Genomic DNA, 57,671 nt, shown 5'->3' with positions numbered 1-57,671 from the left:
GCACATCGGGCTTCGAGGTGCGCGGCCATGCACTTGCACTCGCATCGGAACGCCTGGCCAACCAAGGCCGCGGCCTGGTGCGGGCGCGGTTGGCAGAGCTTGCGTCCAGCGCGGCTTCGCTCGAGGCGCTTTCACCCCTCAAGGTCCTTGCGCGCGGGTACGCCATCGCCTACGGGGAATCTGGTGTAGCCACCCGCGCCGCCTCGTTTGCTCCGGGTGCGCCCGTTCGCGTGCGCATGGCAGACGGCGACGTGTACGGATCGGTAACAAAGGTGGAGATGCTCGATGCGCGGGCATCCCGGCATGAATAGAAAGGTACGGCTATGGCAGAGCAGAAAAAGGTCGAGGAGCTGACCTACAAAGAGGCTTCGCAGGAGCTTGAGCGAATCATTCGCTCCCTTGAGTCCGGCGATATGGAGCTCGAGGAGTCGCTTGAGAGCTATACGCGCGGCGTCGAGTTGCTGAAGAGCCTTCGCGGCCGCTTGAGCGAGGCCGAGCAGAAGGTCTCCATCCTTCTTCAGGACGTTGATGGCACGGATACCCTCGTGCCCGCCGACGCAGCTTCTACCGACGACAAGCTGAGCTTCTAGCTTGCCCTGCGAGGCAGGCGCGGCGCGCTACAATGGGAGCAACGGGGCCGCACTGGGACCCACTTCGAAAGGAGCTCGCTTTGACCGACACCGACTGCATCTTCTGCAAAATCGCGTCCCACGAGATTCCCTCGACCATCGTGTACGAGGACGATCTGGTCATCGCGTTCGATGACCTTTCTCCGCAGGCTCCCGTGCACACGTTGGTAATTCCCAAGGATCACTACCGGGATATCACGGACGGCGTGCCCGCGGAAACGCTCGCTGCCATGACCCATGCCATCGATGAGGTGGCGCGCGCGAAGGGGCTTACCGACGGCTTCCGTGTCATTACCAACAAGGGTGCGGATGCCGGGCAGACGGTCATGCACTTCCACATGCATGTTCTCGGCGGAAAGCCGCTTGGCGAAGGGCTTCTCTAGCCGCCGCCCCGATGGTGATTCGGGGTATGATTAATCCTATGCAGCGTCCATATGCGGTCCAACCGCCCGACTAGAGGGAGTCACATGAACGTTCTCGTTATCAACGCAGGTAGCTCATCGCTTAAATACCAGCTGCTCAACACCAAGACTCGTGAGGTGTTTGCCAAGGGCAACGCCGAGCGCATCGGAATCGATGGGTCGTTCATCGGCCATAGCGAGCATGGTGGTCCCAAGGCCAAGACCCCGGTCGAGCTGCCGGATCACCGCGCCGCTTTGCAGGAGATCTTCAAGCTGCTCAAAAGCGTTGACGTCAAGATCGAGGGCATCGGCCACCGCGTGGTTCAGGGTGGCTGGTACTTCCCCGAGTCAGCTGTCGTGACCGACGAGACGCTCGCCCAGGTTCGCGAGGTCGCGCCCCTCGCGCCGCTCCACAACTATGCGGAGGCCGACGTCATCGAGATCTGCCGCGACATGTATCCCGAGCTCGGCAACGTGATCGTGCCGGACACCGCATTCCACTACAACATGCCCGAGCACGCATGGCGCTACGCCCTCCCGCGCGATGTGGTTGAGAAGTACCACATCCGCAAGTACGGCGCGCACGGCACGAGCCATCGTTATATCTGGCGTACGGTCAACGAGTTCACGGGCGGTTCCACCCACAAGCTCGTGAGCTGCCATTTGGGATCGGGCGCGTCGCTTTGCGCCATCGAGGACGGCCGTTGCATGGACACCACCATGGGCCTCACCCCGCTCGACGGCCTCATCATGGGAACGCGTTGCGGCACCCTCGACCCTGCGACGGTCTTCTACCTTTACCGCGAGGCCGGCATGTCCATCGATGAGATCGACACCATGATGAACAAGCAGTCCGGCCTGCTCGCCGTCTCGGGCCTTTCCTCCGATTCGCGCGATATTCGCGCCGCCGAGCACGAAGGCGACGAGAAGTGCATCATGGCCATCTCCATGTACAACTATCGCTGCGCTCAGCTCATCGCCGAGATGGCCGCATCGATGCAGGGCATGGATACGATCGCCTTCACCGCGGGCACCGGCGAGGGCTCGTCTGAGATTCGCTACAAGGTCTGCGACCTGCTCGGCTGGCTGGGCGTCAAGATCGACCCCGAGCTCAACGAGATCCAGTCCGACGACGCGCGCGTTATCTCTGCACCCGACTCTGCCGTCAAGGTGCTCGTGGTGCCCACCAACGAGGAGCTTATGATCGCCCTCGACGTCGAGGCGCTGCTGGGCTAGCCGGCACATCTCACCGGGTGGTCGCGTAGGACGTCCAGCGGTTAACGTTCGGTGTGCGCGAGCTCATGGAATTGTTTGCAGGGGTCTGCTTGCGTTATGCTTGCAGACCCCTTGTCTATCATGCGGAGATGGGAGGTCAGGAATGAGAGACGCGTTTTCGACGCTTCACCCGGGCGTGCTCATGCTCTATTTTGCCGGCGTCATCGTGGCGAGCATGTTCATCATGCATCCGGTGTGCCTGGCCATCTCGCTGCTCTCTGCAACCGCATATGCGCTCTATCTTGGCCGCCGGCGTGCCCTCCGGTTCGTGCTCACGGCGGCAGTTCCCATGCTGGTGCTGTTCGCGGTGCTTAATCCCGTGGTCAACCATGCCGGGGACACCGTGCTTGCCACGGTGCTCGGCGCGCCGCTCACATTGGAGTCGATTGCCTACGGTCTCGCCGCGGGCGGTATGTTCGTCTCGGTCATCACGTGGTTCTACTGCTGCAACAGGGTAATGGCTTCCGATGCGGTGCTCTATCTCTTTGGTGGAATCGCGCCCTCGCTCGCCCTGCTCGTCACGATGGTGGTCCGGCTCGTTCCGCACCTGGGCGCCCGCGCCCATGCCATCATCCGCGCTCAGCGAGGCGTTGGCTGCGACGTGGGGGAGGGGACCGTCGTGGAGCGGGCGCGCCGCGGCCTCAAGGTCATCTCCATCTTGACGAGCTGGGCGCTGGAGAGCTCCGTCGACGCTGCCGATTCCATGCGTTCGCGCGGGTACGGTTTGCCGGGGCGTACGCGCTGCGCGGCGTACCGTTTCACCGTTCGCGACGGCGTGGTTGCCTCGATTATCGCGATTGCAGAGGCCCTCGTGCTTGCGGGGTCCCTGGCGGGAGCCACGGCCGTCTCATATCTTCCGGCGATTGCTCTTCCCGCTGCTGGCGCGCCGGAGGGTTTCGTGTACGCTGTCTGGGGCCTGCTCTGCCTGCTTCCGTTTGCTCTCGATTGTTGGGAGGGGCTCGCATGGGCGCGCTCGATGTCACGGGCCTAACGTTCACGTATCCGGGTTGCGAGGAGCCTGCACTGCTCGATGTGCGGTTCTCGGTTGCCTCGGGAGACTTCGTTGTGGTGTGCGGCCGCTCTGGGTCCGGCAAATCGACCCTGCTTCGTCATATGAAGGCCTCGCTCGCCCCTCACGGTGAGCGCGCGGGTGGCGTTGCGTTCTTCGGCACTCCCATAGAAGAGGTGGACGATCGCCGCCAGGCAGCCGAGATCGGCTTCGTGCTCCAGGACCCCGATAGCCAGTTCGTCTGCGATACCGTTGCCCATGAGCTTGCGTTCGGGCTTGAAAACCTTGGCGTTCCAGGGCCTCAGATTCGCCTGCGCGTCGCGGAGATGGCGAGTTTCTTCGGAATCCAGGACTGGTTCGATGAGGAGGCATCGAGCTTATCGGGCGGGCAGAAGCAGCTCGTGAACCTCGCCGCCGTGATGGTGCTCCAGCCTCGCCTGATCGTGCTCGACGAGCCGACCGCGCAGCTCGACCCCATGGCGGCAACTGAGTTCTTCGACACGCTTCGCCGAATCAACAGGGAACTTGGAACGACGGTCGTGCTCTCCGAGCAGCGGCTAGAGGAGGCCCTGCCATGGGCCGACCGGGTGCTTGCGCTTGAGGGCGGGCGCGTGCTCGCCTACGACGAACCGCGCGCCGTTTGCCGTGCGCTCGCCGCGGCGGGTAGCGATATGTTCCAGGCGATGCCGACTGCCGCGCGGGTGTGCGCCGCGGTGGAGGGCGCTTCCCTTCGCGCTTCCGAGCACGTGCCGCTTACCGTGCGCGACGGTCGGTCGTGGCTGGTTCAGCGTCAGCTTCATGGGATCGTCGAGGTCCCTGAAGCGCCGCGTCGTTCTTCGGAGCGCCCCATGGTCGAGCTCAGGGAGGTGTGGTTCCGGTACGAGAAGGGCAGAGACGACGTTTTGCGTGGCTGCGCGCTCGCGGTGGATCGCGGCTCCTGGCATTGCATCGTGGGGGCAAACGGCGCCGGTAAATCGACGATGCTAGGGGTCGTTGCCGGTCTCGATCGCCCGTACCGGGGGAAGGTGCTCGTGAACGGCCGCCCCGTGCACAAGATTCCTGCGCGGGAGCGCTACAAGGGGCTGCTTGGCGTGATGCCGCAGAACCCCCAAGCGCTTTTCGTTGAGCGGACCGTCGGGCTCGACGTGGGGGAGATGCTCTCGCCGGCGCTGGATACCACGGCTCATGCGGCAGAGGTACGCCGCGTATGCGAGCTCGTGGAGATTGAACACCTGCTTGACAAACACCCCTTCGATCTCTCGGGCGGGGAACAGCAGCGCGTCGCGCTCGCCAAGATCTTGCTCCAGGCCCCGCGCGTGCTCTTGCTTGACGAACCCACGAAGGGGCTTGACGCTCCGTTCAAGCGCAAGCTTGCCCAGATCATCCATCGCTTGCAAGACGATGGGGTAACCATCATCATGGTTTCCCACGATATCGAGTTCTGTGCGCGGAATGCCGATGCATGCTCGCTGATGTTCGCGGGCGAGATCGTCCATACGGCGCCGACCCGATCCTTCTTCGCGGGCAACAGCTTCTACACGACCGCGGCGAACCGCATGGCGCGCGGTATCGTGCCCGCCGCCATCATCGATGAGGATGTGATTCGAGCTTGTCAGATACGATAGGGGCACCATCGGGGCGAGAAGAGCGCAAGACGCCGCGGAACTGGCGTACCTTGGTCGCGCTCGGCGTCATCGTTGCGCTTTTTGCCTTTTTGCTGGCGAGCGGCGTTCGCCTGCAGACGGCGGGCATCTCGTTCAGCGTGGCCGGCGTCGATGTTGAATGGCGCCTCTATTACCTCGTCGCATTGCTCATCATCGTAGGTACGATGATCCCCTTCTTCGCTGTATTCGAGCGCAGGCGCTCCCAAGCGCGCGAGCTCGTGGTGCTGGCTACCCTTTCGGCGCTTGCCGTGGCGGGGCGCGTCGCATTCTTCTTCCTGCCGCAGTTCAAGCCGGTCTGCGCCATCGTGGTGATAGCCGGTGCCTGCTTTGGCGGGGAGTCAGGTTTTCTCGTGGGCGCCGTTGCCGGATTCGTGTCCAACTTCTTCTTCGGGCAGGGCCCGTATACGCCATGGCAGATGTTTTGCTTCGGCATCGTGGGCTTCGTTGCGGGCCTGCTCTTTCACAAGGGGCCCCTCAAGCCTACGCGCGGCGCGCTTTGCGTATATGGAGGCATTTCGACGCTTGTGCTGTATGGGGGCGTGATCAACCTGGGATCGCTTCTCATCATGGGCATGCCGCTCACTCCGGCGGCGATCATCGCGTGCTATGCGAGCGCATTGCCCTTCGACCTCGTCCATGCAGCAGCGAGCGTCTTCTTTCTCTTCGTGCTCGGCGCTCCCATGCAACAGAAGATCGAGCGCATCAAGACCAAATACGGCTTCAGCAATCAATAGCCCTGCTGCCACAATCTTGATCGTCACCCATGCACGATCCCGCCCTTTTCAAGGCTGCGCCTTGAAAAGCAGGGTCCCAACCCCCTCAGTCCACCATCCCCGCAGCCCCTGAGCGCTAAGCGCGCTCCCTGCCCCGTTGTCCGTGAGCGATTCCGCAGGAATTCGGCACGCCGAATTCCGAGGACCAGCGAACGGACAACGGGGCAGGGAGCAACCGGGAGCCTACGCGCTCAGCTGCGCCTGCACGCAGGTGATGGCCACCACGCCCACGATGTCGTCTGCGGAGCATCCGCGGGACAGGTCGTTGACCGGTTTGGCGATGCCCTGCAGGATGGGGCCGTAGGCCTCGGCCTGGCCGAAGCGCTGCACCAGCTTGTAGCCGATGTTGCCGGCAGCGAGGTCCGGGAACACCAGCACGTTCGCCGACCCGGCAACCGTCGAATCGGGGGCCTTGAGCTCGGCCACCTTGGGAACGATGGCGGCATCGAGCTGCAGGTCTCCGTCGATAGCGATCTCGGGTGCCTTCTCCTTGCAGAAGGCAACGGCTTCCTGCACCTTCTTGGCGGTATCGCCGCCGGCCGACCCCATCGTGGAGTAGGAGAGGAGCGCTACCTTGGGCTCGACCTCGCCCATGAAGGTCTTCCAGGAGTGGGCGGAGGCGATGGCGATCTCGGAGAGCTCATCGGAGGTGGGGGCGATGTTCAGGCCGCAGTCGGCGAAGATCACGGTGCCGTTGGCGCCGAAGTCCGGCGTCTGGGTGCACATGACCATGAAGGCGCTCACGAGCTTGGTGCCGGGGGCGGTCTTCAGGATCTGAAGGGCGGGGCGCAGTGTATCGGCGGTGGAATGGCACGCGCCCGAGACGAGGCCGTCGGCGTCGCCCATCTTCACCATCATGGTGCCGTAGTAGGTGTTATCCATGATCTGCGCGCGGGCCTGCTCGATGGTGACCCCCTTCTTCGCGCGAAGCTCGGCAAACTTCTGCGCATAGGCCTCGTGCTTGGGGGCCGTGGGGCTCTTGGGGTTGATGACCTGCGCGCCGGGCACGTCGATTTCAGCGGGGTCGCCCAAGATCACGATATTGGCCAGGCCCTCCGCAATGATCTTTTTGGCGGCCTCGATGGTGCGCGGGTCCTCGCCCTCGGGCAGCACGATGGTCTTCAGATCCTGCTTCGCCGTCTGCTTCATGCGGTCTAGGAAGTCACTCATAGTTCTCCTCGAGTTTCGGGCTCGGCACCCACGACGGGCACCGTCTCGGTCGTCGAACCGAGCGATTGCCTCCATTGCCGCGGCATGTTGAGCTTTCCTTGTGTGGCATGACCATTATAGGGCGCTGAGCGCTATAATCGCTTAGATAATTGACGGATCGGCAATCGATCGCAGTCAGAAAAACCCTGCAAGGAGCATGTATGCAGATCTCTAACGGTCTTCCGGCAACCTTCAACCCCGATGCGTACGACATGATCGTGGTGGGTGCCGGGTACGCCGGCTCGGTATGCGCGCGCCGTGTGGCGGAGGGCGCTGGATTTCGCGTCGCGGTGCTCGAGCGCCGCGAGCACATCGCGGGCAACGCCTACGACTACGTGAACGACGAGGGCATCCTCGTCCACAAGTACGGTCCGCACATCTACCACACCTACAGCGAGCGCGTGCACGAGTTCCTCTCGCGCTTTACCAAGTGGACGGATTACCAGCACAAGGTGCTTGCCAACATCCACGGCACCCTTATGCCCGTTCCCTTCAACCACACGAGCCTTAAGCTCGCGTTCGGCGAAGATCGTGGCGAAGAGCTGTATCGTAAGCTCGTTGACACCTTCGGTGAGGACAAGAAGGTCCCCATCATGGAGCTCCGCCAAAAGAACGATCCGGACCTCCAGGAGGTCGCGGACTATGTCTACGAGAACGTCTTCCTCTATTACACGATGAAGCAGTGGGGCCAAACGCCCGACCAGATCGATCCGTCGGTGACCGGCCGCGTGCCCGTGTTCATCGGCGATGACGACCGCTACTTCCCGCAGGCTCCCTATCAGGGCATGCCCGAGGATGGCTACACCGTTCTGTTCGAGCATATGCTCGACCACGACCTCATCGACGTGTTCGTTGGCGTCGACGCTCGCGATATCTTCACGCTCGATGAGAACAACGTGAGCGTTTGCGGCAAGGTCTATGGCGGCGAGATCGTCTACACCGGTCCCCTCGACGAGCTCTTCAACCTCGACCTTGGCGCGCTTCCGTACCGTACGCTCGACATGCAGTTCGAGACGCTCGAGCAGGACCAGTTCCAGCCCGTTGGCACGGTGAACTACACCACGAGCGAGGACTTCACGCGCATCACCGAGTTCAAGAACATGACCGGTCAGGTGGTTCCTGGAAAGACCACCATCATGAAGGAGTTCAGCCACGCTTACGAGCCGGGCAGCGGTCAGACACCCTACTACGCGATCATCGATCCTAAGAACCGCGCGCTGTACGAGCGCTACCTTGAGCGTGTCCAGAACCTCACGAACTTCCATCCGGTCGGTCGCCTTGCCGAGTACCGCTATTACGACATGGACGCGGTGACCGATTCTGCCCTCGAACTCTCCGACGAAATCATTTCCTGCCATGCATAAAATCATCTCTTTCGGTATTCCCTGCTACAACTCTGCCGCCGATATGGACCATTGCATCACCTCGATTCTCGAGGGGAGCAATTTTGCCGAAGACGTCGAGATCATCATCGTCGACGACGGCAGTAAGGACGAGACGCCCGCCAAGGCCGATGAATGGGCCGCGCGCTATCCGAGCATCATCAAGGTGGTTCACCAGGAAAACGGTGGTCATGGCATCGCGCTGCTCGCCGGTCTGCGCGAGGCGCAGGGCACGTACTACAAGGTCGTCGATTCCGACGACTGGCTCGACGCCGCGGCGCTTTCCACCATGCTGAGCCTCCTGCGCGGCTTCGAAGAGCGCGACATGCGCGTTGACCTCTTCATCTCGAATTACGTGTACGAGAAGGTTTACGAAGGCAAGCACGTGACCATCAGCTATCACGGTGCCCTGCCCCGTAAGAAGGTCTTCACGTGGGATAAGATCGGGTATTTCCGCCCCGACCAGAACCTGCTCATGCACAGTCTTTGCTACCGGGTCGACGTTCTGCGCGAGGCCAACCTACCGCTTCCGGCGCACACGTTCTACGTGGATAACATCTATGCCTACGTGCCGCTGCCGCACTGCAAGACCATGTACTACGCCGACATCGACCTCTATCGCTACTTCATCGGGCGCGAGGGGCAGAGCGTGAACGAGGCGACCATGATTCGCCGTCTCGACCAGCAGTTCCGCATCACGCGCATCATGATGAACGCGTATCACCTCTATACCGACGTGAAGGAACCGCGCCTTGCGTCTTATATGATGGGGTATTTCACCATGATGATGTCGGTGTGCTCCATCTTCTCCAAGCTTTCGGAGGAAGATCGCTGGAAAGAGGAGAACAAACGCCTCTGGGCCGAACTCAAGGAGTACGACGAGCGCATGTACCGCCATGCGCGCTGTGGCATCTTGGGTATCGGCACGAACCTGCCCACGAAGGCGGGGGAGAAGGCCTCGATCGGGCTCTATCGCGCAGCGAGCAAGATCTTCAAATTCAATTAATATCGCTCCCGTCGGTGCCCAGGCATATCGCCCCGTGCTCAAACATACTCGAAGGCCCGGCGCTGCCAGGCCTTCTGCGTAACTGCGCGCGGAACGATATGCCCGGGCACCTGCTCGATATGCACTTGCGCAAATTTGGGCGGTAGGATGTCCCGGATGTCGCCCGTTGCCTGACGTTTACGCTAGATCGTGATCTGGCCGGTGGCGAGGAGCGCCACGGCGATGACGGCGACCACGACGATAAAGGCAGCGAGCAGCTTCTCTCGACCGGAGATCACGGTTGCGCTTCCATAATCATGTCGGGCCTTGACGTAGAACGCGAGCCCCGGAACATAGCCGATGCAGCAGAGCATGAGCAGGTCTACGCCGGCGAGAAGGATGGCGATGACGAGGAACGCCGTTGCGAACACCGAGAGGGCGAGCGCGGAACCGGAATGCTCGACTTCACGCCGCTTCGCGAGCTTGACCATATATGCGGACGCGAGGGCCCACGAGATGACGATCGATGCGGTGCAGAGCGAATAGGCGAATTGATACGCCGCCTCGGAGAACAGCATCACGATCGAGAGTAGCTGGATCATGAACCCGGTGATGATGAGGCAGCTCGTAGGGGCGTTGTGGTCGTTGAGTTTGCTGAACGAGCGAGGTAGCAGCTCCATGCGGGCCATGCGGTTCATGGCTTCGGAGGCCAGTATGGTGTACGAGAGCCATGCGCCGAAAATCGAGATGACGAGCCCGCCCGAGATGAAGGCGCCGCCCCAGGGTCCGACGACTTCTTGGAAGATGTAGGCCATGGACGGAGACCCCATCTGCAGCAGCTCGTCGCGCGTGAGGTAGCCATAGGGGAGAACCGATGCCGCAACGTAGATGACAACGAGCGCCGTCACCCCGAGAATCGTCGCACGCGACACGTCGCTTTTGCGCTCGGCGCGGTGCCCGAGCACGCTCGCGCCCTCCATGCCGACGAACACCCACATCATGACCATGAAGCAGTTGATGATCTGGGTGCCCACGCTTCCGGGCGCATCGGGGCCGCCAAGGTTGTTGGCGACATTGCCCCAGAAATCGGCGGTGAAGACATCGAAGCTGAACATGAGCAGCATCGCGACGATGAACACGAAGATGGGGACGAGCTTGCAGATCATCACGATGGCGTTCACCACTGAGGCCTCTTCGATGCCGTGGTTCACGAGGAGCACGATAAGCCAGTTGATCACCGAGATGAATATGACGGCGCCCACGGTGAGCTCTCCCGCGAACGGTGGGAAGAAGTAGCCGATGGCGGTGGCGAGCATGACGCCGAATGCGACGTTGCCAATCCAGATGGAGAGCCAGTAGCCCCATCCCGAGACGAAGCCCACGAAGGGGCCGAAGCCCTCGCGCGCATAGGCGACGATGCCATCGAGGTTGGGGCGCTCGAGCGACAGTCTGCCGAACGTGTTCGCAAGCGCGATGAAACCGATTCCGGTGATAAGCCATGCGATGATGGCGGGACCGGGTGCTGCGGCGGCAGAGATATCCGTCGAGAGGGCGAAGACGCCCGAGCCGATCGAGGAGGAGATGACGAGCGCGATGAGGCCTATGAGCCCGATGCCCTTCTTGTGAGGCGCGGTGGTGGCAGAGGTCTCAGTCGTCTGATCCATGGCAAGCTCCCTATCCGTCCAAAAAATACAGGCAACCACTTTTAGTACTGCTGTAACGTGCTAAAAGGCTGCCTCTATATTCATTATGATACGGATTTGGCTACATCTTTATACGAAGGGGCGCCATGAATTCCGTCAGCGGTCATGCATCCGGCGCAGATGGCCTCTTCGAGCACGCGGGTGGCGGCGAGGCCCATGAGGTCGATGGGAATATCGATGCACCCAAGTTCCCCGGAGGCGAGGACGTAGATGGTGTCGCCGTCATTCGAGGTGTGCGTAGGACGGATCGTGTGCGCGTAGGCGTCGGCAGCCATCTGCGCGACTTTGGTTGCCTGGGCTTTGGTAAGCCGGGCGTTGGTGATGATGCACGAGATGGTGGTGTTGGTGCGGTCGAGCGGCATGGAGAGGCCGTCTGAGTCGGCGAGCATGGCTTCTTCCATGCTGACGATCTCGAGGCTGTCAGGTGCGCTGCGCATGCCCGCGATGAAGGAACCGGTGCGCGGATCAACGACGTTACCGCAGGGATTGACGACGGCGACGGCACCAACGCGAAGCAGGCCAAGTTCGATGGCGCGCGCGCCGAGGCCGCCCTTCATGAGCATGCTCGGCCCGCGGAGCTTGCCCACCGTGGCTCCGGTTCCGGCTCCCACCGTGCCCTCGGGGACACAGGTGCTGTCACCGTCGAGGGCTGCACGGGTCGCGCTGATGCCCTCCTGAACGCCGGGACGGACGCTCGCATCGCCGAATGCGAGGTCGAAGATGCAGCTTGAGCATACGATGGGCACGCGCGTCGGGCCAACATCGAGTCCGATACCGCGAGCCTCGAGTTCACGTGCCACGCCCGATGCAGCCTCGAGGCCGAAGGCTGAGCCGCCGGAAAGGCAGACGGCATGCACGACATCGACGGTGTTCTCGGGACGAAGTAGGTCGGTTTCGCGCGAAGCCGGTGCTCCGCCGCGCACGTCAACGCCTCCCGTGGCACCTTGCTCTGCAACGATGACGGTGCATCCCGTGGCGGCGTCCCGATTCGTAAAGTGGCCGATGCGGAACCCTTCGATGCTGCTGATGGGAATGGGTTGCCAGGTGCTCGATGCGCTCATGGCTATCCTCCTCTCTGGGACGGTGTCTAGAGCGTTCTCAGCCGACGCACGACCTCGGCGATGGGCAGCCCAACGACGTTGTAGAAATCTCCCTCGATGCCGCGGACGAGCATGCGTCCGCCCGCTCCCTGGATACCGTAGGCGCCAGCCTTGTCCATGGGCTCACCCGTCGCGATATAGGCATCGATTTCCTCATCGCTGAGCTCGTAAAACGTGACGGACGTCTTGGCGACAAACGAGATGGGCGGTTCGTCCCCTAGGCACCGCGGAGCGTCCTCGGCGCACTGCGCGATGCAGACGCCGGTCGCGACGGTGTGGGTGCGCCCGGAGAGGCGGCGGAGCATGGCGTGCGCATCCTCGGCATCCACGGGCTTGCCGAGGACGATGCCGTCGATGGTGACGATGGTGTCAGCGGCGAGAACGACCTCTGAGGGCTCGGCGTGTGCGCGCAGAGCGGTTGCGGCCTTTGTGCACGCGAGGCGGTCGACGAGCGAGAAGGGGTCTTCTCCCGGAAGCGGCGCCTCGTTCACGTCGGCGGGCAGGATGCGGACGTCGTAGCCCGCCTCGCGCATGAGCTCGATGCGGCGCGGGGATTGCGAGGCGAGTATCATAGCTGGATGCCCTCGCGCACCTTCTCTACGGCTCGCTCACCGGCGATATCGCCGAGCACGGCGAGTGCGAACGGCAGCGCCTGGCCCATGCCGGACGCGGTGATGATGTTGCCGTCTACAATGACGGTCTTTTCGCCCGCAAACGTGCCTGCTGGGAAGCTCTTATCGAAACCGGGGAAGCAGGTGGCACGGCGTCCGACCAGAAGCCCGAGCTCGCCGAGAATGGAGGGAGCGGCGCAGATTGCGGCGACATGCTTTTTCGTGGCAAACTCGCGCACGAGGTTGCACACGCGCTCGTCACGGCGCAGGTTGGTCGCGCCGGGCAGGCCGCCGGGAAGCACGATGTAGTCATAGTCGTCGAAATCGACCTCTTCGAGGGTGCAGTCGCAGGTGATTTCGATCTGCTGCGAGCTCACGGCATCGCGAGTCGACATGGTAGACACGAGGGAGACGCGCACGCCGCCTCGCCGAAGCACATCGACCATCGTGAGGCATTCGATTGTTTCAAATCCATCGGCAACGAGCACGGCGACTGCGCTCATAGGGGCTCCCTTCATACGTATGCGTCCTGCGATCTTCGCAGATTTCAGACGACTTATACCCGAACTGCACGGGCGCAAGACACGAGATGCGGCGATGAGCCATCCGTATCGACGCAGCGCTAGGCGCGCGAAAGGTGCACGACAGTCTCACAGTGATACGTTTGCGGGAAAAGGTCTACCGGCGTGATCGCCGTCGCCTTGAACGTTCCGTCTTCGCGGAAACGGGCGAGGTCGCGCGCCAGCGTTGCCGGATCGCAGGATACGTAAGCGACGTCGCGCGCGGAGGTGCCAGCGATGAGCTCGATGGCTTCGGCCGCAAGGCCGGCGCGCGGGGGGTCGACCACGAGCACGTCGGCATCGTCGCCGGGGAATTCGCGCACCGCGTCGCCTCCGATCGCGTCGACGTTGTCGAGCCCGGCGCGCTCGATGTTGCGGCGCAGGTCCCGAACGGCGGGGCCGTATGATTCAACCGCTGCGACCCAGCTGCATCGGCGTGCGAGCGGCAGCGTGAACGTTCCCGCGCCGCAATACAGATCGAGCGCAACGTCGTCGGGCCCGGGTTTGAGGGCGTCGACGACAAGCTCGATGAGAAGCTCGGCTGCTGCTGTATTGACCTGGAAAAACGAGGGCGCGGAGATGCGCATGGTTTCCTCGCCGATTCGCTCTGTCCAAGACCCCTGGCCAGCGAGAAGCTCGTTTTTCTCTACGCGCCGCGCCGCGCGGTCTCCCTTGGTGAGTACGCGGACGACGCTCGTGGGTTTGACGGCGTCATCGAGCACGCGCGCCACGTGGGCACGCGGGAACCCGCCCGTCGGGGTCCAGAGCGCAACTTCGAGCGCTTTGGTGCGCCGGCTCGCTCGAATGCCCACGCGCTCAAGGTTGAGGTCGCGCGAATTACCGAGATAGGAGAGGGCGCCCGTGACCGCCTTGATTGCCTTGGACGCAGTGCTCTCGAATAGGGGGCACCGATCAACCTTGATGATCTGGTCGGGGTCGATGCCATGCATCCCAAGTCGAAGGCGACCGTTTTCGCTGTGCACGCCGAGCTCGACCTTGTTGCGGTAGCCCCATGCATCCTTCGTGTAGCGAATCGGCTGCACGAGGTCGTTGATTTCTTCGGGGGTGAAATGGCCTATGCGCTGGAGCGCCGAGCGCAGGTTTTCTTCTTTAGCGTGCAACTGGGTCTCTCGGTCGAGCGCTCCCCAAGGGCAGCCACCGCAAACACCCACGAAGGGGCAGGGGGGCGTGACGCGCATCCCGGATGGTTCGATGATATTGGTGGCTCGGGCTCGCGAGAACGATGGACCGTCTGAAGTTAGCTCGGCATCTACCACGTCGCCGACGACGCCTCCCGCGACGAAGACCGTCTTGCCTTCGTCGGTATGCGCGATGCCATCGGCACTGTAACCCATGCGTTCAATGGTGAGCCTCATGAAACCCCTTCGGTCGTAGTGTTCGTCAAAAGTGTAGCCGAAAGCAGCGGTTAGGGTTGCCGGTGCGCGCAGCTCCTCTCGAATCGCAGCCCTGCATCCGCATGTTGTGAATGCAGGTGCAGGCGCCGGTGGTGCTGGCGCAGCGCGGTTGCCACGGAAATAGAAATTAATGCACCCACTATTGGCGCATTTTTGGCTAGAAATCGAAAAGGTGGGAGGGCATTAAATAGAAGAATCGTTTTGTGTCTCATCGGATGGCCTTGCGGTCGATCATTTGGAGCGGCGAGGGCGCCGCGTATCGCCTACAGGTATTGGGCGCCCAGCAACTGGGAAGCCCCGGCATTCATTCCAGTGCGTTCCGCCTGAGCCAATGCTTTGCTTATGCGAGCGCCCGCCGCAAACCCCGTGAAGATAAGGGGGTTTGCGGCGGGCGCTCGGGTTGGTGTATGCGGCAAACGCGTTCGTTGGCGTACGACGATCAGGCCATGTCTGGCAGCGTTTCCGATTGCGCTCAAAAGCAGCAGTATCGGTACGGCTCTGGCATGGGCGCCGGGTCGCTTCCGATAGCGTTCGGCTCTGTACGCCTACTTACCGCGCTCTTCAGGCGTGCCTACGAAAAGCGTTTTGAGGCCGATGCCGATAAGGGCGAGGCCTGCACGGAAGCGGCCGGGCTTGCGCTTGGCAAGCGTGGTGGTGGCAGCAAAACGAGCTGAGCTGGAGTCTTTTGCCTGCTCACCATGCTCGTCTTCGGGGTCTATAACCGTTGCTTTCACGCTGGTCGCTTGCGCCTCTTGGGTGGTTGCGGGCGGTGCTACAGGGACTGCCTTCGGCTCGGCGCAGGAAGATGACTCGGTTACTGCAGCGGGCGGTTCGGGCGCAACGTCCGCCGATTGCGGCGTCGCATCACGATAGGAAACTGCTTCGGCTTCCTGCGCAGCTTGCTCTGCAGCAGAGGAACGATCGGCTATGTGATCCATCGCGGGATCGATGCGCGCGCCGTCCGCCCCCGCGGTAGATGCGGGTGCCGCGGCAGGCGCCGCTGCTGCTTTAGTGCCGTCGATGCCGGCGGCTTCTGTGCCGGCGCCGTCGGACGACGCGACGCGAGCGTCGGCAGCCGCCACGGCTGCTGCCTCTCGTTTCTGCTGCGCCACCGCGCGCGCGGCCGCGGCAAGCACCGCCTTCGCTGCCTCGTAGTCTTCCTGGCTCTCGGCTACCTGAGGCTCCGCCTGCTTTTCCTTCTTGTGCTTCTGCTCTGCCGCCGCGGCTGCGCGCGCATAGGCATGCTTAAGCAGGTATTCCTGCGAGTTGAAGGGCATGGCATCATCGCTGCGCCCAATCTTCTCCCAGGTGCCCGTATTCGAGAGCTCGCGCGCCTTCACGTTGTCTTCCAGCTGCGCGTGCATATAGCTCTGTACCATCTCGCGGCAAGTGGCGTCGAGCACGGGGTAGGCAATCTCCACGCGGTGCTCGGTGTTGCGCGTCATCATATCGGCGGAAGAAAGGTACACGATATCGTTGTCAACGCCGAAGGAGTACACGCGGGCATGCTCTAGGAAGCGCCCGACGATGGAGCGGATGTGCACGTTCTCGGTCTTGCCCGCGATGCCCGGCAGCAAACACGAGATGCCACGAATGATCATCTCCACCTCGACGCCCGCTTGCGAGGCCTCGGCGATCTTGTCGATGACCTCACGGTCGGTGAGCGAGTTCATCTTGAAGAAGACGCGTGCAGGCTCGCCTGCGCGGGCGCGGTCGATTTCACGGTTCAGCCCGTTCATGATGAGCGGCTTCAGGCCTGCCGGCGCTACGCCCAGGTAGCGATAGTCGCCGGAGAGATTGCCAAGCGCCAGGTTGCGGAAGAACGCGTTCGCATCCTCGCCGATGCCGGGGTGGGCGGTCATGAGCATGAAGTCGGAGTACAACCGCGCGGTCTTCTCGTTGAAGTTGCCCGTACCCAGGAGCGTGATGCGCGTGAGCGCCATGCCCTCGCGATAGGTGATCTGGCAGATCTTGGAGTGGCACTTGAAGCCCTCGGAACCGTAGATGACGGTGCACCCGGCCTCTTCCAAGCGCTCTGCCCATTCGATGTTGTTCTGCTCGTCGAAACGGGCGCGGAGTTCCATGAGCACCGTGACCTCTTTGCCGTTCTCGGCGGCATCGATGAGCGATTCGCACAGGCGGCTCTGCTTGGCCACGCGGTAGAGGGTGATCTTGATGGAAATGCACGAGTCGTCGAAGGCGGCCTGATGCATGAGGTCGAGCAGCGGACTCATCGATTCATACGGGTAGAACAGGAGCTTGTCGCCTTCGATGACCTGCTCGCGCATGGGGCGAGACATGTCGAACATCGAGCTCGTCTGCGGCTTGAAGGGCGGGAAGAGCAGGTCCGCTCGATGGTTGGGCAGATGGTTCTCGACGCTGTAGATATAGCCGAGGTCGAGCGGCGTGGCGTAGGAGAGCACGGAGCGCGCCGGGAGCCCGAGCGATTTGCGGATGCTCTTGAGCGTGGTCGCTTCGAGCGAGCCTTGGACCTGGAGGGCAACCGGCTGGAGGCGCAGGCGCTTCTTCAGGATCTTCTTCATGTGCTGGCGATAGTCCTCGTCTTCCTCGACGCCCTCACCGTCGGGGTCGATATCGGCGTTGCGCGTCACGCGCACGACGGCACGGCCGGCCGGTGCATACGCGCCGAAGCAGCTCGGAAGGCAGGCGAGGATGACATCCTCGAGCAGGATGAAGCGGAACGTGCCCGTCTCGGAGGGCATCGCTACCACGCGGTTCATAGAGGCGGGGACCTCGATGAGGCCGATGAGGTTCTCCTCTTCCTCGCTTTCGAGGGCGCAGACGATATACAGCGCGCCGTTTCGCAGGTTGGGGAAGGGGTGCCGCGGATCGATCACGAACGGCGAGATGACCGGCGACACGTACGACTGGAAGTACCCCTCCACGAACGTGCGCTCGTCTCCGGTGAGCTCGTCAGCCCCGATGCGGTAGACGCCGTAGCTCTGCAGCTCGCTCTCGATCTTTTCGACGATGTCGTTCTGCCGTTTGATGAGCGGCGGCAAGCTCGAGAAGATGAGCTCGATTTGCTCGGAGGGGGTGAGGTTGCTCTTGTTGTCGACTGGCTGGCGCTTAAGCGTGGCGAGGTCGGAGAGGCCGCCCACGCGGATCATGAAGAACTCGTCGAGGTTCGATTGGAAGATCGCGGCGAAGTTGAGGCGCTCGAAAAGAGGAACCGTCTCGTCGTAGGCCTCCTCGAGCACGCGGTCGTCAAAGCGCAGCCAGCTGATTTCGCGGTTTTGCGTGTACGAGAAGTCATAGCGCGACGATTTGTCGATGACCTCGGCGCTCTTGTGGCGCTTCCTCGCGCCTTTATCCCTCTTGGGGTCTTTCGGCTTAGCGTCCTTGGTGGCCTTTGCGTCCTTAGAAGATGCCATGGTTGCTCCGTTATCTAGGTATGAGCGCGCCCCCGCGCGCAGTATATATGCATGCAGCTACTTTATACGTGTTAGCAGATGATTGCAGTGACGTTTCGAAAGCTTTATGAACTGCTTACGTCTTGGGGCAGCGTGCCGGGGGCAACGGTGCCCTGCCGTTCGCGGCACGCAAAAACCGGTGAACGGCACCCGTTCCGTGGGCGAGCGGTGCTAATCGGGCCGTAAACGGTCCAAAACTCGCAATATGTGAATAAAAGCAACTTACGAATGAATATGAAACGAAAGGCAAAACCCTGTTGATGCCATGGCCCGTGCGTTATAGCTGAGGTAACAATATGCAAATTAATAGCAAATTTATCCATTTGATATGTACGAAAGAAAAAAAAGCGTCAATATTTGCCCACGTAATCACTTTATTTAAGCAAAGTGAGCTACGTGGCAATTATTACGAGATATACCGTTCCCCTCTAATTTGATACCGTTGGCGGATGCTTTCGGCATACGTCGAAATATTGGATATAACTATAACTGTGTGCATACAGCACCCGGGCACCCGGGTGCTTGGCTGGCTGCGTGGGCGAATAACCCGGCAGCCGAGAAAGAAAGGTAGGAGGACATGACGAAAGGCTTGCATGTAACAAGCGAGATCGGGCAGCTGAAGAAAGTCTGCCTGCATCGCCCGGGCGACGAGCTGCTCAATCTGCCGCCCGATGAGCTCGAGCGCCTGCTCTTCGACGATGTTCCGTTCCTCGAGGTCGCGCAGCAGGAGCATGATCGCTTCGCCGAGATCCTACGCGAGCAGGGCGTCGAGGTGCTGTACCTCGAGAAGCTCGTCGCTGAGGCCTTCGACGCGGTGCCCGAGGCGCGCGCTGAGTTCCAGAAGCAGTGGCTCGATGAGGCCGGAATCAAGGGCAAGATGGCCCCGCAGGCCGTGAGCGAGCTCCTCGATTCCATCACCGACAACTTCGAGTACGTCAAGAAGACCATGGCCGGTATCACCAAGGCCGAGGTCGAGATGCCGCACACGAGCTCGGTGACCCTCGACTCCCTGGTGAACACCGAGAGCGAGTCCGACCTCATCGTCGACCCGATGCCCAACCTCTACTTCACCCGCGACCCGTTCGCCGTGGTGGGCACTGGCGTGAACCTGAACCGTATGTACTCGGTCACCCGTAACCGCGAGACCCTGTACGGCAAGTACATCTTCAAGTATCACCCCGATTACAAGGATGTCTCGCTGTACTTCCGTCGCGACGCCTCCTTCCACACCGAGGGCGGCGACGTGCTCAACATCAACGAGCACACCATCGCGGTCGGCATCTCCCAGCGCACCCAGGCTGCGGCCATCGACGTCATGGCGCAGAACATGTTCTGGAACTCCGACTCCAAGATCGACACGATCCTCGCGTTCGACATCCCCGTGTCCCGTGCCTTCATGCACCTCGACACCGTGTTCACGCAGATCGATGTCGATAAGTTCACCATCCATCCCGCCATCATGGGCACCCTCAAGGTGTACAAGCTCACCCCGGGCAAGAACCCCGGCGAGGTCGATATCACCGAGACCACCGATACGCTCGAGCACGTGCTCGCTTCGGCGCTCGGCATCGACGCCGTGAAGCTCATCCCCTGCGGTGGCGGCGACCCGATCGCGGCTGCCCGCGAGCAGTGGAACGACGGCTCCAACACCCTCGCCGTCGCCCCTGGCAAGATCTGCGTGTACCAGCGCAACAACGTCACCAACGACGTCCTCTACAAGGAGGGCATGGAGCTGCTCGTCGTGCCTTCGGCCGAGCTCTCCCGTGGCCGTGGCGGCCCGCGCTGCATGAGCATGCCGTTCTGGCGCGAGGACCTGTAACAGTTGGATATTGACGGCGCCCCGCGCCCGGGGCGCCGTCATACTTACTATCCAGGGCACGTGGTGCCCACAATGCACGGATTTCTATTCGAAAGGACTAACCATGGGTGTCAACCTCTCCGGCCGCAGCTTCCTGCGTCTGCTCGATTTCTCCACCGAGGAGATCGAGTACCTGCTCAAGCTCTCCCGCAACTTCAAGGATCTCAAGCGCACGGGCACCCCGCACCGCTATCTTGAGGGCAAGAACATCGTCCTGCTGTTCCAGAAGACCTCCACGCGCACCCGCTGCGCCTTCGAGGTCGGCGCCATGGACCTCGGCATGGGCGTGACCTACCTCGACCCGGGCAGCTCGCAGATGGGCAAGAAGGAGTCCATCGAGGACACCGCCCGCGTGCTCGGCCGCATGTATGACGGCATCGAGTTCCGTGGCTTCGCCCAGGAGGACGTCGAGGAGCTCGCCGCCAAGTCCGGCGTGCCGGTGTGGAACGGCCTCACCGACCTCTGGCATCCCACCCAGATGCTCGCCGACATCCTGACCGTTCAGGAGAACTTCAACTACGACATCAAGGGCAAGACCCTCGTCTTCATGGGCGACGCCAAGAACAACGTGGCCCGCTCCCTCATGGTCGTGTGCGCTAAGCTCGGCATGAACTTCGTGGCCTGCGGCCCGAAGGAGTGCATGCCCGCTTCCGACGTCGTCGATGCATGCGAGCCGATCGCCAAGGCCAACGGCTGCACCATCACCCTCACCGAGGATCCTAAGGCTGCCTGCACCGGTGCCCACGTCATCTACACCGACGTGTGGGTCTCCATGGGTGAGCCCGACGAGGTCTGGACCGAGCGCATCAATCAGCTCGAGGCTTATCGTGTTACCCAGGAGCTCATGGACCTCGCTGATCCTTCGGCGATCTTCCTGCACTGCCTCCCGAGCTTCCACGACACCAACACCACCATCGGCGCCGATATCGCCAAGAAGTTCGGCGTCACCGAGATGGAGGTCACCGACGAGGTCTTCGAGGGCCCGCAGTCCAAGGTCTTCGACGAGGCCGAGAACCGCATGCACACCATCAAGGCCGTGATGTACGCGACGCTCAAGTAGTCTTGGCTGTTCGGACGTCGCCCGGGCGCACCTGTGCCCCGCGCCCGGGCATGTCCTCTCCGCGTCATGACTGGATAGCACGGCACGGCAGCCATGGCGCTTTTTCGACCATCTTCTCCAAATCACAGAAAGGAGGGGAATGATTATGGCTGAAGCTACCAAGAAAAAGCGCGGTATGCTATCGTCCTTCACCATTCTTCTTCTCCTGCTCGCCATCGTGGCGGTCATCACCGTTATCGTGGCGGGATTTGCCCCCGACCAGGTAACGGCGGCCAAGCTGAGCGACTTCTTCACCGCTCCCGTCAAGGGCTTCACTGATGCTCTGCCGGTGTGCCTCTTCGTGATGATCCTGGGCGGCTTCCTCGGTATGATGACCAAGACCGGCGCCCTCGATAACGGCATCGCTGTGCTCGTTAAGAAGCTCAAGGGCAATGAGCTCGCCATCATCCCCGTTCTTATGATCATCTTCTCGCTCGGTGGTACCACCTATGGTATGTGCGAGGAGACCGTTCCGTTCTACGCGCTGCTTGCCGCCACCATGATGGCCGCCGGCTTCGATCCGCTCGTGGGTGCCGCGACGGTCCTTCTGGGCGCTGGCTGCGGCTGCCTTGGCTCCACGGTGAACCCGTTCGCCGTCGGCGCCGCGGTGGACTCCCTGCGCGGCGTGGGCATTGAGGTCAACCAGGCCATCATCATCGGGCTCGGCGCGGTCCTCTGGATCGCCACGACCGCGATTTCCATCTTCTTCGTGATGAGCTATGCCAAGAAGGTCAAGGCCGACAAGGGCTCGACCATCCTCTCCATGCAGGAGCTCCAGAACGCCGAAGAGGCGCACGGTGCTGCTGCGGCCGAGGTGAACAAGGACGTCAAGCTCACCGGTCGCCAGAAGGGCGTTCTCGTGATCTTCGCCTTCACCTTCGTCGTCATGATCTTGGGCTTCATCCCCATCGGCGACCTCAACGCCGACGTTGCCGGCTTCTTCGATGCCGGATCTGCTTATGAGACCGTCGAGACTGAGATTACGAGCGACGACCTTGCCGCTGCGTATGACGACTCGAACGGGTCTGTGACCACCATGGACGGCACCGTTGAGGGCGTCTCTGAGTCCGAGGTCCAGACTTCGCAGGGTTGGTCTGCTATCGTTACCGGCCTTCCGATCGGCCAGTGGTACTTCGATGAGGCCTCCACGTGGTTCTTCATCATGGCTATCGTCATCGGCATCGTGGGTGGCCTCTCCGAGAAAGAGATCGTGAACACCTTCATCGCCGGTGCCGCCGATATGATGAGCGTCGTGCTGATCATCGCGCTTGCGCGCGGCATCTCCGTCCTCATGGCAGCGACGGGCCTGGATACCTACGTGCTCACGCAGGCGGCAAACGCGCTCTCCGGCGTGTCCGGCATCCTCTTCGCGCCGCTCGCGTGGATCCTTTACTTCGGCCTCAGCTTCCTCATCCCCTCGACCTCCGGTATGGCGACGGTGTCCATGCCCATCATGGGCCCGCTGGCCGCTCAGCTCGGCTTCTCGCCTGAGGTCATGGTGATGATCTTCAGCTCTGCCATCGGCGTGGTGAACCTCTTCACCCCGACCTCCGGCGCCATCATGGGTGGCCTTGCGCTCGCCCGTATCGAGTGGACCACCTGGCTCAAGTTTGCGCTGAAGATCGTTGTGGTGCTCTCTGTGGTGTCCGCGGTCATCTGCACCGTTGCGATTATGGTCCTCTAGCGGCTCTACACTCCTCTCTCACCGCTAGTCGACGTGAACCCTGCGCACCGCTTGTCTCCTGTGGTTCGCAGCGGGTAAGCGTATCGTCGAGCCGGACATGCGCATGGGCGAATGCCCGGTAAGACCCTACCTTTCTGCCCCCTTCCGTACCGTGCGCGGAAGGGGGCGACTTTGTATGTTCCCGGTCCGGCGTGCTGCCAAGCCTGTGGTGCTCGCCGCTTCGCGGAATCTGTCTTCGCGTTCGCATGAGCAAAGGCATTTTCAACTTTTGGGCACTTTAAGCCCGGGCACTCAAGTACGGTCGTTTCTTACTTGCCGTCTACCTGTGGTTTTGGTGCCAGCTTGGCATTGTCTACTTGGCGCATCGCTGTTTGAGTGCCCAAAAGTTGAAAAGTCGTCTGCGATCTGTGTCCTATGTGGCGGGTTTCGCCTCTGCGCGCCCTATTGTGTGCGGGGAATGGGGTGCGGGAAGCCGGGGGTGGGCGCACAGACGGGCTCTGGTATGCTGTCGAAGTTACAAACGAGCGATGGGAGCGATGCATGCGCCAAGGATTCGATAACGAGAAGTACATTGAGTTGCAGGCAGGGCAGATCAAGAAGCGGATCGAACAATTCGGCGGCAAGCTCTACCTCGAATTCGGCGGCAAGCTCTTTGACGACTACCACGCCTCGCGCGTTCTTCCCGGCTTCGAGCCCTCGGCGAAGTTTCGCATGCTCAAGAGCATCTCGCAGGACGTTGAGGTCATCATCGCCATCAATGCGAACGATATCGAGAAGAACAAGGCTCGCGGAGACCTTGGCATCACCTACGATGAGGACGTCTTGCGCCTAGCCGACATCTTCCGCAGCAACGGTCTTCCCGTCGCAGCGGTCGTGCTCACGCAGTATGCGGCGCAGCCCGCTGCCGACGTGTTCCGCCGCCGTCTTGAGATGCTTGGCATCACCTGCAAGCTGCACTATCCCATCGAGGGATATCCCCACGACATCGACCTCATCGTTTCGGAGGAGGGGTACGGCAAGAACGAGTTCGTCGAGACCACGCGCCCGCTTGTCGTGGTGACGGCGCCGGGCCCCGGTTCGGGCAAGCTCGCAACCTGCCTTTCCCAGGTGTACCACGAGCATAGCCGTGGCGTCTCGGTGGGCTATGCGAAGTTCGAGACCTTCCCCGTGTGGAACCTGCCGCTCAACCATCCTGTGAACATTGCCTACGAGGCGGCCACCGTGGACCTCGACGATTCGAACATCATCGACTCCTTCCATTTGGACGCTTATGGCGAGACGACGGTGAACTACAACCGCGACGTCGAAGCGTTCCCGGTGGTCAAGTCGCTTATGGAGAAGATTTTGGGCGAGAGCCCCTATCAGAGCCCCACGGATATGGGCGTCAATATGGTTGGGTTCGCCATCGAGGACGATGAGGCCTGTCGCGAGGCGGCGCGCATGGAGATCGTGCGGCGCTACTTCTCGGCTGCCGTGAACGTCAAGCGCACCGGAACCGGCCAGGAGCAGGTGGATAAGCTCAAGGTCATCATGAAGAAGGCGGGGGTCACCAAGGATTACTCGCCTGCGCGATCGGCTGCGCTGCTCAAGGAGGAGACCACGGGTGCTCCGGTGGGTGCGATGGTGCTACCCGACGGGACGGTCGTGACCGGTAAGACCTCGGAGCGCCTCGGTGCTGCAAGCTCGCTCCTCATGAACGCGCTCAAGAGCGTGACCGGCGTCGACATGGAGCTCGAGGTCATCGCAGACGAGGCTATCGAGCCCATCAGCCGGCTCAAGACCGCGCAGCTCGGAAGCAGGAACCCTCGTCTGCACCCTGATGAGACGCTCATCGCGCTTTCGATCACCTCGGCAACGAGCGAGGTGGCGGCTCGTGTGCTCGCGGGCCTGCCGAAGCTCAGGGGTTGCGATGCGTTCTTCTCGGTCATCATCTCCTCGACGGATGAGGCGCTGCTCAAGAAGCTCGGCATTAATGTGTGCTGCGAGCCCAAGTACGAGCGCCACACGTTCTACCATCGATAGAGGCCTGCGATCTGCCCCCATCGTTCCCGCAGGTATCGCACTTATTTCACGAGATGCCCACAACTTTTACGTTTCCTGACATTGAGGCTTGCGCGGGCACAGGGGTTCCCGTAATATGTCTACCTGCGCGAGGGCAGCACGCCCCGCGAGCCATATGGCCCGTTCGTCTAGCGGTTTAGGACGCCGCCCTCTCAAGGCGGAGATCACCAGTTCGAATCTGGTACGGGCTACCAACGATTGCAAGGCCCCAACTTCGGTTGGGGCTTTTTGTTACTAGTGCCGCACGTTGGCGGCGGGCCGGGACCAATCGGGCACGCTTTATGCCCCATGGGCCAGGGGCTCCCGATTCTAGTGGACACAACCCAATTCGTTGCCGAGTTCGCGCGCCGTTTCGTCGCGGGGGAGCAGGCGGTTTCCCCAGAGCTGCGCAAGCATCTGGATGCCCTCGAGGTCGAAGGCGCTTGCAGGGCCGGTCTCGCGCACCACGGGTACGGTGACGCTGGCGGGTTCATCTTTGCCGATGCCCGTGCATCCGCACCCGAGCGCGACGTTCTCGCATGCGACGGCAACCATGGCATCAACGAGCGCTTCTACGGGCATGCCGTACACCTGGGCATCCCATCCCTGTTCCTCGAGATGCAGGCGCGCCACCACTGCGTCGTTCTCGTCCATGCCGGCAAACCCGTGGGGAAGATAGTCGCGCAGGTGCTCGGCTAGTTTCTGTTCAAGGCACTTATCGTAGAAGAGGGCACCCGTAAAGCTGGTGCAGGCGGCGGCGAGGCGCGGTGGCAACGAATCCATCTCGCGCAGCTCCACGAACCCTTTGAGGCGCACGTTGGGGAAGACCATTGAAAGCAGGTGCATGAGCTCTGCTGGCTCGAGCGGGCGATTCGACATGATGTCTCGCGTGTAGCAGTCGCCGGTCGAGGTGGTCACGTGTTCGGCATCGGTGAAGAGGATCGGCTTCACGCCCGAGACCCAGAGAATGTAATCTTCGAATGAAAGCCCTTCGATCGCGCCGGGCACGATGCCGCAGCGGTCCACGTCCACATGGTGCCAGATGCGTGAGCGAGCCATGCCGGGGGAGGGCTCGCCGCGGAAGATGGGAGCATTGTCGAACAGGAAAGCGAAGAGCGGCCCCAGAAGCGTCGCCATGCGATAGATGCGTGCCGCATCCCGCTCGTCCTCATAATCGAGTGAAACCTGGGTGGATGCCGTGCAGCGCATCATGTCGCGCGCGTAGCGTCCGCGGCGCGAGAGGTACGCGTCCATATCGCGGTAGCGCTCCTTGGGGATGAGCTCCAAGTCGAGCGGGCTCGAGACCACGGGGTTGTAGCCTACGGGAACGAGGGAGGCATCGAGCCCGATGGCGGCGCAGGCGCGCTCCACCTCGGCATCGAAGGCGCAGATAGCATCATAGAGGGCCTTTACCGAATGCGCGGGGCCGGCCGACACCTCGAGCTGGGCCGCGGGCTCGAGCGATACGGTCACGCCCACGGTCTCGAGCTCGCCGTGGAATGTGTAGTCGAGCCCCAGAAGGTGCCCGTCGATATAGACGAGCTCGCTTTCGCTTCGGCTACGGGCGAGCTCTGCGATGAGCGCGCCAACACCACGTTCGCCGGCAAAGGGGACCGTTCGCCCCTGATCGTCGATGAGAATGCGCTCCAGCTCGAAGCCGATGCGTTTTCCGGCGGGATCTTTGTCGCCGTGTTCGAGCACGGCGATCAGAGCCTCGAGGTTCTCGCGAAAGGACCCGGTGAAAGACGGGATATGGCTGCAGGGTTCATGGGACATGCGGTACTCCTCAGTCGCGTTGCTCGCGTGTATCGTACCCCCATTGCCTTGCGGGGAATCACCGCGTTTGCGCGCTCACTCGAAGATTGCTCCGCCAGAGGCTCCTATACGACGCGAATGCTAAAGGTCGGGTTGAGGAATGGAGTTCAGCAGAAGACGTCTAGCCCAAAGGAGGGAGGACGCCGTTGCCGTACAATAGAAGGAATAGAGAGGTGCGCCGCTTTGTGCACCGCCGACGAATGGAAGTCCGCTGCTCCGACGTAAGGAGGACCATGTCCGAGTCCCCACATACCGTCCCTAAGCCGCGCGTTGACGCTGCTTCCGCGGGCGGGGACGACCGCAAGGGCGCCCGCCGTGGTGCGATCTTCATCGGGTTCGTTCTCATTGCCTACCTCGCCTACCTCGTGGTGACGGGGCAATTCGCCGAGTTCGTCGAAGCCATGTCGACCGTCCAGGGTTCATGGATCGTGGTCGCGAGCATCTGCATGGTGTTCTACATCATCTTCGGTGTCGTTGCCTACGCGATCGCCGTGTGGCTCGATCCTGAGTCGCCGGTGGGTATTCGCGACCTTATCTCGGTCGAGGCCGCCGGCACGTTTTTCGGCAACCTGACTCCCATGATGGTTGGTGGAACCCCCGCCCAGATCTACCGCCTCACCAAGGCGGGGCAACCGGTGGGCGAGGCCGGCGCGACGCAGTTCACGCGCTACATCGTATTCCAAGTGAGTCTGGTGCTCTGGGCTGCGATTTTGCTCGCGGTGCGCTTGCCGTTCTTCACCTCGCTCTACGGCGACATGACGCTTCTGTGCCTCTTCAGCTTCGGCGGCCATGTGGTGCTGCTCGCAGGGCTCTTCGTGATCTCGCTTTGCCCGCGCTTCGTGATCCGCGTCGCGCATTGGGCCATCGGTCTTGCCGAGCGCGTGGGCGGCGCGAACGACCGCACGCGCGGTTGGCGCACCTATGTGGATACCGAGATTTACTCGTTCTCCGAGCACTTCAAACATGCCGCGGTGCATCTTTCGTCCATGGGCGTCACCCTGGTCGTCACCATGGCGCAGCTCGCTTGCCTGTACATGGTGCCGTATTTCGTGCTGCGTGCATTCGGCAACCATGATGTCGACTTCATCTCCTGCCTTGCGGCGGGAGCCTTCATCCAGCTGCTCTCCTCGGCCGTTCCGCTGCCGGGCGGTACGGGCGGTGCCGAGGGTGGCTTCGCGCTCTTCCTGGGGCACTTCTTCGGCGCTTCCGCCACGGCGGGCTATCTGGTCTGGCGTCTCGTCACGTTCTTCGGTCCTACGATCGCATGCGCGCCGCTCCTTGGCCTGCGCTCGTCTCATCACGCGAGCATTCATGCTCGCTGGGATCGCCTCGTACACGGCGGGAAGAGTTCTCACCGTGCGTCGAGGCCCGCGAGGGCTGCTGGCGCCCCTGATGCCCCGCAAGCAAGCGCTGCCGCCCCATCCGAGGCGCCGTCGCGGCAGGCCGGCCCTTCCCGTCGCCATCGCGGCCAGCGCATCCGCCAGACCTCCGGCGGCATCACGGTTTCGCCGAGCGCGCTCAAGCGCAGGAAGCCGAAGCGCTGATCGCTGCGCTGCCAAAGGTTTCCATTTGATATCCGGCTGTCCTCCGTGCAATGTTCCCTGTGGACGGGGTACCACGTAGCATGACGATTACTCATGTCATGCTCTGTAGGCACACGATTGGAAGGCGTTGGGGCATACGTGCTGATTCCGGTTTTCGGGGTGCTTGCCGCAGCTGGTTTGGGCGCTGCGGGCGTTACCGGTAGCGCCCTTTTCGATTTTGCCCTGAACCCGCGCTCCGAGCGTTCCGTGATGGCGCGGCTGCGGGCAGGGGAGGCAGAGGGCTTCGATTCCGAGGCGGCTGCGTCGGATCCGCGGCGTTTTGAGGCGCGGCGCTGGTTCGAGGAATCTAAGCAGGGTGTGCAGATTGAAGCCTCCGACGGCGGTTCCCTTCGGGGGTGGCTGCTGCCCGTCGAGGGCATCCGGGCATCGGATGATGGTCGTGCCCTTGAGTCGCTCGACGGGGCTACAGGAAAGCCCCGAGGCAGGGTGTTCGGCATCCTGTGCCATGGATACAGCGGCCGCCCATCCGACCTGTGCATCGAGGCGCAGATTGCGCACTCGTTCGGCATCACGGTGCTCGCGCCCGCCGCGCGCGGCCATGAGCGCAACGACGACCGCTACGTCACGATGGGGTGGCGCGATGCGAACGACCTGCTTGGATGGATAGACCTTATCCGGGCGTTTGATCCTGCGGCGCGCATCGCGCTCTACGGGGTCTCGATGGGCGGCGCCGAGGTGATGATGGCCTCCGGTCTTGCCTTGCCCCCTAATGTTCGCTGCATTGTCGAAGATTGCGGCTACACGAGCGTGTGGGACGAGTTTTCGGTTCAGATTGGCATGCAGCTCAAGTTGCCCGCGGTGCCCTTGCTCAACGCTGCGAGCGCCGTGTGCCGCGCGCGTGCGGGATACGGGTTCAAGGAGGCCTCGGCGGAGCGCCGCTTGCGCCGGGCTGCGGTTCCCATGCTCTTTATCCATGGGTCGGAAGATCGGTTTGTGCCATTCTGGATGCTCGACCGCGTCTATGATGCGTGCGCGAGCCCGGTGAAGGAGAAGCTGATCATCGAGGGTGCAGGGCATGGCCTTTCTTCGACCGTAGATCCTGACCGCTATTGGGGCGCCGTCGGCTCCTTTCTTCAGCGCTATCTCTTCTAAAAGGGCTGCCTGAAAGTCTTTTCGACATGCTATTGCTAGAGCGCCTCTTCCGGGGCGCCGGCGGCGGTGCGCGTGAGCCGTGCAATGTGGGCGAGAAGCGGCACATGCCGGTTGAAGAGGTTGCAGAGGCGTCCCACGGCAAGAGCGGAGATGATGGTGCCAACTCCTAAGCCGTTGAGATAGCCGAAGAATGCGAACGAGAGGGCGCACGCCGCTATGACGAGCGTGCAATCGAAGCACATCTTCACCGTTCCAAACGGCTTTTCGGTAACGGAGGCGATGGCGCGCACGATGCCCTCGCCGGGAACCACGATGACGTTCGGCGCGACCTCGACCGAGACGCCGAAGCCGAGAATGGCGCATCCGAGGGCGAGCGAGGCAAGTTGCAAGGGGAGCTCGGTGGGGTTGAGCCACCAGAGCGCGCCCATGCTCACGTCGATGAGTGCGCTGAACAAAAGGTTGACCGCTACCTGCAGGAGCTGGATGGGTTTGAAATCGCGGCGAAGAAGGCCGACCTGCGCGATAATGAACAGGAGGTTCATAGCAAAGGTCGTTTCGCCAAAACTGAGCGGGAGCTCGAGGTCGAGCACATAGGGAACGCTCGAGATGGGAGAGGTGCCGAGCGCCGCCTTGGTGATGAAGGCGACGCCAAAGCTGTTGATGCACACGCCGAGCACGAACCAGAGGTATCGCTGCACCAGGCGTTCGGAATGTAGCCGCTCTTTGAGACGCAGCTGTTGAGCGGTATCGGCTTCCGTCATGAGCGCTCCTCTCGCTCGCTTTGCTCAAGATTTGCGATGACTCGATCGAGAAGGCTGCAGAGCTGGGCTCGTTCTTGCTCGTCAAGGCCCGCCCATGCGATGGTGTCCACTTCGGTTCGGCAGTCGAGCACCTTCGACGCGGCCGATCTGCCCGCCTCGCTGAGGAAGACGGCGGCGACCCTGCGGTCTTCCGCCTTGGCGCGCCGTTCGATGAGCCCTGTTTCCTCCATGCGGCCGAGCACGCTCGTAACCGTCGATTTGTCCATGACACATGCCCGTGCGATGTCTTGCTGGGTGCAGCCTTCGTGGAATGCAAGGTGCTCGAGCACCTTGGGCTGTCCGGGCTTGAGCCCGCATGCGCGCGTGCGCATCTGCATGGCTCGGTTGGAATGTGAGAATGCCACGAGCAGCTGGTGATGGATGGGCTCTAGCTCTATGGTGTTGCGCGGATCGGTGGTGCGAAGGGGTTTGCGCTCGATGGCGTTCGAACCCTTGCTCGTGCGTCGGTCAAGCGTTGGAGAGCCGTCAGACGTCGGCTCTCCCGAGCGATGCGTGGCAGGAGTCATGGTCGTCCATTCAGTTTGAATACAAACAGTTTATATTCAAACTAATACTACTGTTCCGCGGAGTTGTCAAATCATGCTTTATGCGGGTGGTGCCCGGCTCCGGCATACTATCCGGGGCCGGGCACGTATTATCGTTGAGTGTGCGCCCGCTTCGGAGGCGATCTTGGTGCCGAGCGACTTGCCTTGCGCCCGCACGCTAGATGGCTGCTAGACGGTGTCTTCGCGCAGGGCTTCGACAACGCTTGCGGTGCGGGTGCGGCGGAGCGCATACATCACGCTCGCGACGATGACCGCAATGACCACGACAACGGCGATGCCGATCTGTACCCAGGGCAGGTGGAATTCATAGGTCGAGTACGAGAGCATCATGGATTGGTAGAGCCCCCAGGAAACAAGCAGGGCGAGGGCGGAGCCGATCAGGAAGCCACGCACCGCGTAGCTTGCGCATTCGTAGGCGATCATGCGACGGAAGGCTCGGTTGCCCATGCCAACAGATTTGAGCATCGCGAACTCGCGCTGGCGAAGGATGAGGGCGTTTGCGAGCGTATTGAAGACGTTTGCCACCGCGATGAGCCCCGTGATGACGGCGAAGCAGTAGATGAAGGTGTTGACCGTGGTAGCCATGAGGCGCGCCTGGAGCTTGCCCTGGGCGACGTTCGTATACGTGATGTCGAGCTCGGGGTAATCCTCGGCAATCGATTCGAGCGTCTCTTGGGCTTGCGTGGCGGCCGCGGCGTCTCCGCCCGTGTCGATGGACATGCTCGCTCGCAGGTATCCCGTGTTCGCGGAGAGGTCGATGGCGGAGGAGGGCAGGATGAGCTGGAGCGTACCCGATGAGTCCACACAGACGGGGCGGGTTTCCGCAAGCGCGCCAACCTCGATCTCCTGCGTGTTCGCGACCGCTTCGTCATAGGGCAGGTAGACCGGATTGCCTTCGTTGTCGTAATACAGGGCGCGCAGTCCACCTGCAGGATCGTCTTCTATGCTGGAAACGAAATGCCCGTTAAGGTCGGCAAACTCAAGGGATTCGATCGTTCCCGTGGCTTTGAACGGCTGGTAGTTGCCGTATGTCTCTCCGTTGTTGACATCGTAGGAATTCACCGCGATAGCGAGCGGGCGGGCGGGGTCGCAGAACGTGGCGCGGTCAAGTCCGAGCGAGTCTATGTAGGCTTCCCACGTTGCCCCATCGACGAAGTTTACATAGGCAGACCCATACCATGAGCCGTTCGCGAGGAGCGGTGCGCTTCCGTCGAGGCCCATGATGCCATCGTTCAGCATACCCGCAGGGATGAACGCGTCGGCGACATAGCTTGTCATGTATCCATTGGGCGTTACCCCATCAACGGACTGCACGTCCGCATAGAAGCGCGAGAGGGCGTCCTGCATGCCGGGACCATCGACCTTGCCGTCTGCAAGCGCGAGCGATTGGTCGGCGCCGGCGCCGGTCACATCTATATAGAGCAGCAGGTCTTGACCTTCCATGGTGTCGACGGTCGTACCGCTTGCATAGCTCATGACATCGGCGATGGAACCGGACGTGATGAGGAGGGCAACCGAGACGGCGAGGGCGGCTACGGTGACGCGTCCCTTCGAGGAAGCGCGGGTAAGGTTTTTATGGGCGATGAATCCCGGGATGCCGAAGATGCGGCCTGCGAGGCCGAGCGAGCGCTCGGTGGTTTCGGACGCGCTGCGCCGGGCAGCTTTTCGCTGCGCGCGCCGGGCTCGCCGAGTAAGGTGCACGTCCTGTGTTTGGCGGATGGCGTCTACAGCCGAGACGCGGCTGGCGCGGATGGCGGGGATCCATGCGCTTACCAGGAGCGTGACGAGGCCGAGCACTGCGGCTATGCCAAGTGCCACGGGGCTCACGATCACGCTCGCCTGGGTCCCACCGGAAAGCGCTGCAATGCCCTCGCCAAGAAGACCGAACACTACGAAGCATCCGGCGACGCCGAGGGCGATTCCCACCGGGATGCCAACTCCGCCGATGGCAAGCGCTTCGATGAGTACCGTGCGGCGCAGCTGCCGGCGGCTGGCGCCCAGGCTCGAAAGGAGGCCGAACTGCCGCGTGCGCTCGGCCACCGATATGGCGAAGCTGTTGTAGACGAGAGAGACGCCTGCTACCACCACGACGGCGGCCAGAATGCCGGCGATTTGGTAGAGCGTGTTCCAGATGGCCGTGTCGGGCGTCACACCCATCCAGCGGATGAGGGAGGAATGGACTGTTGACGCGCCATCGGTGGTCCGTTCGTGCACATTGACGATCTCGTCGGCGAGGGGCTCTGCGTCCGCGGGGTTCGCGGTGCGGAAGATCGCTCCCGCCCAGGTGGCGGCGGAATCGTCGGTGATGGCGCGGTCGACGGCGCTGCCATCGTCAAAGACGTAGGCGATGTTTCCTTGGAGCGAATAGAGGCTGGAGTAACCGTACGCACGGTAGAAGCCCACGACAGTCCCTTCGATGTGTCCGAGGTCCGCCTCGTATGTCTCGGTCTGAGCGGTCTCGTCGATATAATCGCCGCGTATTGCGGTCGCCGTGACGCTCGCTCCGTCTTCCCGGTTGGTGACCGTGCGCGTGCCCAAATCGAGCGTGATGCGGCTGCCGACCTCAATCGGGCCGCCATCTGCTGTGGTCAGGCCGCACGGGGCGAGCTCGGCGTTCTGAAGCGGGTGGGGGAGCAAGATCTCGCCTGGGGCCTCGGGCGCGCGGCCGGCAACGATTTCTGGCGTTGAGATGAGGGGCTCGCTCGCATCTAGGTCATGCGGAAACGTCTTTGTGTACAGGTATTTTCCGAAGATGTCCGAGTTATCCTCGCCGAGCGATATGGTGCCCATGTCGGTAATAACAGTGAGGTCGGTGACTTCCTGATCGTTCTGCAAGCGCTTAAGGTCTTCCGCTGTGATACCGGCGGCTTCCGCGTACCACCAGCCCTCATCGGAGGCGGTGCGCTCGATGAGCATGTTCGTGAGCGACACGACGCTCGTGAGTACGGCAGTGATGAGTGCGACCGAGAGCGCCACGCCGATGATCGACACGATGGTGCGCGTGCGGTTGCGCTTGAGCGAACACAGCGCGAAGCGAGAAAAGATGCTCATCTTAGCGCACCCCCGAGACACTTGTGCCAGGTACAACTGTCTCATGCGCGGCGTTGTGGGCCGCCCCGCCACGTCCCGCCTCGCTCCGCACCGAAACCGTGCGAACCTCGCGGCGGCGCTCGTCGCGCACGAGGCGTCCGTCTTCGATAGCGAGCACGCGGTCGGCCATGAGGGCGATGTCCTCGTCGTGGGTGATTACGATGAGCGTTTGCTTGAGTTGCCGGTTGGAATCGCGCAGGAGCTGCATGATCTCTGCCGAGTTCTTGGAGTCGAGGTTGCCCGTGGGCTCGTCGGCGAGCACGACGGCCGGGGCGTTCATGAGCGCGCGGCCGATTGCCACACGCTGCTGCTGGCCGCCTGAGAGCTGGTTGGGCAGATAGTGTTCTCGGCCGGTGAGGCCGAGCGAACGAAGGAGCATCTTGAGGCGCTTCTCGTTGACATCGCGTCCGTCCATGCGCACGGGCAACGTCATGTTCTCAACGACATCCAAGATGGGGATGAGATTGTAGAACTGGTAAACGAGGCCAACTTCGCGGCGGCGGAAGACGGCGAGCTCCTCGTCGCTGCGGGCGAAGATATCCTGCCCCTGCAGGCGCACGGTACCCGAAGTGGGGCGGTCCACCCCGCCCATGAGATGCAGGAGGGTCGATTTGCCCGAGCCCGAGCTGCCGATGATGGCGATGAACTCGCCTGCCTCGACGGTGAACGAGACGTCGTCGAGGGCTCGCGCGGCGGTGGCGCCGGTGCCGTAGACCTTGGTGAGGTGTTCGACAGAAAGGATGTTCATAGGTGGCCCCTTTGGGTCGAAGGGATACGTCACCTACGATACTGGACTTTGCTGCTTGCGCCTATGTGACCACCGCATGACACATCTGTCACCTTAAAGGGAGACAGTTGTGCCGGGTCAATCTGTCTCTGAGGCAGCTGGATACAGACTGAGACAGTTTAACCCGGCACAACTGTCTCATGATGCGGGTGTTTCGATCTCAAGACTAGCCGTGGCTCGACGGGGAATAACGTGCTCACAGGGAAATCATGGGGAGGGGGATAGATATGACGCGGGGACCTCGGGCTGTTGCGGCGTCGGGATACTACCATGTAGTCGTTCGGGGGAACGGCAAGCAGGTGATATTCGAGGACGATGAGGACCGATATCGGTTCCTCAATCTTATGAGGCATGCGATGCGCGCCGGCGATATCCATATCATCGCTTGGTGCTTTATGGATAATCATGTGCATCTCATCGTGCATGATGAGGCGTGTAGGCTCAGCGATGCGATGCATGCGCTGCTCTCGCCCTATGCTCGATATTTTAATAAGCGTTCGAACCACGTGGGGCACGTGTTTCAGGACCGGTTTTCGGCGGCACCCGTCGAGGACGATGCCTACCTCCTGAGGGCGGTGACATATGTTCACGCCAATCCCGCGAAAGCGGGCGCGGGACCGATGGATCAATACCGATGGAGCAGCTACAACGAATACGCTCATCCAGGGGCATCAGAGTTCGAGGTCGTAGATTCCGATCTTGTCCTGAACATGTTGGGCGGTCCTGCCGGCTTCGTGCGGTTCTCGAGGGGCCTGCAGGGGGACGGAGGGTTCTCTACCTATGAAGTGCGCGTTCCCGGACTTGCTCCCCTCGATAGGGCGAAAGAGCGCGCAAAACCCATCATGCAGACCTATCATCTCGCTTCGCTCAGGGAGGCGCCGAGCCTTGATCGAGCGAAGCGAGACGAGGTGCTGCGTGCCTTGCGGAATGCGGGCATCTCCATCAGGCAGATCGAGCAGCTGACGGGAATCGGGAGAAACACCGTCGCCCGCGTGACGGCATGAGACAGTTTGACCCGGCACAACTGTCTCATGCGGCGTGAGGCGGTTTAGCCTGAGACAGTTTAACCTGGCACAACTGTCTCAGGAGAAGGCGGCGGCGCGCTCGGCTTCGACGTCGCGGCCCAAGCGCTGGAACTTCTTGCGTTCGATATCATCCATGCCTTGGTAGGGGTCGTGGCGCTTTGCAAACATCTCATCGCCTTCGTCGCCCCACAGGCGATTGGCCACGGGCTCCCACTCGCGGGCGCGCTGCTCGGTCTTGGCGCGTAGCTCCGAGGGGCTTTCCGGTTCCACGAGGTCGGTGCCGTGGGCACCGGATTCCTGCACCATCTGGCCCAGACGCTCGGGGTTCTCGAGCATGGGGCACGGGCGCAGATGGTTCTGGTTGAAAGGCTGCCCCTCGTAGTACTTCATGAAGAGCGGACTCTTAAGCGCCTCGAGAAGGCTCACCTCGTGAATGTTTGCGTTGGCGTAGTGAATGAAGACGCACGGCTCCACGTCACCCGCTGCATTGATGTGCAGGTAGCGACGACCGCCGGCGATGCACCCGCCCACGTACTCGCCATCGTTTTGGAAGTCGAGCGTAAAGAGCGGTTTCTCGTTTCGCATCTCGCGCACAAAGCGGTACATGCGCTCGCGCTGCTCCACCGTGGGCATGAGCTCGGCGGGCGACCCCTTGCCCACGGGCATGTAGTGGAAGAACCAGCAGAAGAGCGCTCCTTGATCGATCATCCAGTCGAAATAGCGCTCGCTCGCGATGGCGTCGGCGTTGGCGCTCGTCCAGCATGCCGAGATGCCGAACGGCAGCCCGTGACCGCGCAGGAGCTCCATGGCGCGCATGATCTTGGCGTAGGTGCCCTTCCCGCGCCGTGCATCGGTGGTCGCTTCGGTGCCCTCGGCGCTGATGGCGGGTATGAAGTTCGCCACGCGGATCATGTCCTCGCAGAATTCCTCATCGATGAGCGTGGCGTTGGTAAAGCAGAGGAACGCGCAGTCCGGGTACTTCTCGCAAATGCGAATCAGGTCGCGTTTGCGCATCATCGGCTCGCCGCCGGTGTAGATGTAGATATGGGTGCCAAGCTCACGTCCCTGGTCGATGATCGAGCAGATGTCGTCATAGCTCAGGTTGAGCGCATGCCCGTACTCAGCAGCCCAACAGCCCGTGCAGTGCAGGTTGCAGGCGCTCGTAGGGTCGAGCAGGATCGCCCATGGAATGTTGCACTGCTCGCGCTCGCGCGATTTCTGCTGAACGGGCCAAGCGAGCAAGTTGGCATCGACGATAAGCGTTTTGAGAAGGCGAGAGCGCATGCTCGGATTGAGATGGAAGATGCGCATGATGAGTTCGTACCAGTTGCTGCGATCGCGAATGGCGCTCGAGATGGCCGTGCGCTGAGCGGGAAACACAGACGCGGGCACGAGCTTGTCGATGAGCTCCATTATTTGAGGTATGTGCTCCTCCGGATTCTCGTCAAGATAATCGATAAGCTTGTTGAGCGCGGCGCGCTCTGCCTTCTGGGTGAGTGCCATGGTCGTCCTTTCTGCGAGAGGCCGCGAGACGGATGCAGGTGAGGGGCTGCATGCGATGGTTGGGAGTGCGTGGGGGCGCGTGCTCGCATGCAACGGGTTCGCTCGGGGTAACGGTTCGGTAGTGGCCGGGCGCGCCCTGCCCCTCTGGCCCCAGTTATACCCAAGTATAGAAAAATCAACAACTGTAGAATTGATATGTGTCTATTCAACAAAGGCGTTGGCGGCGTGGGATAATCCACAGTAAGATCCGCGTGCAAGGATGGGGGATGAGGTTATGGGCGACGCCGTGCAGGGTGCGAAGAAGCTAGATCGAAGGGTCGTTCGAAGCCGGCGCCTCATCATCGACGCTTTCGAACGCCTTTTGCTGAAAGAATCCCTCGAAGACATTACCGTGAGCGCCATCGCGCGCGAGGCGGATATTGACCGGAAGACGTTCTACCAGCACTTCGGCTCGATTGACGGTCTTATAGACTATGTCGTCTCCGAAGAGGTCGAACGGGTGCTGGACGATGTCGAGCGTGCGCGCGACGAGCGCGGTTCGGCCGATACCGAGCAGGACCTTCATGCATTTCTTAAGAGCGTGAACGAGGTCATGTGCCGCGACATCGTGCTCAACCGGCGCTTTTTTGAGGGCATCCCCACCGACAGGCTCATCGAGCGCCTAAGGCAGCCTTTTGAGCGAGGGATCATCGAGCGCGGAATCCTATCGAAGCATCTCCCCGGACAGTACGTATCGTGGTGCGTGTCGTTTCTATTCGGCGGCATGCTCTCCGTGTACCGTTCCTGGCTGCTTTCGAGCCAGGAGGCATCGCTTGAGGAGATTACCGACGTCATCAACCAGCTCGTCATCCACGGCATCGAGAGCTTGGACATCGCTTCCTAGGGAAGGTTTGCGGCACGAGACAGTTTAACCCGGCACAACTGTCTCTCTCACACGATGAGACAGTTTGACCTGGCACAACTGTCTCTCACACGATGGCTTTGAAGAAGGCGATGTCGAAGCGTGCGCCGATGATGGCGCCCGATGCGTCGTGTGCGTTCGAGGCGGCAATGGTGCCGTCTTGGGCCGTGATGAGCCCTTGGGCGAGCGACAGCCCGATGCCGACGCCCGATGGGTTCACCTTCGAGCCCTGTGCCTCGTCTGCGCCGCGTCCTCCCCGGTAGAAGCGCTCGAACACGTGGGGAAGGTCCGCGTCGGCGATGCCTGGTCCGGTGTCCGTCACGCGGATGCGGCAGGCGAGCGCGTCCTCATGTGCCTCGACCGTCACCGTGCCCCCGGCAGGCGTGTGCTCCATGCAGTTCTTGAGTATGTTCTCGAGCGCTTCGGCCGTCCATGCGCGGTCGCCGATGAAGCTGCATCCCTCGTCAACATCGACGACGAGGGAGATGTCGGCAATATCGAAGGCGATGGCGAGGGGCTGGGCCGCATCGTGAACCATACCGGCAACGTCGACGGGGTCGTGGGCAAGGGAGAGCGCGCCGGCGTCGAGCCGGGCGAGTCGCAGGAGCGCGGAGACGAGGTTCTCCACACGTAGCTGGAGCTCCTCGATGCGGCGAAGCCTCTCCACCTCGTCGGCGCAGTTCCCGCGAGCGGCGAGGCTTTTGCGGACGAGCTCGGTGGTGATGGAAAGCGACGTCAAGGGCGTCTTGATCTGGTGGGAGATGTCGGCCAGGGCATCGGCGAGCATCTGCTTCTCGCGCGCGAGCTCCTCGGCGGTCAGGTTGAGGCGCGAGACCATCTTGCCGAGCTCGCTTTGGAGGATGGCAAGCTCACCCTCGTTCATGGAGCCGAGGTCAAGCGCGCGATCCCCATGCAGCACAGCGTCGATATTCTGGCTCAGGCGCGCGAGCGCGCGATAGCGCTGACGGGTAAGCGCAAGCCACGGCACCGTTGCGGCCGAGCCGGCGAGAAGGACCCAGGGAAGGGTCTCGGGCCCGCAGCATATGGCTGCGACGAGGGTGCAAACAGCAACAAGTGCGAGCGAAACGATGAGGGCGCGGGCAACTTCGCGGTTGCGGAGCATCGGTTCCTCCTACCCCAAGGCCTTGTAGCCGAGCCCACGCACGGTAGCGATGAGGCGAGGGTGAGCGGGGTCGTCTTCGATCTTGTCGCGCAGGCGCTTGATGTAGACCGAGAGCGTGTTCTCCTCAATGTAGGTACCCGCATCGTCCCAAAGGGCATCGCGGATCTGATCGCGCGTAATCACCGAGCCTTGGTGCGTGGCGAAAAGGAGGAGCAGGCGATATTCCAATGCAGAGAGGACCACCTCGCACCCGTTCCGTTCGACGTGCGCGCGGTCGGTGTCGATGGCGAGGGGCCCGAAGGCAATGACGCGCTTCGCGGGCTGTGAGCGGCGGATGGTCGCTGCGACGCGCGCGAGGAGCTCGCGCGGGCGGAAGGGCTTGGAGATGTAGTCGTCTGCACCCATCTGGATGCCGGCAACGGTGGTGAACTCGTCGCTCGAAGCGGTGAGAAAGATGACCGGGAGCTGCGGCAGTGCCTGCTTGAGCGCCGTGCAGACGGCGAATCCGTTGCCTTGGGCCAAGGTCACGTCGAGAAGCACGAGCGAATAGGGAGAAGCAGCCGCACCGATCGCGGCGACGGCACGGCTTGCAGGGGAGGCATGCCCCTCAGGGGGGTTCGCGCCACCCAGGGCAAGCTCGATAGCCTCGTCTTGCCGCGCGGCGTGGTCGACCGCGTACCCCTCGCCCACGAGAAGCTCGGCGAGCGCCTCGACGATGATGGGGTCGTCTTCGACCAGCAGTATGCGCGTTGCCATTCGGCTGCTCCCACCAATCGTTCCGGGTTAGTTGTGCACGATGACGCAGAGGCCGGGTGAAATCATGTCGTAGAGCGCCGCTGCCTTGTCGTACGGAAGGTTCACGCAGCCATGGCTGCCTACGCTCTTATAGGCGTTCGGGTTGCTGAACGACGAGGGCGCCTGCCAGGTGGCATCGTGGAGGCCGATGGAGTTTCCCACGAAGGCCATCCAGTAGTCGACGTCGCTTTCCCACTTGTACTCGCCCGTCTCCGGGTCCTTGGGGCCGCGGAGCGTGATGCCGCGGGCCTTGCGGTTGAGCATATAGATGCCCGTGGGGGTGTCGGTGCCCTTGTTGGGGTTGCCGGTGATCACGCCAGATTCCCACAGCAGGTTGCCGCTGGCGTCGTAGTAGCGCGCGTGCTGCTCGGAGATGTCGATATCGATGTATGCGCCCCAGTCGCGCTGGCCCTGCCCGTTGTAGACGTCGCCGGTCTGCGACGTGGGCACCTCGATCTCGGTGGACTGCTTGGCGTTCACGGCGTCGACGACCGATTGCACGAGGGTGTCGTTGTCGATCGACCAGCCATAGGTCCCGCCCGAGACGGTGATCTGCTTGCCGTCTTCCCGCGTGTAGGTGCGCTTCGTTCCCACGGTATTGAGGCCGTCGGCAAGGGAGCTTGCCCAGCTCGAGACAGCCTCCTGGTTGATGGTGGGCGTGAGGTTCTCGTCGAACATGATCCACTGCGCCACCTCGGCGGAGCAGATCGTTGCGACCTCGTTGCCGTTCATCTTGATCGAGATGTTCACTCCCAAGAGCTCGTTGGCGGCATCGCATGCAGCCTGGATGCCGCTGTCGCCCATGCCCTCCACCAAGGGGAGGAACGCATCGTCGCCGAGCTTATCGAGCGAGGCGTTCTCATCTAGGTCGGCGAGGGCGAGTTTGGCATAGGCGATGATGTTGTCGCGGTTGAGCTTCTCGTTCGATCGCGCCTTGTCGACGGTGAAAGCCCCGGCTTCGGCATCGTATGCGCTCGCAGCGTCGAAGGTGCCCGAGCGCCCCTCGTTAAAGGAATCGACGGCAGCCCCCAGGCTCTCCTCGAAGGAGGCAACGTCGAAAGAATCGGAGAAGAGCGAGAAATCGGCTTCGGCCGTGAGGTCGACCGTCTCGTTTTCCGCCTGCGCCTCGGTGGCGCCCGTCAGTGCGGCGAAGAGGTGTACAGGCCAGCGGAGGGCATCGTTTTGGTCGAGGACTTCCTGCGCGGCGGCATCGGCGTCGAAGAGCGCGTCCGCGCTTTCGGGCTCATAGGTCCAGCTGAAGCCCGAGCCCTCGACCGTGAGGGAGTAGCGGTTCATGGATGAGCGGATGCGGGTGGCAGCGCTGCCGGGGCCGATGAGCGAGACGTCGGCGCCGGCGATCGTAGTGCCGGGGTAGAAGACGTTCGAGAAGATGATGGCGCCGCCGGCATAGGTGATGACGAGCAGCGCGACGATGACTCCCAGCATGATGAGGGGAACGCGGCGCAGATTTCGCGGCGTGCGTTCGTCGCGCTTGCCCTTGCGGGAGCTGGTCTCCGGCTTCTGCGGCGCGGCAAAGTGGCTTCCCGGCTGGGTGCGCCGAACCTCCGTGCGCCCAGCCCGCGCGCCGGCGGACGGGGCAGCGGGGAGCGGGGAGATGATGGTCTTATCGCTATCCGAAGATGAGCTGAAATCAGACGGACGCATCGTGGAGCGTACCTCCAACGGATTGTGACGGTAATATTCCATAAGCGATTATACCTGCGTGTGCGGACAATGGAATATGCGTCTGGAGCTTTCGCGATGCGTTGCAGGACGCCCCGCTGGTGATGAGCGGCTAAGGGAGCGCCGCGCACCCGCCGCACGAGGCGCATACCGCGCGCGCTGAGGGAGCTTGGGCAATGCCTCCCCGCGCCGTCTCGCGCAGCGATGCAGGCAGTGCGCGCCCCACATCGCGCATGACCGTTGCCATCTCGTCGAGGGGCACAAGCGCCTCTATGCCCGAGAGCGCAAGCTGCGCCGAGGAGAACGCTGCGGCCACGCCGATAGCGTTACGGTTCTGGCAGGGCACCTCCACGAGGCCGCCCACGGGGTCGCATACGAGTCCGAGCAGGTTGCCGAGGGTGAGCGAGGCCGCATCCAGTGCTTGGCGCGGCGTGCCACCCTGCATCTGCACGAGCGCGCACGCCGCCATGGCGGCCGCGCTGCCCACCTCGGCCTGGCAGCCGCCCTCCGCGCCTGCAACGCTTGCATTCAGCGTGAGGATGAGCCCTACGGCGGCGGCTGCGTAGAGCGCGTCCTGGATCGCGTCCGCGTCAAGCCCAAGGGCCTTTGCCGTGGCGAGCACGCATCCAGGAACGACGCCCGCCGAGCCAGCCGTGGGGGCAGCCACGATCACGCCCATGGAAGCGCTGCGCTCGAGCACCGCCATCGCGCGGGCGACGGCTTCGGTTTGGACGGCTCCCATGAGGGCGGGGGCGAAGTTTTCGGCCGCGCTTTGCACTTGCTTGGCCTCTCCGCCGATGAGCCCTCCGAGCGAGCGCCGCGGGCGCTCAAGGGGCTCTGCGGTCTCGGCGTGCATGACCTCGATGACGCGGCTCATAGCGGCGTGGGCCTCGTCTATTCCGATGAGCGCTTCCTCGCGGCGGCGCATGATGCCGCCGATGGTTTGCTGCGCGCCGTCGTTGCCCTCGCAGCAGGCAAGCAGCTCGGCTGCGTTGGCGAATGTGCAGCCCGGGTTTTCCGTTTCGGGCGCACGAACCGTTCCGGGCACGCGGATGAGGGTGGCCACGCGCACGTTCTCGTTTGCGCGGAGCTCGCTGAGCAGCCCTTCCAGTCGCTCGCCCTGCGGAAGCTCGTCGAGCTCGAAGACGGTGTAGGCCGCTCCGCCCCTCTCGGTGCGGTAGGTGCGCATGAAGGCGATGTTCACGTTGTGCTCGGACAGGCGAACCGTGAGCGCTGCAAGCACGCCGGGCGTGTCGCGATGGGTGACGAAGATGGTGTCGTACTCGCCCGTGATATCGACCTCGACCCCGCTCACGCGCGAAAGACGCACGCGGCCGCCGCCAAGGCTTTCTCCTCGCACCGAGCAGACGCTCCCGCAGGCATCCTCCATCTCGATATCTACGGTGTTGGGATGCAGGTGCTCGTCATCGGCGCCGGGAACGAACTCGAAGGAGAGGCCGCGCTCGCGCGCGAGCTCGAAGGCATCGCGGATGCGCTCGTCATCTGTGGCAAGTCCCAGGATGCCCGCCACGAGCGCGCGGTCGGTGCCGTGTCCGCGGTACGTGTGTGCGAAGCTGTTGTGCAGCACGAAGCGCACGCGCGCGACAGGTGCTTCCATGAGCGAGGCCGCTACCTGCGCACAGCGCAGGGCACCAGCGGTGTGCGAGGAGGAGGGCCCCACCATGATGGGGCCTAAGATCTCGAAGGTGGAGGTGGTGAGGTGCGGCTGCGGCATGGCTGCTCCCTTGCGGCGGTTGATCAATCGAGCTTGCGGTACTGTCGGGCTCCCAGCTTTGAGCTGTCGCCACTCCATGATAGCGGTTGCTGATAGAGGTTGCGTGCCGCGCCGCGGGGAAGGTCGGTGCCGCGCAGATAATCAGCGCTAAACTTTGTCGCTGGGCTCGATTCCATGAGATACTGCCTTTTATTGCGCGGTTGTTCCACAAAAACAGAGGATAAGGAGGCGATGTCGTGGAGTATCTAAAGCTCATCGGTATCGTGATCATCGTGGTCGGCTTCGCGTGCAAGCTCGATTCGATCCTGGTCATCATGGTCGCTGCCATCGCGACGGCGCTCGAGGCAGTCGTGGAACATCCTGAGGGCGACATCGCTGGCGTGGGCGGAGGAAGCGAGCACTAGGCAATGCTGTCGTGTGCGGTTGAGCGTGGGCTAGGTGCAGCCGCCTTGTGTGTTCGGGCGGGCGTCGGGTGAGTTCGCCGCGCGTGCGCGTACGGTCGAGCGGGTGCCGCGGGACCTCACCGGGTGTTCGGTCCGCGGGCGCTTATCGCTCGCTGTGAAATGGACGCCGCGCGAGTTTACCGCGCATTGTGAAACGGGCTCCGGGCGTGGTCTTCGCCCGTGTCGAACTGCGAGGATTCCGGTGCGAAAGCCGGGTAAGGGAGGGCGCTCATGGCTAGAGGGCTTCGCAGGGTGGCTACCATTGCCGGGGCCATGTTTCTGGTGGTCTTGTGCGTGGCTGCGCCGCTCGTTGCGCTGGGGTCGTGGTGGTTCGCTCCGGACGCAGGCGTTGCGGCGCAGTACCCGCTGGTATCGAGCGAGGTCGATTTCGATGGTGACGGGGTCGACGATTATACGGACCTGCTGGACGGTGCCCGTGCGGAGGCTGAGGCGGCCCCCGCATACGATTCCGGGTACTACGAAGGCGGCTACCCGCCCGAAGACCGCGGTGCCTGCACCGATACCGTTTGGCGCGCCTTCGCTGCAGCGGGCTACGATCTGAAAGCCATGGTCGATGCCGACATCGCACGCGACCCCGCCGCCTATGCCCAGGTTGCTCCCAGCCCCGACCCCAACATCGACTTTCGCCGCGTAGGCGTGCTCTCGGCGTTCTTCTCGCGCTATGCCACGGGGTTAAGCTGCGACACCTCCGATGCCCCCCTCTGGCAAGCGGGCGACATCGTTATCTTCGGCGAGGACGAGCACATTGGGGTCGTCTCGGACCAGCGCGATGCGCGCGGCGTTCCGTTTATCATCCATAACATGGGGCAGCCGTTCCGCGAGGAGGACTACCTGGCCTATCCATGGGCCATGCGCCCCACGGCCCACTATCGCTTCGACGCGACGAAGATTCCTGCGAGCGTGCTCGTTGCGTTTGACGGAGCGCTCCCATACCGAGGCCAAGGTGAGCCGGGTGGCGCATATGATGTCGTGGCGCTTCGGGTGAGCTGCTATCCGTTGCTCGGACCGTCGGGAGCGGCCTATACAACGGATCCCGGCCTGATCGATGAAGCATGGGATCTTCTTTCTGGCCCGTGCTCGTACGAGTCTGGTGGCTCGCAGGGCGCTCAGCTCGGAGGACATGCTGCAGGTGGCTATTCAGCCGGCTTTTCGCTCGTTGCGGCAGACGGCAGAACGCTTGCCTCTGCGACCCTTTCGACGCGTGATGATGCGTGGTACCGTGAGGCCGGTGGAGCGAAGTTCGTGTACGACGATGCGAACGCGATTGATGAATTCGCGGATGGATGCATCGAGCAGGCGCGTGAGGAAACGTATCTTGCAGAGAGCGAGGGCCGCATGCTCCCGCCTGGCGAGCGAACGTGGCTCACGCCGGAAGAGTATGAGGGCTCCGTCCTCGAGGGGGCCTCCGCGCAGCCGTAATCACGAGGCAACGCATGCAAAACGGAGGCTCGTGCGCAAACCTGGCCTCAAAGGCTCGAATTTTAACCGACCTGCTGAGTAGCGTAAAAATGGCCACCTCATCTACCTGCATGTTTGTAACTAGATGAGGGCCCGCTACTTGAGCGGACCCTCAAAATTCGAGCCTTTGAGGCTAGTTTTGTTTCCACGGGGCGTCGCAGCGCGTCTGCGCGTCGTCTTGGTGCCTCCGCCGCGTCGCTAGAGCGCCATCGTGCGAGCACGGTCGATGCGCGCGATGCAGTCGGCGCGCCCAATGAGCTCCATGGTCTCGCCGAGCGGAGGGCTCACCATGTTGCCGCACACGGCAACGCGCACTGCCTGGAACACCACGCGCTTCTTGAGGTCAAGCGCGTCGGGCAGGGGCTCCAGGGCACTGTCGATTGCTTCGGCCGTCCAGCTGTCCTCCGGTAGCGCTTCAAGCGCGGCACGCGCGGCGTCGAGCACAGAGCCCATGCCCTCCTTGGCAAGGCCCTTGTTTACGGACTTCTCGTCGTATTCCAAGGTTTCGGCGGTGGCGAAGACGGGCGCGGCAACGGTTGCGGCGTCGGCAGGCATCTTGGTGCGCGGCTTCACGATAGCGGCGAGCTTGTCGACCCATGTCTCGTCGAGTTCGGTGCCGCCGGCAAGAAGACCGGCCTCGTGAAGCTCGGGGAGCATGATCTGGTCGGCGAAATCGGCGTCGGTCATGGCGTTGATGTACTCCGCGTTCACCCAGTCGAGCTTCTTGGGATCGAAGGTCGCCGGGTTCTTGGAGATGCGCTCGAGCGAGAACTTGCTCGCAAGCACGTCGCGGGGGATGATCGTGGTCTCGCCGTCGAGTGACCAGCCAAGAAGCGCGAGGTAATTCACAAAGGCATCAGAAAGGTAGCCCGCGTCGCGGTACTCTTCGACGCTCGTGGCGCCGTGGCGTTTGGAGAGCTTCTTGCCGTCTGCGCCGAGAATCATCGAGATGTGCGCGAAGGTGGGAACGGGTGCGCCAAGGGCCTCGTAGACCATGACCTGGCGCGGCGTGTTGGAGAGGTGGTCGTCGCCGCGAATCACGTGGGTGATGCCCATGGCGGCATCGTCAACCACGGTCGCGAAGTTGTAGGTGGGCGTGCCATCGGAGCGGAAGATCACGAAATCGTCGAGCTCCTTGGCTGCGAACGTCACCTTGCCGTGGACGGCGTCGTCGATAACCACGTCGCCGCGGTCCTCGGGTACCTTGATGCGCAGGGTGTAGGGCTCGCCGGCTTCCATGCGGGCACGCGCCTCGTCGGCCGGAATGTTGCGGCAGCGGCGGTTGTAGCCCTGGAAGGGGTCCTTGCGGGCTTGCGCCTCGGCACGGTCTTGGGCGAGCTGCTCGGGCGTGCAAAAGCAGGGGTATGCCTTGCCCTCGGCGAGCAGGCGCTCGGCCGCCTCGCGGTAGATGTCCAGGCGCTCGGTTTGGGAGTAGGGGCCGTATGCGCCGCCCACCTCGGGGCCCTCGTCCCAATCGAGCCCAAGCCAGCGCATTGCGCGCAGGATGATCTGCGTATTCTCCTCGGTGGAGCGGGTGGGATCGGTGTCGTCGATGCGCAGGATGAACGTGCCGCCATTAGCGCGCGCGAACGCCCAGTTGTAGATCGCCGTGCGGGCGCCGCCGATATGCAGCTTGCCGGTAGGCGAGGGTGCGAAGCGGACGCGGACGTTGGACATGAGTGTGCTCCTCTGATGGTCGTGCGGCTCGCGGGCCGTGAGCTTGCGGTTTTGCGCCCCTGATTATAGCAGCGCGAGCGCAGGGGTTGGGGCAGGGGAGGCGGTATGCAGGAATGCGCGGGCAGCGAGCTCGGGTGCGGGGTGCGGGCTCCGCCGGAATAGGGCCGTGAGACGGTCGGAATAGGGCCAGGCTCCGTCAAAACATGTACACGAGCGTCAAAAACATTCGCAAAATCGACGATTCGTGACGCTCGTGTACACGATTTCGGTATCAAGCCATAGCCATAGGCATGGTCCGCTATAGGCATGGTCCGCTCTTCACGGCAACTTTGCATCTTTTTGGGCTGTGGAGATAACAAATGGGTATGAACCTAAGAATATCTGTCACCATGCGTCGGGAAGGTAGACCGTGGAAGCACCGGCAATCGTAGCTCACGACGTTTCTTACTGCAGCGGAGCGTATCGTTCGTTCGAATTCTCCTCGTTTGAAGTTTCTCCAGGTGAGGTGTGCGTGCTGCTCTCGACCGAGCATGCGCCGGCGCGCGACGTGCTGCTTGCCGTGGCGGGGCTCGTTAGGCCCACATCGGGCTCGCTTGTAGTGTGCGGGGCGGAGTTGGCCGGCGGCGCGCCAGCCAGCGGTCTTGCTGCTCTGCGGCGAGCTTTTGCTCCGCGCGAGCGGCTGTCTCGGGCGCAGGTGGGCCTCGGCGTGTTTGAGCGAGTGGCCGAGGTATCGGGCGCGTGGACGGTCGAGGAAGCGGTCGCTCGTGAAGCCCGGTTGCGAGCGCGCCGCGGTGGCGCGGCGCGCGTGCGCGGTGCAGCGGGCACGAACGGTTCATCACGTGCGGGCGATGCCGCGGATCTCGCGGCGGGTGTTGCGGAGGGCGGCGCGGAGTATGCTGCCGCGTCCAGCCCAGAATGCGAGCCCGCTGTCGACGCGATGGGAAAGCGCGACGCCAAGCAGAACCCCTTTGGCGCAGGGTCTCGTGCGTCCGATGTTCTCCCGTTTCTCGCCGCGCTTGGTCTTGCTACGGCATCTGAGCAGGAGATAGACCGGCTTAATCCCGCGCAGCGTGCGCGCCTCTCTGCCGCGCTTGCGCTGGCGGGCGCGCCGCGCGTCGCCGTAATCGATTTGACCGATCCCTTCGTCACGGGTCTTTCTGCCGCCGAAGCCTCGATGCTTGTCGAAGATGTGTGCTCCGTTGCCGTGCGAATGGGCACGGCGGTTCTCGTTGCAGCGAGCGATCCGGCGTGCGCCCACGCGGTCGAGGCTTTCGGCTGTTCCACGTGCGCGCTCGATATCCCCGCGGCAGAGGCTCTCGATGCGATGCGTGCAAGCGGCCGTCCCAGTGAGCCCGTCCCCGCGGCCTCGATGCCCGGAGCTGGTGTCGCGTCTGACTCCCCCAGAGACTTCGCGCGCGGAGGCGATGCCGCCCCTGATTCCCTTGCGCCCAAGCGGGAGGTGATGGCGTAATGAGCGCCTTCATGGACATCGTTCGCTCTCTGGCTGCCCGCCTTGGTCGCGGCCGTACTTCCATCCTCGTGGCCGCCGTGCTCGTGCCGGCGCTTACGGCAGCGGTTCTCGTGGCGGCGCTCGTTCCCGCACTCGATGCCTCAAGCCGGATTCCCGTGGCGGTGGTGAATCTCGACGAGGGCGCGGTAGACGCGGACGGCCGGAACGTGCAAGCCGGCTCGGACCTCGTCGATTCGCTCCTCGATTCGGATGAGCTCGCATGGAGCGAGGTGGGCGCATCCGAGGCCGAGCAAGGTCTTGCCAGCGGCACATACGCGCTCATCCTTGAGATTCCGGCAGATTATTCGGAGAAGGTGTCGAGCCTCACGGGTTCGAATCCCGAGCAGGCGCAGCTCCGCATCATCTCGGACGGCGCGCAGAACGTGCTCGCGACCGAGGAGGGTTCGGCCGTGCTCCGCCAGGTGCAGGCGCGCCTTCGCGCGGACCTGGGCGAGAACTACCTTCTGAACGTGCTCAATAATGTACGCAGCCAAGCATCCACGCTGACGCTCACCGCAGATGGGGCAGTCATGCTGGATAGCGCCTACGATGCCCTTGAGCAGGGGACGAGTGCCATGGCGGAGGGTCTTGAGCAGACGGCGTCCGGCACCGGCGCGCTTGCAGAGGGCGTTGGTGCGATCGCGAGCGGCGTGACGGCGGCGGGCGCGGGAGCGGAGTCGCTCGCGGCCGGCATGGATGCAACGAATGACCAGGTCATTGCTCCGCTTGCTGCTGGCGCCGAAGCCACGGCGGCTGGCGTTGCCGCGGCGGGGGAGGGCATTGAAACGCTCGGCTCCGCGGTCACGCGTACGGGCGAGGGCCTTCTCAAGGCTTCGTCCGAGCTTGATCAGAGCATTTCCGACCTTGCCGAGCTGGGCTCGCTCGCGCCGCAATTCTCCGAGCATGCGCAGACGCTGTCCGATGCGCTGGGGAGCATGTCCGATGCCTCGTCCTCGGTCCAAGCGGGCGCCGAGGCGCTTGTGGGGGCGGTCGGCGATGCGCAGGCTGCTGTGGGGGAGGCGCAGACGGGCGCGCAGGCGCTCGCGCGCACCTTGTCCTCGGAGCAAGGCGATGAGGGCCAGGAGGGTATCGTGCAGCGCATGGAAGCGCTCGATGCTGAATACGAGGAGCTCGTCCACCGCCTTACTGCGATAGCGAATGGCACCTTCGATCCTTCGGGGGTAACCGATGGTTTCGACACGCTTGATGAGGTGTCGGCGCGTATCGAAGAGCTCGAGCTAGAGCGCGAGAGTCTTCGTGGCGAGCTCGAGCAGGCTGCTGCAAACGCACAGTCCCTTGCGGGTAAGGTTGATTCGGCGGCCACCTCTCTCGATGGCTTGGAGGGACAGCGCCAGGCGCTCGCGAGCGCTGCGGAAGAATACAGCCAAGCTGAGCAGACGGCTACGGGCGCCGCGAACGACATCGTCTCCCTTGCCGGCCAATTCGTGGAGCCGGCCCTGAGGGTCGCGGTGAACGCGCAGGTTGCGAAGGCGACCCTCGACGCCTCTGCACCGGCGTTAATCGAGACCGGCGGCCTCATCACCCAGACCGGTGCATCGCTTGCGCCCGATGGCATGCTTGGGCTGGGGGTGCAGGGCATTGCCACGGGTACCGCCGCCTTGCCGCAGGTGCTCGATACGTTCTCTACGGCAACCGCGGCGCTCGGGCAGGGCAACGTCGCGCTCGGGCAGGCGCTTGATGCCGTGGGCGCGGGCATATCTGGCCTGGGTGAGGGCATCTCGGTGATGGCCTCGGCAGAAGGGCAGCTTGCGTCGGGCGTCGGTCAGCTTCGCGAGGGGCAGGAAACGATCAACGATACGCTGTCGTCTGCCGGAGAGAGCCTGGGCGCTGCCTCGTCCCAGGCGGAGGAGCGGGCTGAGGCTGCGGCGGCGCCCGTTTCCTTTACCACGGAAGCGCGCAACCGCGTCTCGGAGCCCATGCAGGTCGCGCCGATCGCGCTCGCGGTGGCCCTCTGGCTCGGCGCGCTGCTGGTTGCCGTCGTGGTGCCCCCGCTCGATGGACGCGTCGTCTTGGCGGGCCGCGCGCTGCCGGCGGCGCTTTCGGGCTTTGTCGTTTCGGCGGGCGTGGCGCTCGTTCAGGCGATTGCCGTGGCGCTTGCCGTTATCTTTGCCACGGGGAGCGCACCTGCGAATATGCCTGTGTTCTGTGCCATCGTGGTTTTGGCAGCGCTATCGTTCGCGGCGATTGGTCAGGGCGCGCGGGCTCTTTGCGGACGCGCGGCGGTCCCCGTGCTCGTGTTCCTGCTGGCGCTCCAGCTCGTGTGCGCGGGGAGCGTCCTGCCCGGGGCCTTTACGGGCGGAGTATTCGCCGCGCTGGGCCAGGTGCTGCCGATGCCCGTGCTGACCGAGGCGCTGCGCGACACCGTCTCCGGCTCCCTTGCGGGTGCGGGCGGCGCGTGCGCCGTTCTGGTTGTATGGACGGTCGCGGGGCTCGCCGCGTCGATGCTCGCCGCGCGTGCGCGCACCAACATCCGCCCGGAGCGCGCATTCGCCTAGGATGCCGCCGGTGAGACGCTTGTGCCGGGTTAAACTGTCTCACCGTTGCAGCCGGTGAGACAGTTTAACCCGGCACAAGCGTCTCACATAATGACCCCGTCCCAAAAGAGGCCATGTTGGAGCGTCGGGTGTGCAGGATGTGGCGCTTGTGCGCGGGCGCATGCGTGTCCGTGCGGCGCGGTACAATCACGTAGCCGAATAGCCCGGGGGAATGGTAACGGTCCCCGGACGTCATACGAAAGGGGCTTATATGCCAGATCAGATTCGTTCCACCTCAGCTACCTGCGCTTCGGCGTGCGAACCCACGCCGCGCAGCTATCTCTTTACTTCTGAGTCCGTGACAGAGGGCCATCCCGATAAGATTGCCGACCAGATCTCGGATGCAGTGCTCGACGCCATCCTCGACAAGGAGGCGCGCCTCGAAGCCATGGGCTACGTGGATACGGACGGCGTTCCCGCCAAGCTCGAAAACGTGCGATGCGCTGCCGAGACGCTTCTCACCACCGGTATGGTCGTCATCTCGGGCGAGATTCGCACCCAGGCCTACGTCGACGTGCAGCAGATCGCGCGTGACGTCATCTGCCGCATCGGTTACGACCGGGCAGAGTACGGCTTCGACGGCCATGCATGCGGCGTCATCAACATGATCCACGGCCAGAGTTCGGACATCGCGCAGGGTGTGGACGAGAGCTTTGATGTGCAGGCCGGCACCACGACCGACCCGCTCGACCTTATCGGCGCCGGCGACCAGGGCATGATGTTCGGGTACGCCACCGACGAGACCTCTGCCTTCATGCCCATGCCTCACTATCTGGCGAGCCGCTTGGCAGAGCGCCTGGCGGCAGTTCGCCACGATGGAACGCTTCCGTATCTGCGCCCGGACGGCAAGACCCAGGTGACCGTGCGCTATGAGGACGACCGCCCCGTCTCGGTGGAGACGGTCGTGATCTCTACGCAGCACGCCCCCGAGATCGAGGACATGGGCGTTATCAAAGAGGATATGCTGAAACACGTCATCGCGCCCGTGCTCGATGGGGCGGGTATCCCTTGGGACGGCGCCCGGGTCTATGTGAATCCCACCGGCCGCTTCGTGGTGGGCGGTCCCATGGGCGACACCGGCCTCACCGGCCGCAAGATCATCGTCGACACCTACGGCGGCACGGGTCGTCACGGCGGTGGTGCCTTCTCGGGCAAGGACTGCACGAAGGTCGATCGCTCTGCTGCCTACGCCGCGCGCTGGGTGGCCAAGAACGTGGTCGCCGCCGGTCTTGCCCGCCGTTGCGAGGTTCAGCTCGCCTACGCCATCGGCGTGGCGCGTCCGCTCTCCATCATGGTCGACACGTTCGGGACGTCTGTCGTCGCCGAGGATGCGATCGAACGCGCCGTGGAAGAGGTGTTCGATCTTCGCCCCGGCGCCATCATCCGCGACCTTGACCTGCGCCGTCCCATCTACGAGAAGACAGCGGCCTATGGGCATTTCGGTCGTGACGACGAGGACTTTACCTGGGAGCATACGGACCGCGTGGACGAGCTGCGCGCCGCGTGCGGCCTCTAGACAACGAGCGTCCATTCGCGGGATTTGATGTGCATGGCTGAGCAGCTTTCGCTGTGGGATTTGGTAGGGGAAGAGGGCGCCGGGGGAGCGTGCTCTCCCGATGGCATGGAGCCGCTTCGCCCGGCTGACGCTACCCCGGATGCCTCTTCGGAGGGGGCTGTAGCGCCGGATGGCACCGTGTCCTCCCGGGGCGCTGGCAGAACGCGCGCCGCGGCCGGCCTCGTTCCCGATACCGTGACGGCTTCAGGCGAGCGCCGGCTTGCGCAGGGTTCGGAGCCCGTGTGCGGCTACGTCTCTGTGGTGGTCGACGTTCCCTCGCGTGCGCTGTCTGATCCCTTCGCCTATGCGGTTCCCGCATCGTTTGATGGGGAGGCGGTGCCGGGCGCCATCGTGCTCGTCTCGTTCCATCGCCGCATGGTTGCCGGCTACGTCGTCATGCGCGCTTCCGAGCTTGCTGAGCTGCCGGGAGCGGCGGGCCTTGCGCCCGAGCGCGTGCTGCCTGTGCGCTCCGTGCTCGCCGAGCGTGCCTTCGGACCGGTGTCTGCGCAGCTCGCCTTCTGGATGTCGCGCGAATACGTTGCCTCGGTCGCTGAATGCCTCCGTCTTTTCTTGCCTCCCAAGGCAACGCCGCGCGTGCGCAAGCTCGAGGACGGCAGCTACGAGGTGGAGCGACCCAAGACGAAGGAGGTGCACGAGCGGTGGGTGACCCTTACCGACGAAGGCCGCGGCTATAGGCCCGCCGTCAACGCGCATCGCCAGCGCCAGCTCATGGAGGCCCTGTCCTGCGGGCCGGTGACCACGCGCGAGCTCAACTTCCTCTATTCCAGCATGTCGGCGACGATAAGAACGCTTGAGAAGAAGGGCATCGTTGCCATCGAGGAACGTCGTGCCTGGCGCGGCGTGCCGTCTGAGGAGCACTGTCTCTCGTCTGCGCGCGCGCAGGTTCCGGAAAGCTTGACGGAAGGCCAGCGCGCCGCGCTTGCCGCCATCGAGCGCGCGCGGAAGGCCGAGGCCGGCGATGTGGTGGTCATCGACGGGGTGACCGGTTCGGGCAAGACGGAGGTCTACCTCTCCGCCATCGAGCCCGTGCTCTCGGCGGGAAAGTCCGCGTGCGTGCTCGTGCCCGAGATCTCGCTCACCGCGCAGACGGTCGGCCGTTTCAGGTCGCGCTTCGGGGATGCGGTTGCCGTGTTCCACTCGCGCCTTTCTGACGGGGAGCGGCTCGACCAATGGGATATGGTTCGAAGCGGGGCTGCGCGCGTTGTTGTGGGCGCGCGCTCGGCGTTGTTCTGCCCGTACCGGGAGATCGGCATCATCATCATCGACGAGGAGCACGAGCAGAGCTATAAGCAGGGCTCGAGCCCGCGCTACCATGCGCGCGATGTTGCGGCCGAGATGGCGCGGCGCTATGGCTGCCCGCTCGTCTTGGGATCCGCCACGCCCTCGTCTGAGGCGCTCGAGCGCTGCCGCCGGGGGGCTCATCGCGGCCAGGCGTGGACTCGAGTCGAGATGCCTGAGCGTCCCGGCGGCGCGGTGCTTCCGCGCATCGTCGTGGCAGATTTGAGGCGCGAGTTCTCCGGCGGAAGCCGATCGATATTCTCCCGCCCGCTTCACGATGCGCTCATGGGTATCGTCGAGCGCCGTGAGAAGGCGGTGCTCCTCCATAACCGTCGCGGCTTCGCTCCGTTTCTCATGTGCCGGGAATGCGGATGCGTTCCCACGTGCAAGCATTGCTCGACGGCGCTCACCTACCATGAGCGCACGCATACCCTTGAATGCCATACGTGCGGGTCGGTCTATCGCGTGTGGCCGTATCCGGCGCCAGGCTCGCGTTGCCCGCAGTGCGGGAGCCCGTATCTCGCTAAGATGGGGTTGGGGACGCAGCAGGTAGAAGATGCCCTCAGGCAACTGCTCCCGAGCGATGTTGCCGTGATTCGCATGGATGCCGACTCCACGCGCGGCAAGGATGGCCACGCCCGGCTCCTCGAGGAATTCGACGCGGCTGAGTGCGCCGTGCTGCTGGGAACGCAGATGATCGCGAAGGGCCTCGATTTCCCCGAGGTCACGCTCGTGGGCGTCATCAATGCCGACTACGCGCTCAAGATGCCCGATTTCCGTGCGAGCGAGCGCGCCTACGATCTGCTCGAGCAGGTGGCCGGTCGAGCGGGGCGCGGCGAGCGTCCGGGCGAGGTCATCATCCAGACCTATCTGCCGCACGACCCCGTCATCCGTGCCGTGGCGTCGCATGACCGCTCGGTCTTCCTCAGCCACGACCTTGCCATGCGCCTCGATGCCCAGTACCCGCCCTACGTGCGCCTGGTGAACGTCGTGTGCCGCGGCCGCTCGGAGGAGCGCACGCGTTCCTTTGCCGATCGCTTTGCCACGGAGGTGCGGCGCGTGCTCAAGCTCAGGGCGCCGGCATCTGCGGGAAGGGGCAGCGGTCTGGTGGTGGGCGGTCTTCCCGTAGTGCTCGGACCCGCGAGCTGTGTCATCGAGCGGGCGAAGGACCGGTATCGTTTCCATTTCCTCGTCAAGGCCCCGCTCGACTACGATGTCTCGTCTGCTATCGCCGAGGCGCTGGCCCGCGTGGGCGAGGAGCGCGGCATCAGCATCTCCGTCGACGTCGACCCTTACGACCTCATGTGAGGCAAAGGGGCGGCTCTTTGTCTTACCCCGTGCCTGCGGGTTTTATCGTGAAGCGCTGCTGGTGGCAGGTTCGCGCGCGGCACGTGGGGGTACAGTGGTTAGCGTTTGAGAGTACCGCGCGCAGGCGGCGCGCCGACATAGGGAAGGTTGCCATGGAAGTGAACGGAATCGTGCTTTCTCCCGACCCGCGCTTGCGGCAGGAGTGCAAGCCCATCGAAGAGATAACGCCCGAAATCGAGGCGCTCGCCGAGCGTATGAAGCGCGAGATGTTCGAAAATGCCGGAGTCGGCCTTGCCGCCCCGCAAATTGGCGAGCTCGTGCAGATGGTGGTCATCGACACGGACTACGAGTCGGCTGACGATTACGATCCGATCGTTCTCATCAATCCCGTTATCGTCGAGCAGTCTGACCACCTCGTCCCCTTCTCGGAAGGATGCCTTTCCATCCCGGGTGTGAGTTGCGAGATCAAGCGTCCTGACCGCGTGGTGGTGGAGGCGTACGACCTCGATGCGAACCTTATGCGGTACGAGGCCGAGGGCGGCGTGTTCTGCGTGTGCCTGCAGCACGAAATCGACCACCTGCACGGCATCACCATGTTCGAGCGACTCGAGCCTGCCCAGCGCATGCATGCCATGCGCGAGTACCAGGAGGCGCTGCGCCGCGGAGCCAAGCCCGGCGAAACGGAGTAAGCACCCTCTTTTTCCTGCGCGAGTTTCGAGCCCCCTCCGATTCCGTTTGCCCGCCGTGAGTTCCGCAGCCGCCTCATGTTCTTATCCCTACGAGTTTCGTGAGGCGACCGGGCCGTGCGCTCGCCACGAGTTCCACAGCAGGTTCAGCAAAGCTGAACCTGCGAGGACTGTCCGAAGCGAAGAGCGCACGGCCTGGTTGCCGCTTCAGAAAGGAGCCCTCATGCGTGTCGTATTCATGGGAACGCCGGCCTTCGCTGTGCCCTCGCTCAGGGCGCTCGATGCCGCCTTCGATGTTGCCCTCGTGGTCACGCGGCCCGATGCGGTTCGCTCGCGTGGCAAGAAGCTCGAGCCCTCTCCCGTTAAGGAGGCGGCGCTCGAGCTCGGTCTTCCCGTGCTCGAGACCGCGCGCATGACCCCTGAGGCGCTCGAGGCGCTGCGTGCCGCTCAAGCCGATGTGTTCTGCGTGGCGGCTTACGGGTGCATCCTGCCCAACGAGGTCCTCACCATGGCTCCTGCCGGGTGCGTGAACGTGCACGCGTCGCTTCTGCCCCGCTGGCGCGGCGCGGCTCCCATCCAGCGCTGCATTCTTGCCGGCGATGCCGAAACGGGCGTATCCATCATGCACATCGGCCAGGGGGTCGATACGGGCGACTACTGCGCGCAGGCTTCGTGCAGCGTTCCGGGCAAGACCGCGGACGAGCTTACCGCGGAGCTCGGCCAGCTCGGCGGCGACCTGCTCGTTAAGATGCTTCCCTCGATTGTTGACGGCACCGCGCCCTGGACCGTGCAGGATGAGTCGCTCGTCACCCATGCGGCAAAGATTTCCAAGGCCGAGATGCGCCTTGACCCCGCGGCGAGTGCGTGCGATAACGTGCGCCGCGTGCTCGCTTCCTCGGATGCGGCGCCTGCTCGCTGTGTCGTAGCAGGCAAGGCAGCTCGAATCGTCTCGGCGCAAGAAGCGCTCGCATCCTCTTCCATCTCGAACCTTGAAGCCGGAGCATTCGCAATCCACGATAAGCGGCTGTACATGGGCTGTTCGGATGGAATCATCGAGGTCCTTGAGCTCAAGCCCGACGGAAAGCGTGCGATGGACGCCGCTTCATGGGCTGCGGGGCAGCGCGAGCGCGAGGGCAGTTGGGAGACGCTCTCGTGACGGAACTTTCACCCGCGCGTCGGGTTGCCCTCGATATCCTGCTCGATCTTGAGGAAAGCGGAGCCTATGCCCGCGATGGCCTCGACGCCTCGCCGGAGCTGCGTGAGCTGAGCCGCCGAGACGCCGGCCTTGCGACCCGCCTTGTGCTCGGTGTGGTGGCAACCTATGGCTGCCTCGACGAGCTTATCGATACCTACTGTGAGAAGCCCGGCCGTATGAACGCCCGCATTCGCGAGGCGCTTCGCATCGCGGCGTTCGAGATCGTCTATCTGGGCACTGAGCCCCGGGCGGCGGTGAGCCAGGGCGTGGAGCTCGTGCGCACCCGCGCAAAGAGCGCTGCAGGCTTCGCGAACGCCGTGCTCCGGCGCATCGTTGCCGACCGAGGGGTGTATCTGGCTGCCGAGGATGTTCCGGCGGGATCCGAGCGCGATACGGTCTCGGCTGCACGCTCGGCGGGCCTGCCGGCATGGCTTGCAGGGGAGGTCATTTCCTCGCTTGGTTTCGAGCGCGCTCGCCTGCTCTTTGGTTGCGAGCTTGAGCCGGCCCCTGTTGCGGTGCACCTCAACCCGCATGATGCTACGGCGGAAGACGTCCTTGCGAGCCTGCGCGTCGGCGCTTCCGATGTTGCCGAGCTACCCGGCTGCATCGCGCCG

At 63.1% G+C, this 57,671-nt stretch carries 44 protein-coding genes and 1 tRNA gene (2 of these 45 only partly in view); 27 read left to right on the top strand and 18 right to left on the bottom strand.

Features of this window, described 5'->3' with window-relative positions; all coding sequences use genetic code 11:
* From xseA to HGEM_RS06065, 7 genes are all read left to right on the top strand, one after another.
* Positions 1–311 carry the end of an exodeoxyribonuclease VII large subunit gene (xseA, locus tag HGEM_RS10015; protein ID WP_019128540.1) on the top strand. The gene continues 1,177 nt to the left of window position 1, outside the view, so the window shows 311 of its 1,488 coding nt (coding positions 1,178–1,488); the start codon falls outside the window, past its left edge; it ends in the stop codon at positions 309–311.
* A gap of 12 nt (positions 312–323) precedes the next feature.
* Complete coding sequence (gene xseB, locus HGEM_RS10240; protein ID WP_019128539.1) at positions 324–590, top strand: exodeoxyribonuclease VII small subunit; 267 nt, start codon at positions 324–326, stop codon at positions 588–590.
* Between the two features lie 32 nt (positions 591–622).
* A complete protein-coding gene (locus tag HGEM_RS06085) occupies positions 623–1,012 on the top strand; it encodes a histidine triad nucleotide-binding protein (protein WP_051008448.1) in 390 nt (129 codons plus the stop codon).
* Positions 1,013–1,096: 84 nt separating this feature from the next.
* Positions 1,097–2,266: an acetate/propionate family kinase gene (locus HGEM_RS06080; protein ID WP_019128537.1), complete on the top strand. Its 1,170-nt coding sequence runs from the start codon at positions 1,097–1,099 to the stop codon at positions 2,264–2,266.
* 142 nt (positions 2,267–2,408) lie between these two features.
* On the top strand, positions 2,409–3,296 hold the full coding sequence (locus HGEM_RS06075) for an energy-coupling factor transporter transmembrane component T (RefSeq protein WP_019128536.1): 888 nt from the start codon (positions 2,409–2,411) through the stop codon (positions 3,294–3,296).
* Positions 3,269–4,939: an ABC transporter ATP-binding protein gene (locus tag HGEM_RS06070; protein ID WP_019128535.1), complete on the top strand. Its 1,671-nt coding sequence runs from the start codon at positions 3,269–3,271 to the stop codon at positions 4,937–4,939. The genes HGEM_RS06075 and HGEM_RS06070 overlap by 28 nt, the downstream gene beginning before the upstream one ends.
* Positions 4,924–5,712, top strand: a complete 789-nt coding sequence (locus HGEM_RS06065) for an ECF transporter S component (protein WP_230197229.1) — start codon at positions 4,924–4,926, stop codon at positions 5,710–5,712. The genes HGEM_RS06070 and HGEM_RS06065 overlap by 16 nt, the downstream gene beginning before the upstream one ends.
* Before the next feature lie 222 nt (positions 5,713–5,934).
* On the opposite strand, the gene pta is transcribed toward HGEM_RS06065, so the two are convergent.
* Positions 5,935–6,921 carry a phosphate acetyltransferase gene (pta, locus tag HGEM_RS06060; RefSeq protein ID WP_019128533.1) on the bottom strand — a complete coding sequence of 329 codons (987 nt, stop codon included), beginning with the start codon at positions 6,919–6,921 and terminating at the stop codon, positions 5,935–5,937.
* A gap of 200 nt (positions 6,922–7,121) precedes the next feature.
* Here pta and glf point away from each other — a divergent pair, with 200 nt between their 5' ends.
* Positions 7,122–8,324: a UDP-galactopyranose mutase gene (gene glf, locus HGEM_RS06055; protein ID WP_019128532.1), complete on the top strand. Its 1,203-nt coding sequence runs from the start codon at positions 7,122–7,124 to the stop codon at positions 8,322–8,324.
* Entirely contained in the window at positions 8,317–9,348 is a 1,032-nt protein-coding gene (locus HGEM_RS06050; RefSeq protein ID WP_019128531.1) for a glycosyltransferase family 2 protein, read from the top strand. The genes glf and HGEM_RS06050 overlap by 8 nt, the downstream gene beginning before the upstream one ends.
* A gap of 182 nt (positions 9,349–9,530) precedes the next feature.
* Here the strand turns inward: HGEM_RS06050 and HGEM_RS06045 are convergent, their stop codons facing one another.
* From HGEM_RS06045 to ppk1, 6 genes are all read right to left on the bottom strand, one after another.
* Positions 9,531–10,991, bottom strand: a complete 1,461-nt coding sequence (locus tag HGEM_RS06045; protein ID WP_019128530.1) for a basic amino acid/polyamine antiporter — start codon at positions 10,989–10,991, stop codon at positions 9,531–9,533.
* Positions 10,992–11,074: 83 nt separating this feature from the next.
* Positions 11,075–12,091 carry a P1 family peptidase gene (locus HGEM_RS06040; protein WP_019128529.1) on the bottom strand — a complete coding sequence of 339 codons (1,017 nt, stop codon included), beginning with the start codon at positions 12,089–12,091 and terminating at the stop codon, positions 11,075–11,077.
* 26 nt (positions 12,092–12,117) lie between these two features.
* The gene (locus HGEM_RS06035) at positions 12,118–12,702 is read right to left on the bottom strand and encodes a Maf family protein (RefSeq protein WP_019128528.1); all 585 of its coding nucleotides are present in this window, start codon (positions 12,700–12,702) and stop codon (positions 12,118–12,120) included.
* Positions 12,699–13,244, bottom strand: coding sequence for a DJ-1 family glyoxalase III (locus HGEM_RS06030; RefSeq protein ID WP_019128527.1), 546 nt, complete (start codon positions 13,242–13,244; stop codon positions 12,699–12,701). The genes HGEM_RS06035 and HGEM_RS06030 overlap by 4 nt, the downstream gene beginning before the upstream one ends.
* A gap of 119 nt (positions 13,245–13,363) precedes the next feature.
* Positions 13,364–14,677, bottom strand: a complete 1,314-nt coding sequence (gene rlmD, locus HGEM_RS06025) for a 23S rRNA (uracil(1939)-C(5))-methyltransferase RlmD (protein WP_019128526.1) — start codon at positions 14,675–14,677, stop codon at positions 13,364–13,366.
* 584 nt (positions 14,678–15,261) lie between these two features.
* Positions 15,262–18,111 carry a polyphosphate kinase 1 gene (gene ppk1 / locus HGEM_RS06020; RefSeq protein ID WP_019128525.1) on the bottom strand — a complete coding sequence of 950 codons (2,850 nt, stop codon included), beginning with the start codon at positions 18,109–18,111 and terminating at the stop codon, positions 15,262–15,264.
* A 616-nt stretch (positions 18,112–18,727) separates the two neighbouring features.
* On the opposite strand from ppk1, the gene arcA reads away from it, so the two are divergent.
* From arcA to HGEM_RS05995, 5 genes are all read left to right on the top strand, one after another.
* The gene (gene arcA, locus HGEM_RS06015) at positions 18,728–19,969 is read left to right on the top strand and encodes an arginine deiminase (protein ID WP_019128524.1); all 1,242 of its coding nucleotides are present in this window, start codon (positions 18,728–18,730) and stop codon (positions 19,967–19,969) included.
* Positions 19,970–20,072: 103 nt separating this feature from the next.
* Complete coding sequence (argF, locus tag HGEM_RS06010; protein WP_019128523.1) at positions 20,073–21,068, top strand: ornithine carbamoyltransferase; 996 nt, start codon at positions 20,073–20,075, stop codon at positions 21,066–21,068.
* 145 nt (positions 21,069–21,213) lie between these two features.
* The gene (locus HGEM_RS06005; protein ID WP_035101455.1) at positions 21,214–22,791 is read left to right on the top strand and encodes a YfcC family protein; all 1,578 of its coding nucleotides are present in this window, start codon (positions 21,214–21,216) and stop codon (positions 22,789–22,791) included.
* Between the two features lie 540 nt (positions 22,792–23,331).
* A complete protein-coding gene (locus HGEM_RS06000; RefSeq protein WP_019128521.1) occupies positions 23,332–24,813 on the top strand; it encodes a DUF1846 domain-containing protein in 1,482 nt (493 codons plus the stop codon).
* A gap of 156 nt (positions 24,814–24,969) precedes the next feature.
* Positions 24,970–25,046: transfer RNA gene (locus HGEM_RS05995), tRNA-Glu, on the top strand.
* 115 nt (positions 25,047–25,161) lie between these two features.
* On the opposite strand, the gene HGEM_RS05990 is transcribed toward HGEM_RS05995, so the two are convergent.
* Positions 25,162–26,607 (bottom strand): glutamate-cysteine ligase family protein, encoded by a 1,446-nt coding sequence (locus tag HGEM_RS05990; RefSeq protein WP_019128520.1) that lies wholly within the window; start codon positions 26,605–26,607, stop codon positions 25,162–25,164.
* Positions 26,608–26,879: 272 nt separating this feature from the next.
* Here HGEM_RS05990 and HGEM_RS05985 point away from each other — a divergent pair, with 272 nt between their 5' ends.
* The gene (locus HGEM_RS05985; RefSeq protein WP_019128519.1) at positions 26,880–28,190 is read left to right on the top strand and encodes a lysylphosphatidylglycerol synthase transmembrane domain-containing protein; all 1,311 of its coding nucleotides are present in this window, start codon (positions 26,880–26,882) and stop codon (positions 28,188–28,190) included.
* A gap of 138 nt (positions 28,191–28,328) precedes the next feature.
* Positions 28,329–29,342 (top strand): alpha/beta hydrolase, encoded by a 1,014-nt coding sequence (locus HGEM_RS05980; RefSeq protein ID WP_019128518.1) that lies wholly within the window; start codon positions 28,329–28,331, stop codon positions 29,340–29,342.
* Positions 29,343–29,377: 35 nt separating this feature from the next.
* Here HGEM_RS05980 and HGEM_RS05975 read toward each other — a convergent pair whose 3' ends face one another.
* The 4 genes from HGEM_RS05975 to HGEM_RS05960 all read right to left on the bottom strand — a co-directional run bounded on the left by HGEM_RS05975 (position 29,378) and on the right by HGEM_RS05960 (position 34,546).
* The gene (locus HGEM_RS05975; protein ID WP_019128517.1) at positions 29,378–30,103 is read right to left on the bottom strand and encodes a YczE/YyaS/YitT family protein; all 726 of its coding nucleotides are present in this window, start codon (positions 30,101–30,103) and stop codon (positions 29,378–29,380) included.
* On the bottom strand, positions 30,100–30,669 hold the full coding sequence (locus HGEM_RS05970) for a MarR family winged helix-turn-helix transcriptional regulator (protein WP_019128516.1): 570 nt from the start codon (positions 30,667–30,669) through the stop codon (positions 30,100–30,102). Before HGEM_RS05970 ends, HGEM_RS05975 begins: the two co-directional genes overlap by 4 nt.
* Before the next feature lie 207 nt (positions 30,670–30,876).
* A complete protein-coding gene (locus tag HGEM_RS05965) occupies positions 30,877–33,759 on the bottom strand; it encodes an ABC transporter permease (protein WP_019128515.1) in 2,883 nt (960 codons plus the stop codon).
* A gap of 1 nt (position 33,760) precedes the next feature.
* On the bottom strand, positions 33,761–34,546 hold the full coding sequence (locus HGEM_RS05960) for an ABC transporter ATP-binding protein (protein ID WP_019128514.1): 786 nt from the start codon (positions 34,544–34,546) through the stop codon (positions 33,761–33,763).
* A gap of 266 nt (positions 34,547–34,812) precedes the next feature.
* On the opposite strand from HGEM_RS05960, the gene HGEM_RS05955 reads away from it, so the two are divergent.
* Entirely contained in the window at positions 34,813–35,589 is a 777-nt protein-coding gene (locus tag HGEM_RS05955; RefSeq protein ID WP_019128513.1) for a transposase, read from the top strand.
* Positions 35,590–35,667: 78 nt separating this feature from the next.
* On the opposite strand, the gene HGEM_RS05950 is transcribed toward HGEM_RS05955, so the two are convergent.
* Complete coding sequence (locus HGEM_RS05950; protein ID WP_019128512.1) at positions 35,668–37,113, bottom strand: radical SAM/SPASM domain-containing protein; 1,446 nt, start codon at positions 37,111–37,113, stop codon at positions 35,668–35,670.
* 274 nt (positions 37,114–37,387) lie between these two features.
* Here HGEM_RS05950 and HGEM_RS05945 point away from each other — a divergent pair, with 274 nt between their 5' ends.
* A complete protein-coding gene (locus HGEM_RS05945; RefSeq protein ID WP_051008446.1) occupies positions 37,388–37,996 on the top strand; it encodes a TetR/AcrR family transcriptional regulator in 609 nt (202 codons plus the stop codon).
* A gap of 85 nt (positions 37,997–38,081) precedes the next feature.
* On the opposite strand, the gene HGEM_RS05940 is transcribed toward HGEM_RS05945, so the two are convergent.
* From HGEM_RS05940 to sdaAA, 4 genes are all read right to left on the bottom strand, one after another.
* Positions 38,082–39,137: a sensor histidine kinase gene (locus HGEM_RS05940; protein WP_019128510.1), complete on the bottom strand. Its 1,056-nt coding sequence runs from the start codon at positions 39,135–39,137 to the stop codon at positions 38,082–38,084.
* A 9-nt stretch (positions 39,138–39,146) separates the two neighbouring features.
* Positions 39,147–39,893, bottom strand: coding sequence for a response regulator transcription factor (locus HGEM_RS05935; RefSeq protein WP_019128509.1), 747 nt, complete (start codon positions 39,891–39,893; stop codon positions 39,147–39,149).
* A gap of 27 nt (positions 39,894–39,920) precedes the next feature.
* Positions 39,921–41,639: a L,D-transpeptidase family protein gene (locus tag HGEM_RS05930; RefSeq protein ID WP_081580821.1), complete on the bottom strand. Its 1,719-nt coding sequence runs from the start codon at positions 41,637–41,639 to the stop codon at positions 39,921–39,923.
* Positions 41,640–41,727: 88 nt separating this feature from the next.
* A complete protein-coding gene (gene sdaAA, locus HGEM_RS05925; protein WP_019128507.1) occupies positions 41,728–43,350 on the bottom strand; it encodes an L-serine ammonia-lyase, iron-sulfur-dependent, subunit alpha in 1,623 nt (540 codons plus the stop codon).
* 236 nt (positions 43,351–43,586) lie between these two features.
* Between sdaAA and HGEM_RS10470 the strand changes: the two genes are divergently transcribed.
* A complete protein-coding gene (locus tag HGEM_RS10470; RefSeq protein ID WP_019128506.1) occupies positions 43,587–43,754 on the top strand; it encodes a 5-oxoproline transporter, DUF969 family subunit in 168 nt (55 codons plus the stop codon).
* 270 nt (positions 43,755–44,024) lie between these two features.
* Positions 44,025–45,233: a DUF1287 domain-containing protein gene (locus HGEM_RS10010; RefSeq protein WP_081580820.1), complete on the top strand. Its 1,209-nt coding sequence runs from the start codon at positions 44,025–44,027 to the stop codon at positions 45,231–45,233.
* 237 nt (positions 45,234–45,470) lie between these two features.
* Here HGEM_RS10010 and gltX read toward each other — a convergent pair whose 3' ends face one another.
* Positions 45,471–46,949: a glutamate--tRNA ligase gene (gene gltX, locus HGEM_RS05915; protein WP_019128504.1), complete on the bottom strand. Its 1,479-nt coding sequence runs from the start codon at positions 46,947–46,949 to the stop codon at positions 45,471–45,473.
* A gap of 409 nt (positions 46,950–47,358) precedes the next feature.
* On the opposite strand from gltX, the gene HGEM_RS05910 reads away from it, so the two are divergent.
* The 7 genes from HGEM_RS05910 to HGEM_RS05880 form a co-directional block, all read left to right on the top strand.
* A complete protein-coding gene (locus HGEM_RS05910; RefSeq protein ID WP_019128503.1) occupies positions 47,359–48,420 on the top strand; it encodes a P-loop NTPase family protein in 1,062 nt (353 codons plus the stop codon).
* Positions 48,420–50,975 (top strand): YhgE/Pip family protein, encoded by a 2,556-nt coding sequence (locus HGEM_RS05905; protein ID WP_019128502.1) that lies wholly within the window; start codon positions 48,420–48,422, stop codon positions 50,973–50,975. Before HGEM_RS05910 ends, HGEM_RS05905 begins: the two co-directional genes overlap by 1 nt.
* A gap of 250 nt (positions 50,976–51,225) precedes the next feature.
* Entirely contained in the window at positions 51,226–52,530 is a 1,305-nt protein-coding gene (gene metK, locus HGEM_RS05900; protein WP_019128501.1) for a methionine adenosyltransferase, read from the top strand.
* 33 nt (positions 52,531–52,563) lie between these two features.
* Entirely contained in the window at positions 52,564–55,176 is a 2,613-nt protein-coding gene (gene priA, locus HGEM_RS05895; protein WP_230197228.1) for a replication restart helicase PriA, read from the top strand.
* A 152-nt stretch (positions 55,177–55,328) separates the two neighbouring features.
* Positions 55,329–55,865, top strand: coding sequence for a peptide deformylase (def, locus tag HGEM_RS05890; RefSeq protein ID WP_019128499.1), 537 nt, complete (start codon positions 55,329–55,331; stop codon positions 55,863–55,865).
* Between the two features lie 220 nt (positions 55,866–56,085).
* Entirely contained in the window at positions 56,086–57,018 is a 933-nt protein-coding gene (fmt, locus tag HGEM_RS05885; protein ID WP_019128498.1) for a methionyl-tRNA formyltransferase, read from the top strand.
* On the top strand, positions 57,015–57,671 hold the beginning of the coding sequence (locus HGEM_RS05880; protein WP_019128497.1) for a transcription antitermination factor NusB. It continues 771 nt past the right edge of the window; the window shows 657 of its 1,428 coding nt (coding positions 1–657); the start codon lies at positions 57,015–57,017; the stop codon falls past the right edge of the window. The genes fmt and HGEM_RS05880 overlap by 4 nt, the downstream gene beginning before the upstream one ends.

Origin of the sequence: Enorma massiliensis phI (genome assembly GCF_000311845.1) — a bacterium.
Lineage (GTDB): Bacteria > Actinomycetota > Coriobacteriia > Coriobacteriales > Coriobacteriaceae > Enorma > Enorma massiliensis.
This window is presented reverse-complemented; position numbering and strand designations above follow the sequence as displayed.

Bases quoted from the DNA above. Each gene is read 5' to 3' on its own strand.
- HGEM_RS05935 (WP_019128509.1), bottom strand. From the start codon at position 39,893: ATGGCAACGCGCATACTGCTGGTCGAAGACGACCCCATCATCGTCGAG.
- HGEM_RS06000 (WP_019128521.1), top strand. From the start codon at position 23,332: ATGCGCCAAGGATTCGATAACGAGAAGTACATTGAGTTGCAGGCAGGG.
- metK (WP_019128501.1), top strand. From the start codon at position 51,226: ATGCCAGATCAGATTCGTTCCACCTCAGCTACCTGCGCTTCGGCGTGC.
- HGEM_RS05975 (WP_019128517.1), bottom strand. From the start codon at position 30,103: ATGACGGAAGCCGATACCGCTCAACAGCTGCGTCTCAAAGAGCGGCTA.
- HGEM_RS06070 (WP_019128535.1), top strand. From the start codon at position 3,269: ATGGGCGCGCTCGATGTCACGGGCCTAACGTTCACGTATCCGGGTTGC.
- HGEM_RS05940 (WP_019128510.1), bottom strand. From the start codon at position 39,137: ATGCTCCGCAACCGCGAAGTTGCCCGCGCCCTCATCGTTTCGCTCGCA.
- arcA (WP_019128524.1), top strand. From the start codon at position 18,728: ATGACGAAAGGCTTGCATGTAACAAGCGAGATCGGGCAGCTGAAGAAA.
- HGEM_RS06085 (WP_051008448.1), top strand. From the start codon at position 623: ATGGGAGCAACGGGGCCGCACTGGGACCCACTTCGAAAGGAGCTCGCT.
- HGEM_RS06005 (WP_035101455.1), top strand. From the start codon at position 21,214: ATGGCTGAAGCTACCAAGAAAAAGCGCGGTATGCTATCGTCCTTCACC.
- HGEM_RS05950 (WP_019128512.1), bottom strand. From the start codon at position 37,113: ATGGCACTCACCCAGAAGGCAGAGCGCGCCGCGCTCAACAAGCTTATC.
- argF (WP_019128523.1), top strand. From the start codon at position 20,073: ATGGGTGTCAACCTCTCCGGCCGCAGCTTCCTGCGTCTGCTCGATTTC.
- HGEM_RS06030 (WP_019128527.1), bottom strand. From the start codon at position 13,244: ATGAGCGCAGTCGCCGTGCTCGTTGCCGATGGATTTGAAACAATCGAA.
- HGEM_RS05985 (WP_019128519.1), top strand. From the start codon at position 26,880: ATGTCCGAGTCCCCACATACCGTCCCTAAGCCGCGCGTTGACGCTGCT.
- gltX (WP_019128504.1), bottom strand. From the start codon at position 46,949: ATGTCCAACGTCCGCGTCCGCTTCGCACCCTCGCCTACCGGCAAGCTG.
- HGEM_RS05945 (WP_051008446.1), top strand. From the start codon at position 37,388: ATGGGCGACGCCGTGCAGGGTGCGAAGAAGCTAGATCGAAGGGTCGTT.
- HGEM_RS06050 (WP_019128531.1), top strand. From the start codon at position 8,317: ATGCATAAAATCATCTCTTTCGGTATTCCCTGCTACAACTCTGCCGCC.
- rlmD (WP_019128526.1), bottom strand. From the start codon at position 14,677: ATGAGGCTCACCATTGAACGCATGGGTTACAGTGCCGATGGCATCGCG.
- HGEM_RS05955 (WP_019128513.1), top strand. From the start codon at position 34,813: ATGACGCGGGGACCTCGGGCTGTTGCGGCGTCGGGATACTACCATGTA.
- HGEM_RS05905 (WP_019128502.1), top strand. From the start codon at position 48,420: ATGAGCGCCTTCATGGACATCGTTCGCTCTCTGGCTGCCCGCCTTGGT.
- HGEM_RS05930 (WP_081580821.1), bottom strand. From the start codon at position 41,639: ATGGAATATTACCGTCACAATCCGTTGGAGGTACGCTCCACGATGCGT.
- HGEM_RS06040 (WP_019128529.1), bottom strand. From the start codon at position 12,091: ATGAGCGCATCGAGCACCTGGCAACCCATTCCCATCAGCAGCATCGAA.
- HGEM_RS05990 (WP_019128520.1), bottom strand. From the start codon at position 26,607: ATGTCCCATGAACCCTGCAGCCATATCCCGTCTTTCACCGGGTCCTTT.
- HGEM_RS06045 (WP_019128530.1), bottom strand. From the start codon at position 10,991: ATGGATCAGACGACTGAGACCTCTGCCACCACCGCGCCTCACAAGAAG.
- HGEM_RS06035 (WP_019128528.1), bottom strand. From the start codon at position 12,702: ATGATACTCGCCTCGCAATCCCCGCGCCGCATCGAGCTCATGCGCGAG.
- HGEM_RS10010 (WP_081580820.1), top strand. From the start codon at position 44,025: ATGGCTAGAGGGCTTCGCAGGGTGGCTACCATTGCCGGGGCCATGTTT.
- glf (WP_019128532.1), top strand. From the start codon at position 7,122: ATGCAGATCTCTAACGGTCTTCCGGCAACCTTCAACCCCGATGCGTAC.
- priA (WP_230197228.1), top strand. From the start codon at position 52,564: ATGGCTGAGCAGCTTTCGCTGTGGGATTTGGTAGGGGAAGAGGGCGCC.
- HGEM_RS06080 (WP_019128537.1), top strand. From the start codon at position 1,097: ATGAACGTTCTCGTTATCAACGCAGGTAGCTCATCGCTTAAATACCAG.
- pta (WP_019128533.1), bottom strand. From the start codon at position 6,921: ATGAGTGACTTCCTAGACCGCATGAAGCAGACGGCGAAGCAGGATCTG.
- def (WP_019128499.1), top strand. From the start codon at position 55,329: ATGGAAGTGAACGGAATCGTGCTTTCTCCCGACCCGCGCTTGCGGCAG.
- HGEM_RS05970 (WP_019128516.1), bottom strand. From the start codon at position 30,669: ATGACTCCTGCCACGCATCGCTCGGGAGAGCCGACGTCTGACGGCTCT.
- HGEM_RS05960 (WP_019128514.1), bottom strand. From the start codon at position 34,546: ATGAACATCCTTTCTGTCGAACACCTCACCAAGGTCTACGGCACCGGC.
- fmt (WP_019128498.1), top strand. From the start codon at position 56,086: ATGCGTGTCGTATTCATGGGAACGCCGGCCTTCGCTGTGCCCTCGCTC.
- sdaAA (WP_019128507.1), bottom strand. From the start codon at position 43,350: ATGCCGCAGCCGCACCTCACCACCTCCACCTTCGAGATCTTAGGCCCC.
- HGEM_RS05965 (WP_019128515.1), bottom strand. From the start codon at position 33,759: ATGAGCATCTTTTCTCGCTTCGCGCTGTGTTCGCTCAAGCGCAACCGC.
- ppk1 (WP_019128525.1), bottom strand. From the start codon at position 18,111: ATGGCATCTTCTAAGGACGCAAAGGCCACCAAGGACGCTAAGCCGAAA.
- HGEM_RS06075 (WP_019128536.1), top strand. From the start codon at position 2,409: ATGAGAGACGCGTTTTCGACGCTTCACCCGGGCGTGCTCATGCTCTAT.
- xseB (WP_019128539.1), top strand. From the start codon at position 324: ATGGCAGAGCAGAAAAAGGTCGAGGAGCTGACCTACAAAGAGGCTTCG.